General features: G+C 69.7%; 50 protein-coding genes and 9 pseudogenes (1 of these 59 running past the window's edge). 32 read left to right on the top strand and 27 right to left on the bottom strand.

Going from position 1 to position 57671, the window contains the following annotated elements:
• The 5 genes from ACWD1U_RS13300 to ppk2 form a co-directional block, all read left to right on the top strand.
• Positions 1–506, top strand: the 3' portion of a protein-coding gene (locus ACWD1U_RS13300; RefSeq protein WP_451107110.1) for an isoprenylcysteine carboxyl methyltransferase family protein. 13 nt of this gene lie to the left of the window's left edge; 506 of the gene's 519 nt are visible here — the last part of the coding sequence; its start codon lies off the left edge, out of view; the stop codon is at positions 504–506.
• 10 nt (positions 507–516) lie between these two features.
• Positions 517–1572, top strand: coding sequence for an NAD(P)/FAD-dependent oxidoreductase (locus ACWD1U_RS13295; RefSeq protein WP_451107108.1), 1056 nt, complete (start codon positions 517–519; stop codon positions 1570–1572).
• Between the two features lie 295 nt (positions 1573–1867).
• Positions 1868–3838 (top strand): spermidine synthase, encoded by a 1971-nt coding sequence (locus ACWD1U_RS13290; protein ID WP_451107106.1) that lies wholly within the window; start codon positions 1868–1870, stop codon positions 3836–3838.
• 178 nt (positions 3839–4016) lie between these two features.
• Positions 4017–4259 (top strand): DUF6411 family protein, encoded by a 243-nt coding sequence (locus ACWD1U_RS13285; protein ID WP_451107104.1) that lies wholly within the window; start codon positions 4017–4019, stop codon positions 4257–4259.
• Positions 4260–4290: 31 nt separating this feature from the next.
• Positions 4291–5247, top strand: coding sequence for a polyphosphate kinase 2 (ppk2, locus tag ACWD1U_RS13280; protein WP_451107102.1), 957 nt, complete (start codon positions 4291–4293; stop codon positions 5245–5247).
• Between the two features lie 81 nt (positions 5248–5328).
• Here ppk2 and ACWD1U_RS13275 read toward each other — a convergent pair whose 3' ends face one another.
• Complete coding sequence (locus ACWD1U_RS13275; protein WP_451107101.1) at positions 5329–5700, bottom strand: hypothetical protein; 372 nt, start codon at positions 5698–5700, stop codon at positions 5329–5331.
• Between the two features lie 56 nt (positions 5701–5756).
• Positions 5757–6209, bottom strand: a complete 453-nt coding sequence (locus ACWD1U_RS13270; protein ID WP_451107099.1) for an ATP-binding protein — start codon at positions 6207–6209, stop codon at positions 5757–5759.
• Positions 6210–6465: 256 nt separating this feature from the next.
• Here ACWD1U_RS13270 and tap point away from each other — a divergent pair, with 256 nt between their 5' ends.
• Positions 6466–8745: a telomere-associated protein Tap gene (gene tap / locus ACWD1U_RS13265; protein WP_451107097.1), complete on the top strand. Its 2280-nt coding sequence runs from the start codon at positions 6466–6468 to the stop codon at positions 8743–8745.
• A gap of 6 nt (positions 8746–8751) precedes the next feature.
• Entirely contained in the window at positions 8752–9309 is a 558-nt protein-coding gene (tpg, locus tag ACWD1U_RS13260; RefSeq protein ID WP_451107095.1) for a telomere-protecting terminal protein Tpg, read from the top strand.
• A 119-nt stretch (positions 9310–9428) separates the two neighbouring features.
• On the opposite strand, the gene ACWD1U_RS13255 is transcribed toward tpg, so the two are convergent.
• The 3 genes from ACWD1U_RS13255 to ACWD1U_RS13245 all read right to left on the bottom strand — a co-directional run bounded on the left by ACWD1U_RS13255 (position 9429) and on the right by ACWD1U_RS13245 (position 12560).
• A complete protein-coding gene (locus ACWD1U_RS13255) occupies positions 9429–9950 on the bottom strand; it encodes a hypothetical protein (protein WP_451107093.1) in 522 nt (173 codons plus the stop codon).
• A gap of 345 nt (positions 9951–10295) precedes the next feature.
• The gene (locus tag ACWD1U_RS13250) at positions 10296–11273 is read right to left on the bottom strand and encodes an NADPH:quinone reductase (RefSeq protein WP_451107091.1); all 978 of its coding nucleotides are present in this window, start codon (positions 11271–11273) and stop codon (positions 10296–10298) included.
• A 372-nt stretch (positions 11274–11645) separates the two neighbouring features.
• On the bottom strand, positions 11646–12560 hold the full coding sequence (locus tag ACWD1U_RS13245) for an NAD-dependent protein deacetylase (protein WP_451107089.1): 915 nt from the start codon (positions 12558–12560) through the stop codon (positions 11646–11648).
• A 99-nt stretch (positions 12561–12659) separates the two neighbouring features.
• Between ACWD1U_RS13245 and ACWD1U_RS13240 the strand changes: the two genes are divergently transcribed.
• The 5 genes and pseudogenes from ACWD1U_RS13240 (at position 12660) to ACWD1U_RS13220 (ending at position 15497) form a co-directional block, all read left to right on the top strand.
• Entirely contained in the window at positions 12660–13079 is a 420-nt protein-coding gene (locus ACWD1U_RS13240) for a hypothetical protein (protein ID WP_451107087.1), read from the top strand.
• A 21-nt stretch (positions 13080–13100) separates the two neighbouring features.
• Positions 13101–14147, top strand: a complete 1047-nt coding sequence (locus ACWD1U_RS13235; RefSeq protein ID WP_451107085.1) for a glucose 1-dehydrogenase — start codon at positions 13101–13103, stop codon at positions 14145–14147.
• A gap of 28 nt (positions 14148–14175) precedes the next feature.
• Positions 14176–14685, top strand: a complete 510-nt coding sequence (locus ACWD1U_RS13230) for a gluconokinase (RefSeq protein ID WP_451107083.1) — start codon at positions 14176–14178, stop codon at positions 14683–14685.
• 10 nt (positions 14686–14695) lie between these two features.
• Positions 14696–14881 (top strand): annotated as a pseudogene (locus tag ACWD1U_RS13225) (amino acid permease); the annotation flags it as partial.
• 205 nt (positions 14882–15086) lie between these two features.
• A complete protein-coding gene (locus ACWD1U_RS13220; protein WP_451107081.1) occupies positions 15087–15497 on the top strand; it encodes an MmpS family transport accessory protein in 411 nt (136 codons plus the stop codon).
• 762 nt (positions 15498–16259) lie between these two features.
• Here the strand turns inward: ACWD1U_RS13220 and ACWD1U_RS13215 are convergent.
• Positions 16260–16469: a hypothetical protein gene (locus tag ACWD1U_RS13215; RefSeq protein ID WP_451107079.1), complete on the bottom strand. Its 210-nt coding sequence runs from the start codon at positions 16467–16469 to the stop codon at positions 16260–16262.
• Positions 16470–16560: 91 nt separating this feature from the next.
• Here ACWD1U_RS13215 and ACWD1U_RS13210 point away from each other — a divergent pair, with 91 nt between their 5' ends.
• The 3 genes from ACWD1U_RS13210 to ACWD1U_RS13200 all read left to right on the top strand — a co-directional run bounded on the left by ACWD1U_RS13210 (position 16561) and on the right by ACWD1U_RS13200 (position 19165).
• Positions 16561–16944: a hypothetical protein gene (locus tag ACWD1U_RS13210; protein WP_451107077.1), complete on the top strand. Its 384-nt coding sequence runs from the start codon at positions 16561–16563 to the stop codon at positions 16942–16944.
• Between the two features lie 91 nt (positions 16945–17035).
• Positions 17036–17644, top strand: coding sequence for a hypothetical protein (locus ACWD1U_RS13205; RefSeq protein WP_451107075.1), 609 nt, complete (start codon positions 17036–17038; stop codon positions 17642–17644).
• A gap of 516 nt (positions 17645–18160) precedes the next feature.
• On the top strand, positions 18161–19165 hold the full coding sequence (locus tag ACWD1U_RS13200) for a phosphotransferase enzyme family protein (RefSeq protein WP_451107522.1): 1005 nt from the start codon (positions 18161–18163) through the stop codon (positions 19163–19165).
• Positions 19166–19841: 676 nt separating this feature from the next.
• Here the strand turns inward: ACWD1U_RS13200 and ACWD1U_RS13195 are convergent.
• Positions 19842–20204, bottom strand: coding sequence for a GNAT family N-acetyltransferase (locus tag ACWD1U_RS13195; RefSeq protein WP_451107073.1), 363 nt, complete (start codon positions 20202–20204; stop codon positions 19842–19844).
• Positions 20168–20533 (bottom strand): STAS domain-containing protein, encoded by a 366-nt coding sequence (locus ACWD1U_RS13190; protein ID WP_451107071.1) that lies wholly within the window; start codon positions 20531–20533, stop codon positions 20168–20170. Before ACWD1U_RS13190 ends, ACWD1U_RS13195 begins: the two co-directional genes overlap by 37 nt.
• A 171-nt stretch (positions 20534–20704) precedes the next feature.
• Here ACWD1U_RS13190 and ACWD1U_RS13185 point away from each other — a divergent pair, with 171 nt between their 5' ends.
• Together ACWD1U_RS13185 and ACWD1U_RS13180 are read left to right on the top strand one after the other, a co-directional pair.
• Positions 20705–21184 (top strand): ATP-binding protein, encoded by a 480-nt coding sequence (locus tag ACWD1U_RS13185; RefSeq protein WP_451107070.1) that lies wholly within the window; start codon positions 20705–20707, stop codon positions 21182–21184.
• Between the two features lie 257 nt (positions 21185–21441).
• Positions 21442–22632 (top strand): PP2C family protein-serine/threonine phosphatase, encoded by a 1191-nt coding sequence (locus ACWD1U_RS13180; protein ID WP_451107068.1) that lies wholly within the window; start codon positions 21442–21444, stop codon positions 22630–22632.
• A gap of 163 nt (positions 22633–22795) precedes the next feature.
• On the opposite strand, the gene ACWD1U_RS13175 is transcribed toward ACWD1U_RS13180, so the two are convergent.
• Positions 22796–23485: an NAD(P)-dependent oxidoreductase gene (locus tag ACWD1U_RS13175; RefSeq protein ID WP_451107066.1), complete on the bottom strand. Its 690-nt coding sequence runs from the start codon at positions 23483–23485 to the stop codon at positions 22796–22798.
• A 29-nt stretch (positions 23486–23514) separates the two neighbouring features.
• A complete protein-coding gene (locus tag ACWD1U_RS13170) occupies positions 23515–24477 on the bottom strand; it encodes an EamA family transporter (RefSeq protein ID WP_451107064.1) in 963 nt (320 codons plus the stop codon).
• Between the two features lie 78 nt (positions 24478–24555).
• On the opposite strand from ACWD1U_RS13170, the gene ACWD1U_RS13165 reads away from it, so the two are divergent.
• Both ACWD1U_RS13165 and ACWD1U_RS13160 read left to right on the top strand, forming a co-directional pair.
• The gene (locus ACWD1U_RS13165; protein ID WP_451107520.1) at positions 24556–25446 is read left to right on the top strand and encodes a LysR family transcriptional regulator; all 891 of its coding nucleotides are present in this window, start codon (positions 24556–24558) and stop codon (positions 25444–25446) included.
• Positions 25447–25672: 226 nt separating this feature from the next.
• Positions 25673–26518 (top strand): annotated as a pseudogene (locus ACWD1U_RS13160) (RNA polymerase sigma factor SigF).
• Positions 26519–26851: 333 nt separating this feature from the next.
• On the opposite strand, the gene ACWD1U_RS13155 reads toward ACWD1U_RS13160, so the two are convergent.
• The 3 genes and pseudogenes from ACWD1U_RS13155 to ACWD1U_RS13145 all read right to left on the bottom strand — a co-directional run bounded on the left by ACWD1U_RS13155 (position 26852) and on the right by ACWD1U_RS13145 (position 29302).
• A complete protein-coding gene (locus ACWD1U_RS13155) occupies positions 26852–27850 on the bottom strand; it encodes a PaaX family transcriptional regulator (protein ID WP_451107063.1) in 999 nt (332 codons plus the stop codon).
• A 336-nt stretch (positions 27851–28186) separates the two neighbouring features.
• Positions 28187–28378: pseudogene (locus ACWD1U_RS13150) on the bottom strand (RNA polymerase subunit sigma-24); the annotation flags it as partial.
• Between the two features lie 255 nt (positions 28379–28633).
• Entirely contained in the window at positions 28634–29302 is a 669-nt protein-coding gene (locus ACWD1U_RS13145; protein WP_451107061.1) for an HAD-IA family hydrolase, read from the bottom strand.
• Between the two features lie 188 nt (positions 29303–29490).
• On the opposite strand from ACWD1U_RS13145, the gene ACWD1U_RS13140 reads away from it, so the two are divergent.
• On the top strand, positions 29491–29769 hold the full coding sequence (locus ACWD1U_RS13140; protein WP_451107059.1) for a GlsB/YeaQ/YmgE family stress response membrane protein: 279 nt from the start codon (positions 29491–29493) through the stop codon (positions 29767–29769).
• 217 nt (positions 29770–29986) lie between these two features.
• Positions 29987–30415 carry an ATP-binding protein gene (locus ACWD1U_RS13135; RefSeq protein ID WP_451107518.1) on the top strand — a complete coding sequence of 143 codons (429 nt, stop codon included), beginning with the start codon at positions 29987–29989 and terminating at the stop codon, positions 30413–30415.
• 97 nt (positions 30416–30512) lie between these two features.
• On the opposite strand, the pseudogene ACWD1U_RS13130 reads toward ACWD1U_RS13135, so the two are convergent.
• The 7 genes and pseudogenes from ACWD1U_RS13130 to ACWD1U_RS13100 form a co-directional block, all read right to left on the bottom strand.
• Positions 30513–30716: pseudogene (locus ACWD1U_RS13130) on the bottom strand (cytochrome P450); the annotation flags it as partial.
• 102 nt (positions 30717–30818) lie between these two features.
• Positions 30819–31451, bottom strand: coding sequence for a potassium-transporting ATPase subunit C (locus ACWD1U_RS13125; RefSeq protein ID WP_451107057.1), 633 nt, complete (start codon positions 31449–31451; stop codon positions 30819–30821).
• A gap of 6 nt (positions 31452–31457) precedes the next feature.
• Positions 31458–33560, bottom strand: coding sequence for a potassium-transporting ATPase subunit KdpB (gene kdpB, locus ACWD1U_RS13120; RefSeq protein ID WP_451107055.1), 2103 nt, complete (start codon positions 33558–33560; stop codon positions 31458–31460).
• Between the two features lie 32 nt (positions 33561–33592).
• Positions 33593–35254, bottom strand: a complete 1662-nt coding sequence (gene kdpA / locus ACWD1U_RS13115) for a potassium-transporting ATPase subunit KdpA (RefSeq protein ID WP_451107053.1) — start codon at positions 35252–35254, stop codon at positions 33593–33595.
• 32 nt (positions 35255–35286) lie between these two features.
• A complete protein-coding gene (gene kdpF, locus ACWD1U_RS13110; protein WP_451107052.1) occupies positions 35287–35376 on the bottom strand; it encodes a K(+)-transporting ATPase subunit F in 90 nt (29 codons plus the stop codon).
• Between the two features lie 346 nt (positions 35377–35722).
• Positions 35723–35879 (bottom strand): annotated as a pseudogene (locus ACWD1U_RS13105) (amino acid permease); the annotation flags it as partial.
• 410 nt (positions 35880–36289) lie between these two features.
• Positions 36290–37045: a helix-turn-helix domain-containing protein gene (locus tag ACWD1U_RS13100; protein ID WP_451107050.1), complete on the bottom strand. Its 756-nt coding sequence runs from the start codon at positions 37043–37045 to the stop codon at positions 36290–36292.
• Between the two features lie 765 nt (positions 37046–37810).
• On the opposite strand from ACWD1U_RS13100, the pseudogene ACWD1U_RS13095 reads away from it, so the two are divergent.
• The 3 genes and pseudogenes from ACWD1U_RS13095 to ACWD1U_RS13085 all read left to right on the top strand — a co-directional run bounded on the left by ACWD1U_RS13095 (position 37811) and on the right by ACWD1U_RS13085 (position 41841).
• Positions 37811–39972: pseudogene (locus ACWD1U_RS13095) on the top strand (SpoIIE family protein phosphatase).
• Between the two features lie 219 nt (positions 39973–40191).
• Positions 40192–40927, top strand: a pseudogene (locus ACWD1U_RS13090) (IS5 family transposase).
• Between the two features lie 62 nt (positions 40928–40989).
• Entirely contained in the window at positions 40990–41841 is an 852-nt protein-coding gene (locus ACWD1U_RS13085; RefSeq protein WP_451107048.1) for an RCC1 domain-containing protein, read from the top strand.
• 44 nt (positions 41842–41885) lie between these two features.
• Here the strand turns inward: ACWD1U_RS13085 and ACWD1U_RS13080 are convergent.
• Positions 41886–42015 (bottom strand): annotated as a pseudogene (locus ACWD1U_RS13080) (IS5/IS1182 family transposase); the annotation flags it as partial.
• Positions 42016–42115: 100 nt separating this feature from the next.
• On the bottom strand, positions 42116–43303 hold the full coding sequence (locus ACWD1U_RS13075; RefSeq protein WP_451107047.1) for a hypothetical protein: 1188 nt from the start codon (positions 43301–43303) through the stop codon (positions 42116–42118).
• Between the two features lie 762 nt (positions 43304–44065).
• Between ACWD1U_RS13075 and ACWD1U_RS13070 the strand changes: the two genes are divergently transcribed.
• From ACWD1U_RS13070 to ACWD1U_RS13060, 3 genes and pseudogenes are all read left to right on the top strand, one after another.
• A complete protein-coding gene (locus ACWD1U_RS13070; RefSeq protein WP_451107517.1) occupies positions 44066–45052 on the top strand; it encodes a GlxA family transcriptional regulator in 987 nt (328 codons plus the stop codon).
• Positions 45049–45600: pseudogene (locus ACWD1U_RS13065) on the top strand (DJ-1/PfpI family protein); the annotation flags it as partial. The gene ACWD1U_RS13070 and the pseudogene ACWD1U_RS13065, both read left to right, overlap by 4 nt.
• Positions 45601–45844: 244 nt before the next feature.
• Positions 45845–46144 carry a hypothetical protein gene (locus ACWD1U_RS13060; protein WP_451107542.1) on the top strand — a complete coding sequence of 100 codons (300 nt, stop codon included), beginning with the start codon at positions 45845–45847 and terminating at the stop codon, positions 46142–46144.
• Here ACWD1U_RS13060 and ACWD1U_RS13055 read toward each other — a convergent pair.
• Positions 46107–46946: an arylamine N-acetyltransferase family protein gene (locus tag ACWD1U_RS13055; RefSeq protein ID WP_451107045.1), complete on the bottom strand. Its 840-nt coding sequence runs from the start codon at positions 46944–46946 to the stop codon at positions 46107–46109. The genes ACWD1U_RS13060 and ACWD1U_RS13055 overlap by 38 nt on opposite strands.
• A 415-nt stretch (positions 46947–47361) precedes the next feature.
• Between ACWD1U_RS13055 and ACWD1U_RS13050 the strand changes: the two genes are divergently transcribed.
• Positions 47362–48576 carry a nucleotide disphospho-sugar-binding domain-containing protein gene (locus tag ACWD1U_RS13050; RefSeq protein ID WP_451107043.1) on the top strand — a complete coding sequence of 405 codons (1215 nt, stop codon included), beginning with the start codon at positions 47362–47364 and terminating at the stop codon, positions 48574–48576.
• A gap of 508 nt (positions 48577–49084) precedes the next feature.
• Complete coding sequence (locus ACWD1U_RS13045) at positions 49085–49876, top strand: COG4705 family protein (protein WP_451107041.1); 792 nt, start codon at positions 49085–49087, stop codon at positions 49874–49876.
• A gap of 28 nt (positions 49877–49904) precedes the next feature.
• Here the strand turns inward: ACWD1U_RS13045 and ACWD1U_RS13040 are convergent, their stop codons facing one another.
• Together ACWD1U_RS13040 and ACWD1U_RS13035 are read right to left on the bottom strand one after the other, a co-directional pair.
• Positions 49905–50210 (bottom strand): ATP-binding protein, encoded by a 306-nt coding sequence (locus tag ACWD1U_RS13040; RefSeq protein WP_451107516.1) that lies wholly within the window; start codon positions 50208–50210, stop codon positions 49905–49907.
• A 622-nt stretch (positions 50211–50832) separates the two neighbouring features.
• Positions 50833–51687: a COG4705 family protein gene (locus ACWD1U_RS13035; RefSeq protein ID WP_451107040.1), complete on the bottom strand. Its 855-nt coding sequence runs from the start codon at positions 51685–51687 to the stop codon at positions 50833–50835.
• A 207-nt stretch (positions 51688–51894) separates the two neighbouring features.
• Between ACWD1U_RS13035 and ACWD1U_RS13030 the strand changes: the two genes are divergently transcribed.
• The gene (locus tag ACWD1U_RS13030) at positions 51895–52095 is read left to right on the top strand and encodes a hypothetical protein (protein WP_451107038.1); all 201 of its coding nucleotides are present in this window, start codon (positions 51895–51897) and stop codon (positions 52093–52095) included.
• Positions 52096–52295: 200 nt separating this feature from the next.
• Here the strand turns inward: ACWD1U_RS13030 and gap are convergent, their stop codons facing one another.
• Positions 52296–53294: a type I glyceraldehyde-3-phosphate dehydrogenase gene (gene gap / locus ACWD1U_RS13025; protein WP_451107036.1), complete on the bottom strand. Its 999-nt coding sequence runs from the start codon at positions 53292–53294 to the stop codon at positions 52296–52298.
• Between the two features lie 108 nt (positions 53295–53402).
• Positions 53403–54359, bottom strand: a complete 957-nt coding sequence (locus ACWD1U_RS13020; protein ID WP_451107034.1) for a GlxA family transcriptional regulator — start codon at positions 54357–54359, stop codon at positions 53403–53405.
• Positions 54360–55431: 1072 nt separating this feature from the next.
• Between ACWD1U_RS13020 and ACWD1U_RS13015 the strand changes: the two genes are divergently transcribed.
• Together ACWD1U_RS13015 and ACWD1U_RS13010 are read left to right on the top strand one after the other, a co-directional pair.
• Positions 55432–56496: a TerC family protein gene (locus ACWD1U_RS13015; RefSeq protein ID WP_451107032.1), complete on the top strand. Its 1065-nt coding sequence runs from the start codon at positions 55432–55434 to the stop codon at positions 56494–56496.
• Positions 56497–56883: 387 nt separating this feature from the next.
• Positions 56884–57671, top strand: a 788-nt coding sequence (locus ACWD1U_RS13010; RefSeq protein ID WP_451107030.1) for an amidinotransferase, incomplete at its 3' end; no start/stop codon positions are given.

Genomic DNA, 57671 nt, shown 5'->3' with positions numbered 1-57671 from the left:
CCCTGTTCACCGTGCTGGTGCTGGCCGTGGGCCTGGAGCGGGTCGCCGAACTGGCCGTCTCCCGGCGCAACGCCGCCTGGAGCCTCGCACGGGGCGGTGTGGAGTCCGGTCGGGGGCACTACCCGTTCATGGTGGTGCTGCACACCGGCCTGCTCGTCGGCGCTCTCGTGGAGGTGTGGATGCGCCGGCCCGATGTCGTACCGGTCCTGGCCTGGGCCATGCTCGCCCTCGTCGCGCTCGCGCAGGGGCTGCGCTGGTGGTGCATCGCCACCCTGGGCCGGCAGTGGAACACCCGGGTGATCGTCGTTCCCGGGGCCGCGCGAGTGACCGGCGGACCTTACCGCTGGATCCCGCACCCGAACTACGTCGCCGTCGTCGTCGAGGGGCTGGCGCTTCCCCTCGTGCACTCCGCCTGGACCACGGCGCTCCTCTTCACCGCGCTCAACGGGCTCCTGCTCGCCACCCGCGTCCGTGCCGAGGACGCCGCCCTGACCCGCCTGGCCTGAGGAGGTGCACATGGACCTTCTCGTCGTCGGCGGCGGACCCGCCGGCCTGGCCACGGCCCTGCACGCGGCCCGGGCGGGTCTCGACGTCACCGTCTGGGAGCAGCGGGCCGGTACCGTCGACAAAGCGTGCGGCGAGGGCCTGATGCCGGGCGCCGTCGCCGCGTTGGCGGCACTGGGCGTGCATCCGCCGGGGCACGACCTGCGGGGCATCCGCTACGTCGCCGGGCGGCGCCGGGTCGACGCCCACTTCACAGCGGGCACGGGGCGCGGAGTGCGGCGTACGACCCTGCACGCGCTGCTGCGCGAGGTGGTGCTGGCAGCAGGCGTACGCATCGACCGGCGCACCGCGCGGCACGTCGCGCAGGACCAGGACGGGGTGGTGGTCGACGGCATCCGCGCCGGCCACCTCGTAGCGGCGGACGGCCTGCACTCGCCGATCCGCCGCGGCCTCGGGCTGGACCGGCGGCGCCGGTACCGTCCGCGGCACGGGTTGCGGCGCCACTACACGCTCACCCCCTGGAGCGACCACGTCGAGGTGCACTGGGCCCGCGAAGCGGAGGCCTATGTGACCCCGGTGGCCGACGACCTCGTGGGCGTCGCGGTGCTCACCACCGCCCGCCGGCCGTTCGACGACCACCTCGCCGCCTTCCCCGAGTTGCGGGAGCGGCTGGCCGGGGCCGGTCTCGCCGGACCGGTACGGGGAGCAGGCCCGCTCCGCCAGGTCGCGAGCGCGCGCACAGCCGGCCGGGTGCTGCTCGTGGGCGACGCCGCCGGGTACGTCGACGCCCTGACCGGCGAGGGCATCGCGCTGGCGCTCGCCCAGGCGCCTGCCGCGGTACACGCCGTCATCAGCGGTGACCTGGCGGCCTACGAGCGGGAGTGGCGGCAGCTCACCCGGCGCTACCGCTGGCTGACGCACGCGCTCCTCGGCGCGACGCGGACGCTCCCGGCCCGGGCGGCGCTGGTGCCCGTCGCGCAACGGCTGCCGTGGTTGTTCTCCACGACCGTCGGCATGCTGGCCCGCCCGGTGGGCGAGCCGGCCGAGTCGGATCGACCGACCCAGTAGCGGGGACCGTCGGCCCGGGAACGAACCAGGCAGCCGTACGCCCAGAGCGGGGTCGATGATGAGCCGTGGGTGCCACGCGTGGGACCGGTCAGGCCGGCGGCTGCCCTGCGCCGCCGACTCGGTTGCCGCCGCCGCACCCGCAACCCTTGCCGCCGACTGGGCTGCCGCTTGCGGCGCCCGCAGCCGCCACCCCCATGACACACACGGGCGCGGCACGGCACCTCGACTCGCCACACCGAGGGTGGCACCGTAAACCGTCATGAAGCGGAGCGAATCAGGGCAAACAGCGGGATCGGTGCGCTGGAGGCTCGTCCTGGCCAGCACCACCATGCTGTTCGTCGAGCTGGCGCTGATCAGATGGGCGGGCGCCAACGTCGTCCACCTCAGCTACTTCTCGAACTTCATCCTGCTGGGGTCGTTCCTAGGCATCGGCATCGGGTTCCTGATCCCCGCGGCACGCGGACAGTGGCTCAAACGCTGGACACCGCTTCCGCTCGCGCTCCTGGTCATCCTGGTGCGCGAGTACCCCGTGCAGGTGCGCCAGAGCAGCAGCGAGGTCCTCTACTTCACCGCCGTGAAGACCACCGGCCTTCCCGAGTGGGTGACGCTGCCGGCCATCTTCCTGCTGACGGCGGTGATCATGGCGGGGATCGGGAAGATCACCGCGGATTTCTTCCGCCTGCTTCCCTCGCTCGACGCCTACCGCTACGACCTGCTCGGCAGCATCACCGGCTCACTCTCCTTCGCCGCGCTGTCCTGGCTGCGCGCCCCCTCGGTCGTATGGGGCGTACTCGCCGCCGCGGCCCTGCTGGTCCTCGGTGGACGCCGCAACACCCTGCTGTACGGCATTCCCCTCACGGCGATGGTCGCCGCGCTGTTCCTGGAGACGACGACGAGCGGCATCTCCTGGTCGCCGTACTACAAGATCGAGCTCAGACCCTCGCCGACCACCACCCGGACCTGGTACATCTCCGCCAACGGCGTCCCCCACCAGAGCACAGCCCCGCGCCCGGTGCTGATGCGGGAGGACTCGCCCTACCGTGAGGCGTACGACCAGACGCCACGCAACCCGCACAAGCGCGTGCTGATCATCGGGGCGGGCAACGGCAACGACGTCACGGTCGCACTCGCGTACGGAGCGGAGCGCGTGGACGCGGTCGAGATCGATCCACGGCTGCAGGAGATCGGCGCGCACCTGCATCCCGCGAGGCCGTACGACGACCCGAGGGTGCACGTGCACATCGACGACGGGCGCGCCTTCCTGGAGCGGACCAAGACCAAGTACGACCTGATCGTCCTGGCCCTGCCGGACTCGCTGACACTGGTCTCCGGTGCGAGCAACCTGCGTCTGGAGAGCTACCTCTTCACCCGGCAGGCCTTCGAGGCCGCGCGCGACCACCTGGCGCCGGACGGCGCGTTCGCCATGTACAACTACTACCGCGAGAGCTGGCTGGTCGACCGCTTCGCCGGAACCCTCGACGACGTCTTCGGCCACGCCCCCTGCATGACGACGTTCAAGAGGAACGCGGCCGTGCTGGTGGCCGGGATGACGCCCGCCGACCAGTCCTGCGCGACGACCTGGCAGCCCAGCGGCGCGGTCCCGGCGGCCGCGAGCGACGACCACCCCTTCCCGTACCTGCTGCACCGCAGCATCCCCACGCTCTACCTGGGTGCTTTGGGCGCGATCCTTCTGGTGACGCTCCTGTCGGTGCGCCTGACCGGGGTACGCGTCCGCAGCACGCTCCGCTACACCGACATGTTCCTGCTCGGTGCGGCCTTCATGCTGCTCGAAACGAAGAACGTGATCGGCTTCGCCCTCTACTTCGGTACGACCTGGCTGGTCAACGCCCTCGTCTTCTTCGGGGTCCTGGTCGCCGTCCTCGCGGCGGTCGAGGTCCGGCGCAGGCTGCGGAGGGTCAAACAACTGCTGTTGCAACTGATGCTGTTCGGTTCCCTCGCGGTGGTCTGGCTCGTCCCCGCGGGCGCCGTGCTGTCGCTGCCCTACCCCGCGCGGCTCGCCGCCGCCATCGCCCTGGCCTTCACGCCCATCTTCTGCGCCAACCTCGTCTTCTCGGACCGCCTCGCTCTCGCCCCGGACCCGACCTCCGCGTTCGGCGCGAACCTGCTGGGCGCGATGACAGGGGGCGCGATCGAGTACCTGGCCCTGGTGACGGGCTATCAGACACTGCTCCTGGTCGTCGCCGCCCTGTACCTCGGGGCATACGTCGCCATGCGCCTCGCGGGGCGGGAACGGGCGGTGACCTGACGGAAAAGCGCACGGGTGGCGGCTGTGCGAGGGCTGGTACGACCACCCCCCACGCGTGCCGCCGCAGCCGCGGGTGCGGGCGGTGAACCGGACCGGTCCGGTCGGAGTCTTCGCTCCTCACATGGGCGGGGCAGGGCGGGGCACCCGTGTAGCCGTCCACCAGCGAAAGGAATCGATCATGGTAATCGCCGCCGTCATTGCTGTCTGTGTGGTCCTGGCCGTCCTGGCCTTCCTCGTCCCCCGTCTCTCCCGCCACCCGGAGCGCGGCACGCAACGCACGCTCGGTGCCGGGGCGCGGGCCGGTGGCAAGGCGCCCGGCGTATTGGGCCGGCTCTTCAGCAAGCCCTTCCACACCAGTTCGCGCGCGGTGAGCCGCAGCGGTTCGGCAGGTCGCCGCTCGCGCGGCCGCATGCCCTTCTGACCGGCTGTGCGAGCGAGCGGGGAGCCTGGTGATGAACGCCGAAGACGCGGACAAGCTGCTCGACGGGCTGACCGTGGATGCCAGTCGACAAGAGCAGCCGATCGTCCTGGACGCAGACGGACGTCCCATCCGGACCTGGCGGGAGAACCATCCGTACGACCGCAAGGTGAGGCGCAAGGAATACGAGCGGACCAAGCGCATCCTGCAGATCGAACTGCTGAAGCTCCAGCGGTGGGTCAAGGACACCGGCGCACGCCTGGTCGTCGTGTGCGAGGGACGTGACGCGGCGGGCAAGGGCGGCACCATCCAGCGGCTCATGGAGCGGCTCAACCCCCGCGGCGCCCGCGTGGTCGCCCTGGACAAGCCCACCGAACGCGAGGTGGGGCAGTGGTACTTCCAGCGGTACATCGCGCATCTGCCGACGGCCGGGGAGATCGTCTTCTTCGACCGCTCCTGGTACAACCGGGCCGGCGTGGAGCGCGTGATGGGGTACTGCTCCAAAGACCAGTACGAGCTGTTCCTCGACCAGTGCCCGGCCTTCGAGCGGATGCTGGTCGACGACGGCATCCTGCTGGTGAAGTTCTGGTTCTCCGTCTCCCGCTCCGAGCAGCGCACGCGCTTCGCGATCCGGCAGGTCGACCCCGTGCGCCAGTGGAAGCTCTCGCCCACCGACCTGGCCTCGCTGGACCTCTGGGACGACTACACCGAGGCGAAGGTCGACATGTTCCGTGCCACGGACACCGCCCATGCCCCCTGGACCGTCGTCAAGAGCAACGACAAGCGGCGCGCCCGGCTGGAGACCATGCGCAGTCTGCTGTCACGTATCGACTACGCCAGCAAGGACCACGAGGCGGTCGGCAGACCCGACCCCCTCATCGTCGGCGCGGCCGACACCCTGTTGGAGCCCGGTGAGGAGGACACCACACTGTCGCCCACTCCGTTGTCCCCCGTGGCCGAGGGGCCCGGCACGCACCCGGGGACCGACTGACGGTGTCCCGAGCAGGCCCCGCCCATCCGATGACCCGAGCAGGCCCCGCCCATCCGATCCGATGAGGCGGGGCCTGCGTCGTCACTGAGCGGAGGACCGAGCGGGCGCGCGCCGTTCCGTGCGGTGGTCGTAGTACGCCCAAACGGTCACCGCCACCACGGCAGTCACTCCGACCGCCAGAACCCGCACGGCGCCACTCGTCAGGAAGGCGACCAGACCGGTGAGCCCCCCTCCGCACAGCATGATCACGCGGCTGACGAAGCGGTTCTCGGGCGGCTGGGGATCCTCGCGGTCCTTGAGGTCACGCAGGGCGTCACGAGCAGGATGTGCGGAACCCCGCCGGGCGCGGGCGCGGTAGGTCAGCCCGTAGCTGATCAGCGCGTACAGCGTGAGTGCGCCCAGGACCCAGAGCCAGACGTAGGGGTCGTCATTCGATCCTCGCGCCAGGTGCATGACACTTCGTCCCCTCCAGAGGGCTGCATCGGTGAGTTTTCACCGGTGAGCAGAAGTCAACCGCTGCTGCGGCCGTGCCCGTCGCTGCCGGCATCGGGATCGCTGTCGGTCCCGGGATCGGCGGGACGGAAGCACGCCATCACCGTCTTGCCGTGCCGCTGGCACCTCATCCCCCACTCGTCGGCGAGCTTGCGAACGATCGCCACTCCGCGGCCGGAGACTTCCTCCGGCTTCGGTTCGCGCTGGCGCGGCAGCGACGGGTCCTCGTCGTGGACGCTCACGTGAAGGCAGTCGCCGTCCCACGTGAGGACCAGGTGCGCGTCGCTGTGCGCGTGGATGTGCGCGTTGGTGATCAGTTCGGACACCGCCAGCACGATGGTGTCCACCGTGTCCGGCTCGGCGGCGGCCCAGGGCAGGGTCCTCAAGCGCCCGCGAGTCCACTCCCGCCCGGCGCGCACTCCCTCGGACATGGGAAACGAGTGCGCCCACCCCATCGCCTTCACCGCCACCCCGGCCACCTCTCCTTAGGTCTCACACGCACGCTCGCGCACGAATCGTGTACCCGGCGCCCGTCCTGACAGACATGGGCGTCTGCGGCGTTGCGGCGCGGCGGAGCCGATTGCGGTGCTTTCGCCGCGCGACGATGCTGACCGAGTGGTTCGAGTTCGCTCGCTTCTCTGTCGCCGCGCCCTTCGTACGGGTTATGTACGTGGGAATTACGCGATCCGTGCGGTCAACCAATAGAATCCGGGGCGGAGGTGCTTCGTGTCCGAGTTGTTCGACGCGGTCGACGCGCTGGTCGCGTCCCGCGCTCCGCTGCCGCCGGTGGAAGAGCGCAAGCGGCTGCGCCAGGCCCACGGTCTGACGCTGGAACAAGTGGCCGCCGCACTGAAGGTGCGGCGGGCGACGGTGTCCGGCTGGGAGTCGGTCAGGAAGCCGACCGAGCCGCGCGGCCCGGAACGCGAGGCATACGCGCGGCTGCTGAACAAGCTCGCGGAGCTCTACCCGGCGCCCGCCGTCGCCCAGCCGCCCGAGCCCTCCGCCTACACCGGCCACCCCGTCCCGGCGGAACCTGACCCGTCCGCGGGGCCGCCCCCGGACGCCGCGGACGTGACGGCACAGGAGAACGCCCAGACCACCCCGGCCCCTGACGCCCGGACCACCCCGGCCCTTGCCCCTGCCCCTGCCCCTGCCCCCGCCGTCCCGGCCGAGCCACCCCCGGCCCGTACCGCCAGGAGCACGTCGCCAGCGACATCGCGCCGCCCCGGCGCGCGGAAGGCGCCACCGGCCGCCACCCCCGCGACCGGCGCCGACCCGCGCTTCGAGAACGGCCCGCTCGCGGTCGTCGACATCGACGCCGATGGGCAGGTGCTGGCGTACTGCACCGGCGGCCTGGTCCTGGACGTGCCCGCCAAAAGCATTCCAACCCTGGTGGACTGGACGCTGAAGGAGGCGAAGCTCGGCCAGCCGAAGCTGTCCGGCCCGGGCAAGGACGCCGACCCGCTGCTCGTGCTCACCGAGTCCGCGCTGGCGCGCTACGGCCTGCCGGTCACCCTGAGCGAGGAGGAGCGGCACGCCGGTCGCATCCCGGAGGACCACAAGGTCATCAAGCAGCTCGCGCGGGCCGACTGGAAGCTCACCAAGCGCGGGTTCGGGCCGTGGGCTCGGATCTACCGCCCCGCCACCGGCTCGGAGCGGGCATGCGTGCAGCTGTGCATCCCCTCCTGGCACGCGCTCGACGCCCGTCACTGGGGTCAGGCCGCTCAGCTCCCGCCGGCGGAACTGGCCCGGATCCTGGGCGTGTACGCGGCCCGGGTGATGACGCCCCGCGGCTCCACGGCCGTCACCGGCCTGGAGCTGATGACCGCGCTGCACCCGCCGACCCGCGCCTCCGAGCCCGACGCCGACGGCAGGCGGCACTCCGAGCACAACCCCGGCTCGCTGGGCCGGGACCCGGTCGACTGCGCTCCGTGCGAGGCCCCGGACGGCCACCCGCTGCTCACGGACCTGCCGCGCTTCCACGTGCGCGGCCCCGGCGAGAAGTTGTTCGAGGAGGCGTACGACTGGGCGCGGTCGATGACCGACGACGAATGCATGCGCCGCAGCCTGGTCGGCATCGACGTGAACATGGCCTTCGCCGCCGGCGCCAACGGCCTGGTCGTCGGCCTCGGTGAGCCGACGCACGTCAAGGCGCCGGAGTTCGATGCGAAGCTGCCCGGCTCGTGGCTGGTGGATTTGTCCCACGTCGACCTGTCCCGGGTGAAGGTCGGCAAGGACACGTGGGCGGACCTGGACGGCGACCTGCTGCCCAGCCCGTTCACGCCGAAGGGCGAGCGGCCCGAGGGCCCGGCCTGGTACGCCACGCCCACCGTCGCCTACGCGGTGGAACTCGGGTACGACGTCCGGCCGATCGAGGCGTGGGTGCGCTACGACAACGGCCGCTACCTGGACGGTTGGTACAACCGCCTCCGGGACGCCTACCTAGCCACGATGGCCGACCTCGGCGTGCACGCGGACATGACGCCGGCCGACTTCCTGGCGGCCATGGACGGTTACCGGGAGCGTGACCCCCAGTTGGCGATCGTCGTCTCGGCGATCAAGGCGACGGTCAAGGGCGGTCTCGGCAAACTGCGCGAGCGGCCCCGGGGGGAGGGCTGGCGGCCCGGCCGGCCGTGGCGGGCGCTGTCCCGCCCCACGTGGCGGCCGGACATCCGCGCGGCGGTCATCTCCCGCACGCGGATCAACCTCCACCGGAAAATCGTCAAGCATGCGGCGTTCACCGGGCAGTACCCGGTGGCGATCCTCTCCGACTGCGTCGTGTACGCGGCCGACGGCGCCGGCCCGCTCGACTTCCTGCCCTACCGGGACGGCAAGCCCCTGCCCGGAGGCTTCAAGCTCGGTGTCAACCCGGGCCTGGTCAAGCACGAGGGCACCCAGAGCGTCCTGTGGGGCGAAGAGGTCCGCGAGCGGTTCGACGCCCCCGAGCTCAACCTCGCCCGGTACATCAAGGACGGCACCGTCACCGACATCGACAACGGGGAGTAGCAGGCGATGAGCACGTTCGAGGACGGCCTGGACGCCGCGGTGGAGAAGGCGTTCACCCGCCCGGCGCCCAAGAGCGCGCCCGCGCAGATGCGGTACCTCGTCAGGCAGCTCAAGGGCACCCGACCCGTCGCCCAGATGCTGCGCATCTCCCAGCGCACCGTCGAACGGTACGTGAAGGACCAGATCAAGAGACCGCGCCCTGACCTCGCCGCGCGCCTGGAGCGCGAGGTGAAGAAGCGGTGGCAGCCGCAGATCCGCGCCAAGGCCCGGCAGAAGGCGGCGACCACGGGTGGCATCGTCATCGACACCCGTGCCCGGATCGGCTACACCGCGCCGATCGGCACGACCGACGAGGACCGGCTCCGGCATCTCACCGTGGCGCTGCCGCCGCAGTACGCCGCTCGTCTCTTCGAAGCTCAGGAGCAGGGCGTCGGCGAACAGCGTCTGAGGGAGATCGCGGCCGAGGGGCTCAAGGAGGTCTACTTCCAGGACAGCGGCCGCCGCGCCGGCCAACTGGAGGAGGTGCGCTTCACCGACATCCAGCACCTCGAGTTCGACCTGTAGGCCACGCGGATCGCGCTCACGGGCTCCGAAGCCCGAGTCCTTGGCCGTGTACGGTTGCTGCCTCCCGCACCCTAAGTCTTCTGGCGTTCCGGGCGGAGGTCAGAACCCCGGCGTAGCGGTCAGGCGGTGCGGCAGAGAGCCGCTGGGCCCACTGCCGTCGAGATGCGGGCCACGGACGGGCAGGGCGGGGCGGGGCGGGCGGTGGCCGCGGCCTGCGAGTGGTTCCGGGTGAAGACGAGGAGGCGCAGTACCGCGAACCGCCCGACACCGATGAGTGCGGAGGCGGTCAGGTAGACGGCCTGCTCGAGCATCGCACCGGGTGCCGCCACCAGTTGGTGCAGGACGAGCATCGCCGCGCAGGTCATCGCGTACGCGGCCACTGCGGACCCGGCCGACTGCGCATGCTGGCGCCACGTCGCGTGCCGGCCTGCGCCGAACGTGAAGCGGGCGTGCAGCTCCGTGGCGAGGAGCGTGGAAACCGCGGTGATCAGGGCGTTTGCGGCGGCCCAGGGAATCCAGGAGGCGACGGCCGCCACGGCGAAGCTGGAGGCGAGCCCCACTCCGCCACCGCAGAGCACGAAGCGGGCGAAGGCCGTGAAGGCGCCGGGTGCCGCCTGCTGCCGTCTCTGCGCTGTCTCCATGATTCGCTCCCCCTGTTCGCTCACTCCGCGAAACGCGCACCTGTCGACCCGTGAGGCCTTCAGTTCGCGTTTCCTCTATTAGAAACGCTACGTTGCATTCATGGATGTGGCAATGTATTTGTTGCATGGGAGAGACGTAAGTGCAGGTGGGTTCGCTAAAATCATTGCAATGACTTCACTGTAAAGCAACAGGTGTTGCTCCTGCTGGTTGCAATGAGTTGACGTGAAGGCTATGCCTGAGGTGCTGCTCGGCCCGTCAGCGGATCATGAGTTGGCAAGCTCACCCTCCTCCGTCTCACCCCACCCGCCCGCCCGCGAAGCGAAGCATCCCGGACCGGCGTCGCCTCAGGGCACAGCGACCAGCACGCGCCCCCGGTCGCCGGAATCCACGTGGTTGTGGGCCCGGGCGATGTCCTGGAGGGAGTAGCGGGCGACGGCGGGAGCGGTGAGGGCGCCGACGGCGGCGGCAGCGGTGAGGTCGCGGGCGGCCTGCCGTTTCGCCTCGGCCGGAAAGTCGTCGCTGCCGATCAGGCGGAGCGTGACGTTGTTGAACAGCAGCGGCCAGAAGGGGATGCCGGTGCGGTCGGCGCGGGTGGCGTACGCGGAGATGACTGCCTCGTTGGCGGCGACGGCGTTGTCCAGGTCGGCGTTGTCGGACAGGGAAACCTCGACGATGCGGTCGACGCCCCGGGGCGCGTGGGCGCGGATCGCAGCTGCCGGATCATCCTGGTCCAAGGCGACGGTGTGGGACACCACGGCCGGGTCCACACGGCCGAGGTCGGCGCCGTGACGGACGGTGGCGAGCACTGTCGCTCCGCCCCAGCGGGCGAGTTGGGCGGCCAATGAGCCGACGCCGCCGAGGACGCCGTGCACCAGGACGGTCCTGCCGTCGACGGGGCCGTCGGCGAAGACCGCGCGGTGGGCGGTGATGCCGGGGATGCCGAGGCAGGCGCCGACGTCGTCCCCGAGGTGGTCGGGCAGGGGGACGGCCTGGTGGTCGGGGACCACGGTGTACTGGGCGGCCGTGCCGAAGGGACGGTAGGACTGGGCGCCGTACACCCACACCCGCTGTCCGAGGCGGCCGGCGTCGACCCCGTCCCCGACCGCGTCGACGACACCGGCGGCGTCGCTGTGCGGGACGACCCGGGGGTAGGGCATGGTCGAGCCGAGCCAGCCACGTCGCTTCTTGGTGTCTCCGGGGTTCACGCCCGAGACGGTGACGCGGATGCGGACCTCGCCGGGGCCGGGGACGGGGTCGGGCAGTTCGCCGACGTGGAGGACGTCTGCTGCGGGGCCTTGTTCGTCGTACCAGGACGCAAGCATCGGGATCTCCGTTACCGGTCGGCTCGAGGGGGTTTTCGATCGTAGAAGCGCCCTCGGCAGCCGCCCCGGCGCCGTGCCTCAGAAGCCGGTTCCGCAGCCACTCGAAGGCCGGCCGATCCGAGGCGTCCCGTGCGACCGGCTCGCCCTCCAGGGATGTCGCGTCCGGCAACGGCACGCGCCCGGCCTCGATCCCCGAAACCCGCGCCGAAACCCGAACCTGCCTGGGGCGGCCGGCGGGGCCACGGGCCTCGCCCGGGAAGGGGCCGGCCGAGGGCGGTGTGTCTGCTTGCGATGGCGGGGCGACCGGCTGTTTCTCGCCGGTGACTCGGCCAGGCGGCGGGGAGAGGGCGCCGGGAGGTGGGCGTCAGGGGCTCAACCCGCCGGCCTCGGGGGCGCTGTAGTGCCGCCGACAGGGATGCCGAGCCGGTCTGCCACGGTGGTGAGGGCGGGCCCCAGCGGGAGCGATACCCGGGTGACGGCGTGCCGGTCGCCCCGGGTCGCGTCCCGGTTGACGATCAGTACGGGCTTCCCGGCCCGGGCCGCCTGGCGGACGAAGCGGAGCCCGGACATCACCGTCAGCGAGGAGCCCAGGACCAGCAGCGAGGTCGCCTCACGGACCCGCTCGCGGCAGTGCTCGACCCTCCGCGGCGGAACGGCTTCGCCGAAGAACACCACGTCCGGTTTGAGGATGCCGCCGCAGACCCCGCAGGGCACGACGCGGAAGTCCCCGACCTGGTCGTCGGTGAGGTCGGCGTCACCGTCCGGGTTGATACCGGCAGCCACCGGCGCGAAGCCCGGATTGGCCTCCGCCAGCCGCTGCGCGAGTTCGCGGCGCGGGCTGAGCGCGCCGCAGGAAAGGCAGACGACCCGCGCCAGGCTGCCGTGCAGTTCCACGACGTCCTCGCTGCCCGCCGCCTGGTGCAGGCCGTCGACGTTCTGGGTGATGACACCCGCGAGCAGGCCGTGCTGTCCGAACGCCGCCACCGCCAGGTGCCCGGCGTTGGGACGGGCGCGGCCGAAGGTGCGCCAGCCGAGGTGGCTGCGCGCCCAGTACCGGCGCCGGGCATGCGCGCCGGCGGTGAAGTCCTGGTAGGTCATCGGGGTGTGCCGGCTCAGACTCCCGCCCTCGCCCCGGTAGTCGGGGATGCCCGACTCCGTGGAGATGCCCGCCCCGCTGAGCACCAGCACACCGCCGCTGCTCAGCGCATCGGCGACCGGCTCCAGATCAGTGGTGCCCGGCGGCAGGTCCGCGGTCGGGGTCCAGCTCACAGTGGGGCGCATGCGCATGCCGTCAGGGTACGGAACGGTCGCCCCGATGCGGCTGCGCCGTCGACCGGACCGGCACTACCCCGCATCAGAAGGGCGACCGTACCGCGGGCGGGGCGGATGAGCGCGGCCGGGCCGCTCGTCCGCCCTGGTGTGGCCGACCAGGGATTGCTCGAGGTCGTGTACGAGAGGCGCAGCGGGCTCAGCGGCCCGGGTGCTGGACGGCCCGCCAAGCTGTACCGGCGCTCGGACCGGCAGGTCAGCGTCGGTCTGCCGGAGCGGCACTACAAGCTGTCCGGGCGGTTGCCGGCCCGCGCGGTGGAGGAGGCCGACGCGACGGGGGAACCGGTCCGCACCGTGCTGCACCGCGAGGCGACGGAACTGGGCGAGGAACTGGGCGCACGGGAAGCGGCCGACGTGCTGGACCTGCTGGAGCGGCACGGTTTCGAGCCGCGTCGGGAGGCGGGCCGGTGCCTGAAACCCTGGGAGCGGGACAGACGGTCAGGCAGCGGCGGGTGGCCATCGCACGCCGCTGCCTGACGAGAGCGACGGAGGTGGGCGATGCGTGCATTGACGGTGCGGCCGGACGCCAAGGACTCCCTGGAGGTGAGGGATGTGCCTGACCCCGTCCCGGCCGCGGACGAGCTGGTGGTGGAGGGCCTGGCGGTGGGAGTGTGCGGAACGGACAAGGAGATCGTCCGAGGCGAGTACGGCTGGGCCCCGCCAGGCCGTGAGTGGCTGGTTCTGGGGCACGAGTCCCTCGGGCGGGTACGGCAGGCGCCACGCGGAAGCGACTTCTCGGCCGGTGACCTCGTCGCCGGGGTGGTGCGCCGCCCGGACCCCGAGCCGTGCGGGGCCTGTGCCCGCGGGGAGTTCGACATGTGCCGCAACGGCCGTTACACCGAACGCGGCATCAAGGAGATCGACGGATACGGCGCCGAGGCGTGGTGCGTGGAGGCCGGCTACGCGGTGAAGCTGGAGCCGCATCTGGACCGGGCCGGTGTGCTCATGGAACCGACCACCGTGGTGGCCAAGGCATGGGAGCAGGTCGAGCGTGTCGGTGCCCGTTCGTGGTTCGAGCCACAGCGTGTCCTGGTGACCGGTGCGGGGCCCATCGGTCTGCTGGCCGCCCTCCTGGGCACCCAGCGCGGACTGGACGTGCACGTGCTCGACCGGGTGACCGAGGGGTCCAAGCCCACCCTGGTACGGGACTTGGGCGCCACCTACCACGCGAAGGACGTCGAGCAGGTCGTCTCCGCCCTGTGCCCGGACGTCATCATCGAAGCCACCGGCGCGAACGAGCCGGTGCTCGCTTCTCTGACCGGCACCGCGCCCTACGGAGTGGTGTGCCTGACCGGGGTCTCACCCGTCGGCCGCAAAATGACCGTGGACACGGGCGCCGTCAACAGGGAGATCGTGCTGCAGAACGACGCGGTGGTGGGCTCGGTCAACGCCAACCTGCGTCACTACCGACAGGCTGCCGACGCGCTGGCCAAGGCCGACCTGTCGTGGCTCGAGCGCGTGATCACCCGGCGGGTGCCGCTGGAGCGCGCAACGGAGGCGTTCACGCCGCAACCGGACGACGTCAAGGTAGTCATCGAGCTCTAGACGGCGAGATGCGAAGGGAAGGTACAGGATGTCTCACGACACTGCTCCCTTGGTGGTGGTCATGGGCGTGTCAGGCTCAGGGAAGACCACGGTGGGCCGGTTGCTGGCACAGCGTCTCGGTGTTCCTTACGCCGAGGGGGACGACTTCCACCCCGCAGCCAACGTGGAGAAGATGCGGGCCGGTCATCCTCTGGATGACGACGACCGCCGCCCCTGGCTGGAAGAGATCGCACGGTGGCTGACCGGCCATGCGGACAGCGGAGGGGTGGTGACATGCTCCGCGCTGAAGCGGCGCTATCGTGACCGGCTGGCTTCCGCCGTGCCCCATGTGTTCTTTCTTCACCTCGACGGCTCGCCCGAGTTGATCGCCGCACGCATCACCGCCAGGCAGGGCCACTTCATGCCGCCCGCCCTGCTCCGCACCCAGTTCGCCGACCTCGAACCCATGGGCGAGGACGAACCGGGCGCGGCCATCCCGATCGACGGTACGCCGGAGGAGACAGCCGCTCTCGCTCATGCCGCCGTCATCTCCCCCTGAGCCGCCTCGGCACCGGCATCTCTTCCGCACGCCGACCGCCCTGCCGGAGCTCGGCGCGATCACGGAGCTGATCCTGGTCAGCGCCCTCTCCGACCGGCCCGCGGACGTCTGTGTCCGCCCCGGTGCGCCGCCGGCCATCGGAATCGGGCTGTGGGCACTCGACAAGGCGGTGCTGAAAGTGCGCGGCGAGGGGTGAGCCGCAGAGATCGCCCAACGGGCCCTGCAAGCCACCCCTCGGCCGCCGCGCCGGCGTCTTGAGCTCGAAGTCTCGGACGTTGGTGACATTGCCCGGCCTCTCGCAATCCCTGTGTTCTGCAGACCCGTTGGGCCCTTGACCATTTGACTTTGCTTTCTCTTTGCGATTGGCTGCGGACCTGACCTTCATGATCCGGGGGATCCGCATGAACCGCGCAGTCCGCGCCGCCGTCTGCTCCGTCGCCGTCACCGGCCTCGCACTCGGCCTCAGTTCCTGTACCGAGGCGGTCGACCAGGTCGACAAGGCAGTGAACGAGACGTACGAAGTCACCTACGAGGTCACCGGGAAGAACGTCGACTCGATCGAGTTCCACGGGGGCGGTGGCAAGGCCACGGAGCCGAAGATCGAGTCGGTGTCCAAGCCCGAGCTGCCCTGGACGAAGACGGTCACGCTGCGCGGCATCATGCCCGCCGCGGTCATGCCGGTCGCCGCGGACCCCGAAGGCGCCCAGATCACTTGCAAGATCACCTACAAGGGCAAGGTGCTCGAGGAACAGAGCGCCGAGGGCTTGGTGACTGCCGGTGGCTGCACCGCGGAGTCGCCGATCACGGGGTAATCACTGCCCGCAAGCTGTTGGCGCAGCCCGGAGGCTGCGCCGGCCAGCCGGTAAGACAGCTGACGGTGATGTCACCTGCCGAGCGCCACGCCGCTTTCCACCAGCGGACTTCGCGGCAGCCGCCCACGTCCCCAGAAGCTGCCCGCCCTGTCATCGGGTCCGCGCCTTGTCTCCCGCCGAGCCCTGCGCCCGCTCGTGGAGTGCGGGCCGGAAGCCCTGCGACCCGGGATGCAGGCCGCAGACTGTGTACTGCCCGTCGTCGAGCACCGAGGTCTTTCAGCCTGGTCGCACGACAACAGCCTGTAGTACTTCCATGCAGGCGAAACAGTGTTTGTCCGTCGCATTCTGACCGTGGGACTTCTCGCGTTTCTGTGCCCCACAGAGAGTGCTGCTTTTGTCGGTGGTCAGGACGTGCCACATGGGTTGTCCTGACGCGTCTGGGCCGCACCACATCTCGTGCACTATCGGCTCCCGCCTGTTCGGCAACAGAGAACACTGCCATTCGAGCACGGTGGAGTGCGGGCGGCGTGTCCTGTCGGCCAGGTGAGTGAGCATGCCGAAGGCGGATTCCAGGGCGTTGCCCTGTCGGCGCGGCTGTGGGGGACCGCGTGCGTTCTGTCAGGGGAGCGGAGGCCAAGGGTGGGTGCGGGGGTGCCGGAGACGGTGTGATCGAAGGCGGTGCCGGGGACGACCTCCTCGTAGAGTTCGATGAGCTGCCGGGCCGGTCGCCGTCTTCGTCCACCTTCATGGCGACCTCTCACCTCACCATGATTCATCACCGGTGATCCCTGAGGACGGGCCCTGGCATGCAGGGTCCTCTTGCGGCCCGACTTCCACGATCCGGACGTCCTGGGCGATCGGGTCTTCCGCCACCCTGGCCCGGTAGCGCTCGGCGCCGGCCAGGTCGAAGGTGTTGTACGTCGCCAAGGGGCTGCCCTCGTAGGTCCACTCCACGCGGTACTGCTCCGCCATCCTGCCCCCGCCCGCTCGCTTTGCCCGTCGGAACGCTGTCCGACCCAGACCGTACGCTGGCCGTCGTTCACACGACTCAGGAGGCACTCGCGTGGATCCCACGACCGCCCGCTTCATCTCGTCCGCCACGGCCCTGCCGGCCGCCGCGCTCGCGGCGCTGTACGAGGCGTTCCTGGAGCGGTGGCCCCAGGGCGGCCGCGAGGGCAGCCGGGCGGCGCGGGTGTCCGCCTCGGAGCACTCCTGGATCGACCACGCCGTCAGATCGGCGCTGCTCCTCCGTGCCGTCGAGCTGAAGCAGTTCCGCGCAAGCCTTCACTCGGACAGCTTGTCTGCTTGCGTCATTGCCGCACGAGCCGTGCACAAGCGCAAGAAACTGACCGAGGCTCAGTACCGCGCGCTCCTCGACCCCTTCACCGCGGCCGGTGTCCCGGTGCCCGACCGGGACAACCTCCAGGCGCAGGGCGGCACCTCGTGATGACCCCGACGGGGTCCGCGACGGCGTGCCGCAAGGATGATCCGATGATGCTCGCATGCCTCGAGCAGGTCAGTGGACCGGAGGGCAGGCCGTGAGCGGCGCGTCCGAGGTGCGCAGCTACCGGCTGCTGCGGGACGGGCGGGTGGCGCTGGAGATCCGCGGAGAGCCGGGGCTCCTGGTCAGCACCTCCGTTCCGCCGCCGCCTGCGGGAAATCCCCCGGTGACGCATTCGTTCGCGACTGCCCGCTTCCAGCTGGCTGAAGCCGAGGGGGAGCTCGGTGCGCTTCTGCGCGAGTCACCCGACCTCGATGCTTTCCTTGAGGCGGCCGACCGCGCGGGCTACCTGATCGAATTGATCGAGCCGGCAGGTGCCCAGGTGCGCCGGCCCTTGCCGGCCGCTGCCGCCGACGGCGCGACCGCGGTCACCGGCGGTACCGATCGGCTCGTCGCGGTGGGGCTCAGCCTGTTCGCGCAGTTCACAGCCGATCCGGTGGTGAACATCGTGGAACTGCCGGACGGATTGGGTGTCTGCCTCGTCCACGCCGTGCGCGGCGGCGGCAAAATCTACGTGGCACCCGACGAGTCGACGTTGTTCGTCGGTTCGGCGGTCGAATTCGATGCCGGGCTCGGCGCGTTCCGCGACGGCGTGCGTAACCCCATCAAGAAGGTGGACTCCTCGAGTATGGGCGCGGGGGAGTGATCCGGTGGCACGCGTGCGACCGACTCCGCCCGGCCACGGTCGCCTCGAGGGGAAGGGAACCGACGTCGGACAGATGCTTTCCGGCCCACCACGCGGCCGGGCTGACACCGACCGGGCCGTCGCCGCTGCAACGACCACACCCTCGCCGGCGCCCGCGCCCACTCCCGGCGCCGGGAGTGGGCGCGGGGCCGAGTAAGGAAACCAAGCGGCCCCTTGAGCGAACGACAGAAGAGCGACCGGCACGGACGGGGCCCTGGGCCGCCCATCTCTTCGGGAGAGAAGCCACGGACCTTTCCGCTGAAAGACGTCGCCCGGCGAGACCGTTCCTGACGACGCCATGCCGGCCACCCCACGGCGGTGCGGAAGTGGAGTACGAACTCCTGCGAGTGGTGCGCCCACTTTCATGTCGAGCGCGTGGCGCCGTGGTTCTGATGGGGAGACAGGTGACACCTGAGCCGGCCAGTGTGGAAATCGGCTTGTGACTTTCGGCTGCATGACCAAGGCTTACCCGCGATGATGCCGTTGACCGAGATCGATCGACTGAAGCAGACCGTGTCCGAAACGTGGGACAGCCCGGTAGCCGACCAGGTCGCCGCCCAGTGGGGTTACCCGGCCGGCACTGCCAGGTGGTGGCGCTCCAGCGCCTCCCATGTTTTTGTGCTCCCCGACCACGGCCGACGGCGCTATCTGCGGTTCGTGCCCGGCTCGTATCGCGGCGCCAAGCCCCTGACTGCGGTGGCTGAGCTGATGGCACGGCTCAACGACGGCGGCTCGGCGGTGGTGCGGCCGGTCCCCGCCGAGTCCGGAGCCCTGACCGTGACCGTGGCAACCGGGCTCGGTGTCATGCACGCCATGGTGGTCGAACCGGCTCCCGGCGAGGAAGTCGACGTCACCGAACTCACCGAATCGCAAGCCCGGCACTGGGGGCAGACACTGGCGCAGCTGCACCGCGATGCCGCCGGGCTCGGTGCCGGGCTGCCCGAATCCTTCAGCGAGCTTCCGGACATAGGCGAACTGTTGGCGGACGACACAACCTTGGCCGAGGCGACGGCGAGGCTGGCCGACTTGACGAGCGACCTGCCACGCACCCAGGACTGCTGGGGTGTGGTGCACGGTGACTTCGAGCTGGACAACATGGCCTGGGAAGACGGCCGGCCGATCGCCTACGACTTCGACGAGGTCGCCGTCTCCTGGTACGCCGCCGATATCGCCTACGCCGTGCGCGACTTGACCGACCACACCGGCCGGCCCGCAACCGGGCACCGGGCGCGGTTCGACGCGTTCCTCGACGGATACCGCAGCGTGCGCCGGTTCGACGACGAGGACTTTGCGCGCCTGCCGCTGTTTGCCGGCCTGCAGGCTGCGGCTTCTCTCGTGCGCATCACACGCGCGCTGGGCGAACCATCTGAGGACCAACCAGAATGGCTGGCCGAGCTGCGCAACGATCTGACAGACATGGCCCGCACCCACCGGCAACTCGTGATCGACATCGCCAGGGAAGTGGGCCGGGGGACCCGGTAAGGGCATCGCGGCAGTCAGGCGGTCAGCGAGCAACGAAGCCCTTCCGCCCGGAGGCCATCCTCTGCTCGAAATGCTCCGCGCGCTCCCCAGCCGCCGGCCCACCGTCAGTGGAACCGCCACCGGGGCGAGGCGCCTCGCCGGCCGGCGGCAGCTGCCCACGCCCTGACGGGCTTTCCTGCAGAGTCGTGATGGGATCTTGGTGTCGGACCGCGACGACCAGAAGCAGGACCCCGGGAAGATACGAAGGACACTCACGCCGACGGCGGCACTGGTTGCCGCTGTGCTTCCGACGGGGTGCGGCAGCAGCGAGGACACAGCAGACGATGCCAACTCCAGCGGCGGTAAGGCGACGGCGTCCCAGAGCGAGTCGCCGGCGGCCGGGGGACGGGCGAGGCACACAGTAACGCTTCAGGTCACCGGCTCAGGCACGACGAGGATCGGCTACGACATCTCCAGTAACGACTTCTCGAAGCAGAAGCTGCCCTGGACGAAAACCGAGACCGTTGAATGGTTCCACTCGGCCGAACCGTCTCCGGCTCGCCCGTAGGCCGGGCACCGGGGGTGACGGCCATACGCGCGGCGCCGCGGCACAGCCAGGGCGCCGCGCCCTTTGTCGATCACGAAGCCCGGAAATGTCGGTGAGACGTAACACCGCTGCGGGGTGGGCGGAGTGCGGCTACTCCGCGGGTTCGGCGATCAGCGCCGTACCGATCTTGCGAAAGCCGAGTCGGGCGTAGATCTGCGCGATGTCGTCGTCACCTGCCGACAGGAAGACGGTTTCCGCTCCCCGCGATCGGGCGTCGACTACCAGTGCCGCGGTGACCGCGAGCGCGAGACCGCGACGGCGAGCTGTGGGGAGCGTTCCGACGCCGACGATCTCGCTGATTCCCGCGAGCGGTTGGTGCTGGCCCGCGGACAGTACCGAGCCGTGCTCGACAGCTGCGGCGACCACCGTCAGACCTGCCCGGATACGCACGATCGCGCGTTTCAGTTGGGCAGTGGTCAGGGCCTCAGTGCCTGTTCGGTCGTGGCGTGGCACGGGATCAGGGTGTCGATGCCGACCAGTTGCAGGACGCGCAGGACGGAGTGCTGAGCACCGGCGATGCGCACCCACCCTTGTGCGCCGCTCACCTGCTGGTGGGCGGCGACGAAGACGTTGATGCCGCTGGAGTCCATGAAGGTCACACCGCTGAGATCCGCGACGATCCGAGGCGGCACTGCCCCGTCTTCGACCAGCAGGGCTTCGCTGAGTACGTCCTGGACGTCGTGGTCGATCTCGCCTCGCAGGGTCACGACGCGGATGCCCTCGACCACACGGTGCTCGGCGAAGAGCCGGTCCGGCCGGTCCGCTTGTTCGATGTGGGCCACTGTCTCCTCAGCTGCGATCTAGGCTTGCTCGGTCAGGACGTGTGAAGGGGATTCTGCCCCACTGTTCCGGCCGGATGCACCCACGGGGCGGTTTCGAGCACCGTCCGTGCGGCATGCAGGGCGGCATAGGGGGTATGTGCGCGCGTGTACGGGGGAGTGAGGGTGAGGTCAGTGGAATCTGATGCCGGCGGTGACGCCTGCGCGCTACCGGGTGAGGACCTGGTGCGCACCGGGTATGCCCTGCACGGAGACGACGGCTGCATCGCCGACGCCCGCCATCACGCTGCCGCCTTCCTCGACCAGGCCGGCAACGATCATCACCTGCCCGTTTCCGCTCGTGTGAAGGACCTCACACAGCTGGTTGTCAGCGAGCTGGTCACCAACGCCCGCAAGTACGCCTCCGGCCCGGTTCTGATGGAGCTGCGCCTCACCGCCCGTGTCGTGGAGATCGTCGTGTGGGACAGCGATCCCACGCTCCCCGCGGCCCGGCCCGCCGATCCCGGCAGGATCGGCCAGCACGGCCTGGAGATCGTCAAGGCCGTCACCGAGGACTTGTTCATGGAACAGGAGCCGGTCGGGAAGCGCATCACGGCCCGCATCGCTGTGTGCGACACACCCAGCGACACCGCTGCCGGCAGCCGCCGGACCTGACGGCCGCCGACTGTTCCGGTGCAGTTCTCATGCGCAGAGAAGAGTCGCGTAGAAAAGTGAAGTGGGCGGGTGAGGAAGGCCCGGTTGTGGGCGAGGGATCGAGCGCCGGCGCCGGTGATGCTCGCACGCGAGGCCGGGCGGTCTCGGAACCTCCCCCCACCGACCCGGTGCCCTTGCCGTGACCAGGCAAGAAAGCCACAAGAGGTGATGTCCCGGAAACTCGGGGAAAAAGGTGCGGCAACCGATGGGAGGTTGTCGTGGAGCGTGGGGATCTGGAACTGGGCCGTCTGCTGGCCGCTGCGGAGGCGGCGCCGCCTGGTGACTCCGCCAACGTGGTAGCACACGACCTGCACAAGCGATTCGGTGCGGAGCGTGTGTCCTTCCTGTTCGCCGACCTCATCGGTCAGCGGCTGGTACGGCTGGCCGCGGCCGGGGACGAACTCGCGGGCCATGCTGGGCCGATCGACCTGCGGGGCAGCGTCTACGACAGCGTCCTGCAGAGCCAGCGCCAGCATGTGGAACCCGACGGCCAGGGCGGACGGCGCGTCATCACACCGGTCACCAACCGCGGCGACTGCATCGGCCTCCTGGAGGCGACCCTGCAGTCCGCCGACGACACCGTGCTTCGACAGGTCCGCGAAGCCGCACACGCGCTGGCCTACATCATCGTCACGGACCGCCGCTTCACCGATCTGTACCACCTCGGCCGGCGCACCACCGAGACCAGTCTGGCCGCGGAGATCCAGCATCAGTTGCTTCCCTCGGCCCCCTGCTGCGAGGCGCCCCAGTTCACCCTCGCAGCCGGGCTGATCCCGGCCGACGACATCGGGGGCGACACCTACGACTACACCCTCGATCGCGACACCCTGCACCTGTCCATCACCGACGCCATGGGCCACGACACGAACTCCGCCCTGCTGGCCACATTGCTGGTCGGCGCACTGCGGCGGGCGCGCCGCAGTGGCTGTGACGCCCTCAAGCAAGCCCACCACGCCCACCAGGCCCTGCTGAGTCAAAGCCGCGGCCTGGCCACCGGACAGTTGCTGTGCGTCGACCTCGAAACAGGCCTGTGCGAATTGGTCAACGCCGGCCACCCCTGGCCACTGCGGCTGCGGGACGGCACCGTCGAAGAGGTCAAACTCGCCGTCAACCTGCCGTTCGGCGTGGCGGCGCCCACCTCCTACCGCGTACAGGAACTGCAACTGCGCCCGGGTGACCGCCTGATCCTGCTCACCGACGGGATGCAGGAGCGCGGTGCCGCAGCGGCCGACCTGGCCTCGGTCGTTCACGACACCCGCGCGCTGCATCCAAGAGAAGCCGTACGAAGCCTGACCGCCGCGGTCCTTGACGCCTGCCACGGCAACCTCAAGGACGACGCCACGGTCCTGATACTGGACTGGCACGGCAGTCATCGCCGACCCGCCCCGTTCAGACCGGGCCCGCAATGATGATGACCGCGGTGACCGCACCGCACCGAGGCACGCACGGGACTCACAGAGCAGAGCCCGAGCGAGGTCGAGGTCAAACCGCAGGAGCCTCGAAGCTGACCATTGCCATGGCGTGGCGTCGTACATATGCCTTATGAATCCGGCGTGCCGCGTGACCAGTGGCTCAAGCGGGTCCCGGCGGGTGTGCGTGGTGGCGGACGACCGTGATGTGCCGGTCGGTGCCGGGGTTCTCGAGTTCGTCGACCACGGCGACAGCCAGGTCCTCGGCACTGATCCACGACCTGCCGTCGGCGGCGGTGAGCAAGGTGTCGGCGCCGCGGCGGTAGCGGCCGGTGCGTTCGCCGGGTTCGAGCAGGGCCGGCGGGCTCAGGTACACCCAGTCCGCGTCGGCGTGGGCATGACAGGCCCGCAGTTGGGCGACACCGGCGATGGCGACGGCCCGGTACTCGGAGGGCACATAGGTGGGGTTGTCGGCGACCAGCACATCCCGGTCGCCGGGGCTGCGCAGGGCACCGGCGCCACCGACCACGAGGACGCGCAACCCGTGCTGGGCGGCGACGTCGAGTACGGTACGGGTCGCGCCGACCAGGAACTCCTCGTTGGCCGGAAAGGTCCGGACCGTGACCACGACGGCGTCCGGGGCGGCGCCCTGAGCAGCCGAGCCGGCAAACGCCTCGCGCAGGGCGTGCGGGTCGCTCGCGTCGACCGCGACCGGCGTCACGTTCGGCGCCTCGCTGGCGGGCGTTCGGGACAGGGCGAGCACCCGGTGCCCGCGCGCACCAGCCTCGTCGATCACCCGACTGCCCACCATGCCGGTCGCACCGAGCACCGCGATCGTCCTGAGGGTCGTCATCGAAGAACCCATCTCCATCGAACCTGTCGTCATCGGACCCGCTCCCGACGGCTGTGGTCTCGCGCGGTCCTGCCGCGTCCGACGCGCTCGCGCAGGCTCCGGGAGCTGAACTGTGCGGCCAGCAAAGCGGCCAGGGCGAGAAGGAAGCCGACGGTCTGCGGCAGGCTCAGCGACTCGCCCAGGCCGATCCCGACGCCGGTCGCGACCAGCGGAGACAGCAGTACCAGCGGTGCGGACGCGCCGACCGGCAGCTTCCCGATCCCGCGGAACCACAGGGTGTGCGCGATGAGCCCGCCCACACTGCCGAGCCACAGGTACCCGCCGACCGCTCCGGCATCGATCCGCTGAGGCACCCCTTCGACAGCGAGGGAGATCGGGAGCAACAGCAGGCCACCGGCCGTCAGTTGCCAGCCCGCCAGGGTCAGCGCACCGGTTCCCGAGGGGCGGCCCCAGCGCTTCATGAGGACGATCCCGCCGGCCATGGCGGCCGTACCGCCGAGGCCGGCGAGCACCCCCACGGCATCCAGCCGGGCGTTCGGCCCGAGCACGACGAGACCCACTCCGGCCACGCCGATCACTCCCCAGGACCATCGCCAGGCCGAAGACCGGTCGCGGAGCACCGCGATGGCAAGCCCGGCGACCAGCAGCGGCTGGGCAGCGCCGAGGGTGGCGGCGACACCCCCCGGGAGTCGCTCGGCCGCCAGGAACAACAGTGGGTACAGGGCGCCGATGTTGAGCACGCCCAGAACGGCGGCCTTCCACCACCACTCTCCGCGCGGGAGCACCCGCGTGATCGCCAGCCCGGCCAGCCCGGCGGGCAGGGCACGCATCAGCCCCGAGAACAACGGATGCCCGGCCGGCAGCAGTTCGGTGGTCACGGCGTACGTGGTGCCCCAGGACACGGGGGCCAGGGCGGTCAGTGCGACGGTGGCCGCCTGCTGTGCGTGAGTGGTCCGTAACGAGCCCGGTGGAGCCCCGGTCAAGGTCTGCATGTCAGGAAGTCTCAGCCAGACCGGCCATGAATCCAACGCATGCTTGTCATGGCAGCTATGAAGAAGAACGATGGCCATGTGGATCTCCAGCAGATGCGATACGTGGTCGCCCTCGCCGAAACCCGAAATTTCACCCGCGCCGCGGAGCGCTGCTCCGTGGTGCAGTCGTCGCTGAGTCACCGGATCGCCGGTCTTGAACGGGAGTTGGGGATCAAGCTGTTCGCCCGATCCAGCCGCCGCGTCGAGCTGACCAGCGCTGGAGCCGCCTTTGTCGCCGCTGCGGGCGAGTGCCTGGCCGCTGCCGACCGCGCGGTCGCCGACGCCGCCGCCGCGACCGGCGTGGTACGCGGTCGGCTTGCCGTCGGCGTGATCGTGACCACCGCTGCCGTCGACGTACCCGAGTTGCTCCAGCGGTACCGAGCCAGGCACCCGGACGTCCGCGTCTCCCTCCGTTCGGGACGCAGCGACGAACTGGCCGCGGCCATCCGCAACGGCGACCTGGACATCGCCTTCCTCGGCTTGCCGGAAGACGAACGGCCTTCCGGGGTGGAGACGCTCGTCCTCGATCACGACCGGCACGTACTGGTGGTGCCGACCGGTCACCGGCTCGCGGGCGCGTCCCGGGTCACGTTGCAGGAGATCGCCGAGGAGACGTTCGTGGACTTCGTGGCCGGGACACCTGCCCGGGCCCAGTCCGACCGGGCGTTCACCGCCGCCGGCCTGGTCCGCGACGTCGCGTACGAGGCCGGCGTCGTGGAGCTGATGACTCGCCTCGTCGCCCGGGGACTGGGCATCGCGTTGATGCCGTCGGCGTTCATCCGCCCGCTGGCCGCCCGAGATCCGGAACTGGCGCTGGTCCCGGTGGCCGACGGCCCGCGTCGAGTCGAGTGCCTGGTGTGGAGCCGGTTCAACCCCAGCCCGGCGACCCGGGCCATGCTCGGCGTCCTCGGAGTCGGAGCACCGGCATAGCGCAGGCACCCGGCGTCGGCCTCGACGAAGGCGGCCCGGGCGGCACCAGGAGGACATCGAGGGCGCGTCGGCCGGTCCGTGGGGGAGGCGAGGCCCGGTAGGTGTCACGAGCTGGGGGCACGTTCATCCTGTGCAGGATTGACGGCACGATGAGGGGGTATCCGCGCGGCGACGTCGGCTGCACTCGGCCGGCAGTGACGGTTGGCTTCGGTGGGAGGGGTATGCCATGGCGCTCATGAGCATGACGGTGACGGATACGCGGGCGCGCGAGTTGCCGGAGGTCGCCGATCCCTCTCGCATGGCGCCGAAGGACGCCCGTGAGCTGTCCAGGCTGTTCTTCGACCAGCTCGCGGTGCTGGAGGAGGGCACGCCCGAGTACCAGTACGCGCGGAACACGCTGATCGAGATGAACATGTCCCTGGTCCGCTTCGCGGCCGGCCGGTTCCGCAGCCGGGGGCCGGAGGAGATGGAGGACATCGTCCAGGTCGGCATGATCGGCCTGATCAAGGCGATAGACCGGTTCGACCTCTCCCGGGAGGTGGAGTTCACCTCCTTCGCCGTCCCTTACATCGTGGGTGAGATCAAGCGGTTCTTCCGCGACACCACCTGGGCCGTGCACGTGCCCCGCCGCCTGCAGGAAGCCCGTGTCCAGCTCGCGCGCGCCACGGAGGAGCTGCGCAGCCGTCTGGGGCGCACCCCGACAGTGAAGGAGCTGTCGGAGCTGATGAGCCTTCCCGAGGAAGAGGTACGCGAGGCTCGCGTCGCCGCGAACGGCTACAACTCCTCTTCTCTGGACGCCACCATCAGCGGCAGCGAGGACGGCGAAGCGGCGCTGCAGGACTTCATCGGAGCCGAGGATTAGAGTCTGGAGCTGGTGGAGGACTTCCACGCCCTGGCTCCGCTGATCGCCGAACTCGGCGACCGGGACCGGCAGATCATCCACATGCGGTTCGTCGAGGAACTCACCCAGGCCCAGATCGGCGAACGTCTGGGCGTCTCGCAGATGCAAGTCTCCCGACTCCTGTCGCGCACCCTGGCCCGGTTGCGGGAAGGCATGCTCACCGAACGCTGAGGGGGCGCCCCGAGCGGGGTGGGCGCGGGGGACGCACGTCCCGCGCCGGGCACGGATTTCGAGCGCCGCGGTGAGCAGGTGGCATCGGAGGTGTGCAAGTGCCGACGCGGCATCCGCCGGTGGTGGTGAGCCTGTGCCACCAGCGCCCGCGCGACCGCACCCCTCGAAGCGACGGCGCTCGCGCTGTCGTCCATCGGCGGTCGAGGGGTACGGCGTTCAGCAGCGGACCTCCGCAGGGCCGATCCGTCACCACCGTCCCTCGCGCCGGAGGTCGCGACGCCAGGCGTCGCCGCGGGCTGCCCGGATAGCCCACCGGCGGTCAGCCGTCAGCCGTCAGCCGTGGCCCACACCCGCACTCATGCCGGCGATCGTGTGGGCCCTGATGTCGAAGTGCGGTCCTTCAGCGAAGCGAGTCACTGTGGCGCGGACGTGATCCTGGGCCGGCTGGACCAGGCCGTCGTACACCCCGACGCAGACTTCCCGCGCCTGTGACCGGGGCCAGTCGTGCGGCAGCAGCCCGATGGGAAGCAACGGGTCCAGAATGGGGAAGTGCCGGTAGGCGTGCATGATCTCGGTCCGGGCCCGTACGGCGTCAGCACCGGTGACGCCGCCGGCGCCGATACGAGGAAGCAAGGTGCTCCAACGGCTGATGAAAGCCTGGTACTGCTCGGCGATGCCGGGCAGGTCCCATGCTTCGACCGGGTTGCGGTTGGCCTCCGTTTCGAGATCCTCCTGCCGCGCGCGGAACACACTCACCGCTCCCCGCGCCAGGTCGGCCAGCTCGATCCGCCCCTTGGGGGTCAGGGGGTGCGGCGACACCCAGACTGCGTCGTACAGCGGTGCGAATCCGCGCCAGCGCAGCGCGGTGCGCAGCGCGCGCCGCCGCGTGCTTTCCGCTTCCGGGACGGAGAAGGCGATCAGTGTCCACCATCCGTCCCATGAGTCGGGTTGCGTGGTGAACGTGGCGATCGAGCTGCCGCCGCTCCACAGGTCGGCAGCGGCCTCCGGTGTCAGCCGGTAGGAGCTGTGCCGCCCGTGGCGGCTGCCCTCCAGCACCCCTCGACGCGCCAGCCTGCTGATCGTCGTACGGGCGGCGCCCGCGGCCACTTGGAACTCGCCGAGCAGCGCCACGATCGCCGCCGACGGCAACCACGCCCGGACGGGGAATGTGTAGTCGGCGATCAAGGTCACCGCGAGTCCCGGCGGTGACACGGTGCTCTGCCAGGCGGGTGACCGCACGGGGCCTGCGCCGTCACCTTCTTCGGAGAAGATCTCCTCGAGGTTGGACAGGTTCGGCAAGGTCGGCTCCGACGCGGTCGACAACGGCGGCACCACTGTAACGGCTGCGAGATCGCCGGGCCGGAGCTTCTACGGGGGCTCCCTTCCCCTCGGCTGGCCACCACCCCAACAGGGCCGGAACCGGGATGACCAGCCCGGGGGCGAGCGATGGGTGGCTGCCCGGCCCGACTTCTGCGAGCGTGCCACCCACGCCCTGCAGGTCCGTGACACCCGTCGGTCCGCCGCCCTGTTCCCAGGGCGGCGTGCGTCTGATCAGCTCACGCTCGTGGAAGACCTGGACTCACTCTCGGACCTCACTCCCGGGTGGGCGCTCATTGGCCGGCGACCGCACATCCTGCCGAGCGAGGGCCGACCGGTTTTCACGGTGCGTCCTCGGGAGCTGTCGGCTATGGCGGCCATGTACTGGGCGATGCGCGCGCCGCCCTCGACCGGGCGCAGGACGGTGCCGACCATGCCGCCGCCGTCGGCGGTCGTCACGGCGGCCGGGTCGAGAAGGCCGACGAGGCCTGCGATGTCCTTGGTCTCCCATGCCTCTTTGACGTGCCTCACCACGTCGGGTCTGAGTGTGCTGGCGCCGGCCCGGCGTCCCTGGCGTTCCGCACCACCCGTTCCCCACGGAACTCGGCGAAGGTGCCGTCCGCTTCTTGACCTGGCCCCGGTGTCCATTCTCTGGTCAAGCCCGCTTACCTCGTGGCCAGGTCGCCCGCTGGTAGTGGAGGAACGAGGTGGGCGACGCACGGTCGTCCGCCGCCTTTACCGGAGGACGGGGGCTGTCCAGGGCGGCTCCGGCTCCGGTGCACAGCAGCCGCAGTGTGATCATTTCACCGCGGTTGCCCCCTCCGGCCGGGCGAAGGCGAGGATGTCGGGGACCGCTTCGCGCAGGCTCGCGAAGTGACGATGCACTCCGGCCACCGGAGCCACGGTGTTGACTCCCCACACCGTCATGCCGGCCCGCAGCCCTGCCGCGACTCCGGACGGGGCATCCTCGATGACCAGGCAGTCCTCGGGCCGGGCACCGAGCTGCTCGGCGGCCAGCAGGTAGGGCACGGGGGAGGGCTTCCCTTCGTCCACTGCGGCGGCGTCCACGACGACGCGCGGTACCGGCAGGCCCGTCCGAGCAAATCGTCCGCGCACCCGGTGCTCGTAGTTGGAGGTCACGAGCGCCCAGGCCTCCGGCGGCAGGGTGCCCAGCAGCTGCGACGCGCCGTCAAAGGCCGCGTAGACGCCGGACCGTACGTCCTCGTCCTCCAGTTCGTGCAGCGCCGCCAGGCACTGGCTCGGATCCTGGTCCGGAGCCACTTTCGCGAAGGTCTCCAACGGTCGCGTCCGCAGGGCCACCCGATAGACCTCAGCCGAGTCCAGCCCGTATCGACCTGCCCATGTCGCCCAGACCCGGCGCTGGTTGTTCACGGCATCGATCAACGTGCCGTCGACATCGAAGAGAACGCGCTTCCTGGGGCCGGGCTGCACGAGCTCACTGGTCACGCCGTGATCATGTCACGAGGCCCTGAAGGTCACGCGGGACGGCGCTCGAGAGCGTGGCTCTTCGACCCACACCGCCCTCTCCGGACCAGAGCCGACAGAGCTGATACCAGAAGGAGACGTTTGTTCGGGCGGGATCGGCGCACCCGATGAACTGACACATCCCTTATACGACGAAGCGGAGACGCACCATGGGCATCATTGCTTGGATCATCATCGGGCTGCTCGCCGGCGCCATCGCCAAGGCCCTGATGCCGGGCAAGGACCCCGGCGGCATCGTGATCACCATGCTCATCGGTATCGCCGGCGGTCTGCTCGGCGGCTGGCTCGGCAAGGTCATCTTCGGCGTCGACTCCATCGACGGGTTCTTCCACCTCTCCACCTGGATCGCCGCGATCATCGGCTCCCTCATTCTGCTCGGCCTCTACCGCCTCGTCACCGGCAACCGGCACTCGCACCGTCACGCATGACCCGTTGAAGGCACACGCCTCCGGACGCACTGGACGGCTCCCTCTCCTGATCGCAGGAGAGGGAGCCGTCAGCATGTACGGGCAGCGCGGTCCGGGGCGCCGCCCGGGACGTCCCCCGCCGGTGCCTTACTCAGCGCCTTAGGCGCGATACTCCCGCGCTACTCCGAGATCATCGCCAGCGCGAGCAAGAAGCGGCCCGAGGCCGCGCCGGCCCCTCATACGGGACAGCGTCGCCCTTGACGGTGACGGACACGTCATTGCCGAGGCGCGCCACCGGGCGGCGGATTTCCTCACCCGCGTCCGGGCCGAGCACGGCCTGCCGGTGTCCGCTCGAGCGGTGGACCTGACTCAGCTGGTGGTCAGCGAGCTGGTCACCAACGCCCCTAAGTACGCTCCCGGGCCGGTGCTGATGGAGCTGCGCATCTCCGGCGACGTGGTGGAAGTGATCGTGTGGGACAGTGATCCGGTCCTGCCGGTGGCCCTGGCAGCCGACGCGGGCAGAGTCGGGCAGCACGGTCTGGAGATCGTCATGGCCGTCGCCCAGGGCTTCGAGGTCCATCGGGAGCCGGTCGGTAAGCGCATCACCGTACGCCTCGCCCTGCCCGACGATCCCGGCGGGGACGTCGCCGGACTCCGCCCCCGGTAGCAGCCGGCGCTCCGGCCGAGAGGCTCGTGCTCGGCCGGAGTCAGTGCAGCAGGGAGAACTTCTCGGTGATCGGGTCCAGCGCATCGCGCTGCGCGAGGGCGATCCGCATCCCGATGCGGGCCAGTTGCCGGCCCAGGCACAGGCGGATGCCGTGGCCGAAGGCCAGGTGCCCGCCCTCCTGCCGGTGGAGGCCGAGCACGTCGGGATCGGTGAAGCGCTCGGGGTCGCGGTCGGCGGTGTTGTACGACAGGACGACCGTCGTGCCGGCCTCGATGGCCTGGCCGCCCACCTCGGCGTCCACGTGTGTGCCTCGCCTGTCGTGCGGGCTTCACGGTGGCGGAAGCCGGCGGAGGAGGAAGACCCCCGCATCCGTCGGCTCCCGCTCCTTCGGCCTTCCGCGTCGTCAGCCCTCGGCCACGAGGGCCTGGAGCGCGATGTTGAGTTCGAGCACGTTGACCCGGGGCTCGCCGATGAAGCCGAGTGTGCGGCCCGCGGTGTGCTCGTCGACGAGCTTCTGGACCTGGGCAACGGTCAGGCCGTTGCGCTCGGCGACTCGGTGGACCTGAAGGTCGGCGTAGGCAGGGGAGATGTCCGGGTCGAGGCCGGAGCCCGAGGACGTCACGGCGTCGGCCGGGACCTGGGACGGCTCGACCCTGTGGTCGGGGGTGGAGTCGTCCTTGACGACCTTCGCCTTGGCCTCGTCCACCGACTGGACGAGCTTGTCGTTGTCGGCGGACAGGTTGGTGGCGCCTGAAAGGATCAGTTTGTACTGGGTGTTGACCGAGTTCTCGCCGAGCCCGTTCGCCGGGCGCGGCTGGAAGTAGTCCAGGCTGTAGCCCTGTTGCCCGATCAAGGACGAGCCGACGACCTTGCCGTCCGCCCTGATCTCGGAGCCGTTCGCCTTGTTGTCGAAGAACGCCTGCGCCACGCCCGTCACCACGAGCGGGTAGATCACGCCGGTGACCAGGGTCAGCACGAGGAGGGCGCGCAGCCCCGCACCGACCAACCGGGCCGTGTTCACAACGGAGTTGTTCATGGTCCTTCACCCGATCCCGGGGATCAGAGAGATGAGCAGGTCAACAAGCTTGATGCCGATGAACGGCGCGATCAGCCCGCCGATGCCGTAGATGGTCAGGTTGCGCCGCAGCATCCTGTCGGCGCTGACGGGCCGGTACCGCACGCCCTTCAGGGACAGCGGCACCAGGGCGATGATGATCAGCGCGTTGAAGACCACGGCCGACAGGATCGCGGAGTGGGGCGAGGACAGGCCCATGATGTTGAGCTTGTCCAGGCCCGGGTAGACCGCCGCGAACAGCGCGGGGATGATGGCGAAGTACTTGGCGACGTCGTTGGCGATGGAGAACGTCGTGAGCGCGCCCCGGGTGATGAGGAGTTGTTTGCCGATCTCGACGATCGCGATGAGCTTGGTCGGGTCGGAGTCGAGATCGACCATGTTGCCGGCTTCCTTGGCGGCCGACGTGCCCGTGTTCATCGCGACACCGACGTCGGCCTGGGCGAGGGCCGGGGCGTCGTTGGTGCCGTCGCCGGTCATCGCGACCAGCTTGCCGCCGGCCTGCTCGCGTTTGATGAGGGCCATCTTGTCCTCCGGGGTGGCCTCGGCGAGGAAGTCGTCGACGCCCGCCTCCTCGGCGATCGCCTTCGCGGTCAGCGGGTTGTCACCCGTGATCATGACGGTCTTGATGCCCATGCGGCGCAGTTCCTCGAACCGTTCCCGCATGCCGTCCTTGACGACGTCCTTGAGGTGGATGACTCCCAGGACGCGGGCTCCCTCCTCGTCGTCCACCGCGACGAGCAGCGGAGTGCCGCCCGCCTCGGAGATCCGGTCGGCGATCTCGTCCGCGTCCTCGGCGACTTCGCCGCCCTGCTCCTTCACCCAGGCGACGATCGAGGCCGTGGCGCCCTTGCGGACCTTACGGCCATCGACGTCGACACCGGACATCCGGGTCTGCGCGGTGAACTCGATCCATTCAGCGTGCACCAACTCGCCCTGGTGGCGTTCACGCTGCCCGTACTTCTCCCTCGCCAGGACGACGACGGAGCGCCCCTCGGGCGTCTCGTCGGCCAGCGACGACAGCTGGGCCGCATTCGCGACCTCCGCCTCCGTCGTGCCGCCCACCGGTACGAACTCGGCGGCCTGCCGGTTGCCGAGGGTGATGGTGCCGGTCTTGTCGAGCAGCAGCGTGGAGACGTCACCGGCGGCCTCGACCGCCCGGCCCGACATCGCCAGCACGTTGCGCTGGACCAGCCGGTCCATGCCGGCGATGCCGATCGCGGACAGCAGCGCGCCGATGGTGGTCGGTATCAGGCAGACCAGCAGGGCCACCAGTACGACCATCGTCAGGTGCGTACCGGCGTAGTCCGCGAACGGCGGGAGGGTGGCGCACGCGAGGAGGAAGACGATCGTCAGCGAGGCCAGCAGGATGTTCAGCGCGATCTCGTTGGGCGTCTTCTGCCGTGCGGCCCCCTCGACCAGATTGATCATCCGGTCGATGAAGGTCTCGCCCGGCCTCGTCGTGATCTTGATGACGATCCGGTCCGAGAGGACCTTCGTGCCGCCCGTGACGGCCGAACGGTCGCCGCCCGACTCACGGATGACCGGGGCCGATTCACCGGTGATCGCCGACTCGTCGACGGACGCGACGCCCTCGACGACGTCACCGTCACCGGGGATGACATCTCCGGCCTCGCAGACGACGAGGTCGCCGATCGTCAGCTCGGTGCCGGGGATCCGCTCTTCCGAGCCGTCGCTGAGCAGCCGTCGGGCGATCGTGTCGGTCTTGGCCTTTCGCAGGGTGTCGGCCTGGGCCTTGCCGCGGCCCTCGGCGACCGCCTCGGCCAGGTTGGCGAAGATCACGGTCAGCCACAGCCAGGCGCTGATCGTCCAGCCGAACCAATCGCCGGGTTCCTTGAAGGAGAAGACGGTCGTCAGAACCGAGCCGATCCACACCACGAACATGACGGGTGACTTGACCATCACCCGAGGGTCGAGCTTGCGGCAGGCCTCCGGCAGGGACTTGATCAGCTGCTTGGGATCGAAGAGGCCCGTGCCGACGCGTCCTTCGGCGGGCTTGTGCGCGGTGGGAGCGTCGCTGTGCGGCGCCCGCGTGGGAGTGGCTGTGGACATGGAGCCCTCTGACTTGTCTGTACGGGTGATCGTCACGCAAGCCCCTCGGCGAGCGGGCCCAGCGCCAGGGCGGGGAAGTACGTGAGGCCGGTGATGATCAGGATCGCGCCCACCAGCAGACCGGTGAACAGCGGCTTCTCGGTCCGCAGGGTGCCTGCCGTCATGGGCACCGGCTTCTGCTCGGCGAGTGAACCGGCCAGCGCCAGCACGAACACCATCGGCAGGAAGCGGCCGAGCAGCATCGCGAGTCCGGTCATGGTGTTGTACCAGTCGGTGTTCGCGTTCAGGCCGGCGAAGGCCGAGCCGTTGTTGTTCGAAGCGGAGGTGAAGGCGTAGAGCACCTCGGAGAAGCCGTGAGCGCCGGAATTCAGCATGGAGTGCGGCGGCGTCGGCAGGGCCATGGAGGCCGCGGTGAGGACGAGCACCAGCGCCGGAGTGATCAGGATGTAGCAGGCGGCGAGCTTGATCTCCCGCGCGCCGATCTTCTTCCCGAGGTACTCGGGCGTACGGCCGACCATCAGGCCGGCGATGAACACCGCGATGATCGCCATGACCAGCATGCCGTACAGCCCGGAGCCGACACCGCCGGGCGCGATCTCGCCCAGCATCATGCCGAGCATCGTGATGCCGCCGCCGAGGCCGGTGAAGGAGGAGTGGAAGGAGTCCACGGCGCCCGTCGAGGTGAGTGTGGTCGACACCGCGAAGATCGAGGACGCGCCGACGCCGAAACGGACCTCCTTGCCCTCGTACGCCCCGCCCGCGGCCTGGAGCGCCGGGCCGTGGTGGGCGAACTCGGTCCACATCATCAGGGCCACGAAGCCCAGCCAGATGGTGGCCATGGTGGCGAGGACGGCGTAGCCCTGCCTGACCGAGCCGACCATGATTCCGAAGGTCCGGGTCAGCGCGAACGGAATCACCAGCATCAGGAAGATCTCGAAGAGGTTGGTGAACGGCGTCGGATTCTCGAAGGGATGCGCGGAGTTGGCGTTGAAATACCCGCCGCCGTTCGTCCCCAGCTCCTTGATGGCCTCCTGCGAGGCGACCGCGCCGCCCTTCCACTGCTGCGGACCGCCCATGAACTGGCCGACCTCGTGGATCCCGGAGAAGTTCTGGATCACACCGCACGCCACCAGCACGATCGCGGCGGCCGCCGCCCCCGGCACCAGGATCCGCAGGGTGCCCCGCACCAGGTCGGACCAGAAGTTGCCGAGCTCACCGGTGCGCGAGCGGGCGAAGCCCCGCACCAGTGCGACGGCGACGGCCATGCCGACGGCGGCCGAGACGAAGTTCTGCACGGCGAGACCGACGGTCTGCACGACGTGCCCCATGGTCTGCTCGCCGTAGTACGACTGCCAGTTGGTGTTGGTCACGAACGACACAGCGGTGTTGAACGACTGCGCCGGATCGATTGAGGAGAACCCGAGCGAGCCGGGCAGAACGCCCTGGAGCCGCTGGAGCAGGTAGAGGAAGAGGACACCCACGGCCGAGAAGGCGAGCACACCGCGCAGGTACGCGGGCCAGGTCATCTCGGTGTCGGGATCGGCACCGATGCTCTTGTAGATCCACTTCTCGGCACGCAGGTGCTTCTTCGAGGAGTAGACCCGGGCCATGTAGGTGCCGACAGGGGCGTAGACGAGCGCCAGGGCGGCGATCAGGGCGAGCAGTTGGAGCACGCCGGCCAGTACCGGACCCATGGCCCCCGCTGCGGTAGCGGCTGATGTCACCGTCAGAACCTCTCCGGGAAGATCAAGGCGAGGACGAGATATCCCAGCAGGGCGACGGCCACGACCAGGCCGACGACGGTCTCGACGGTCACAGCTTCGTCACCCCCTTGGCGACGAGAGCCACCAGTGCGAACACCGCGATCGTGGCGACGACGAAGGCCACATCGGCCATCGCGAACTCCTGGAGTGAGGTTCGGTGGAAACGGACGATTAGAGGAAAGCTCCTCTTCGGCGGGATCAGGTCGCCCGTTGACGGCTTTCTTACGGCGGGGCCTACGGCTTTGACGGGACGTTGACGCCGCCTGCTCCGTACTTGCGAGCGGGCACCGTCCCGGGGGGCGGCTCACAGGAGCCGGAAACGGCGCGGGCAGATCGCCGCGTCCGTCTGCCCACCGCACGGCGTGCGCGACGGCCGCGCCCCCCGCTGGTGCTGGAGCACGCGACGGCGAAGCCGACGAAGACGCCGGTCGCGAAGAGCGGCACGAGGAGTGTGGGTGTCGCCGCCGGAGAAGACGAGCAGCGCGGCCGGGACGATGGCCGGAGCGAGGACGCCGTGCAGGTGGAACTGCCGGTCAGCCTTCAGGGCGAACACGTGCCGCGCCTTGCCGACATGTGTGGTGATGGCTCCGCCACGACGAGCCTTCCGGCCGTCGGTGATGACGGGATGCAGCGAGGGGGGGTAACGCGCACAGAGCGGCCGGGGCGCGTGGTGGACCGGATCTAAGCGGCTTGCACGGCCCTCTCCCTCGGGCGGCCAGGGGCCATGCCATGCCGCCCGCATGGTGCTCGCGGTGGTCGGACGAAATCCGCCCCGCGACGGGTGGTCGTTCCTGCACCTGGCTGCAAGGTGCCTGCTCTCGATCCTCGACCCATGCGCTGCGCGGGACGGTTCGGCGAGGCCGCGACGTGTGCAGACGCTCTACTGAGGGTTCATCGCACGTCCCCGCACCGGGCCGGGAACACAGCCGGGCTTCGTCCCATGACTGTGATCATCGAGACGGCTGTCTATCCGCGATGCGAACTTGGCTCTGCAGCGGCCGCCGAGGTCGCTTCGGGTTTCGTGCGGAGGATCTCGCGGGCCTGTTCCGCGGCGCGGGCGGTGCTCTCGGAGACGAAGTCGAGGAAGCGGGCGATGTTCTCGAGGCGGGTGGCGGCCGGGGTGCCCGGGACGAGGACGCGGACCCCCTGCCGTGCTGTCTCGACGACCTGGGCGATGGCTCGCGCACTGGCCATCATCGACTGGTACCAGACGTCGTCGTCGACGACGTAGCGCTCGCGGCGGCGTTCGCCTTGTTCCCGGCGGACGAGGCTCTGGCCTTCGAGGAACGCGATCGCTTTGGATACGGACGCCGGGCTGACCTGGAGGCGCTGGACGAGTTCGGACGCGGTGAGGCTGCCGGCGTCGGTGAGGGTGAGGCAGGCCAGCACCCGGGCCGTCATCGTGGGCATGCCCGAAGCCATCATGACGGTGGTGAGTGTCTCCTCGTACTCGCGCACGGCTTCGGCGTCACGTCCGTAGGCCTGCTCGGGAGGCTGGGCCCCTCGAGGTGCGGCCTGCCGACGGCGGTGGGCGCGGCGTTCGGTGGCGCGGTGGGCCAGGTCGGCGCGGTAGGTGTTGGGGCCGCCGTTGCGCATGACCTCGCGCGTGATCGTGGAGGTGGGGCGGTCCAGGCGCCTGGCGATCTCCGCGTAGGCGAGGCCGTCGGCCAGTCCCAGTGCGATCTGCTGGCGTTCCTGCTGGGTGAGCCTGCCTCCCGGCATCGCGGTCTCCTTCATGCCCCTTGGTGGTTGGCGCCTCAAATGTAGCGTTCGTATTCATTCATTGCAACGGGCATAAAGTCGACCATTGCTTTAGATGTGAGCTGGTTGCAATGTTTCCTCAGAGCCTACCAGTACAGATGACAGATCTGGGCAACGAAGTTGTTGCGCGGTCTTTTAACGCAACGTAGCTTTTCCCTCGTCGGAAACACCGGGCGGTAGGAGAGCCGGATGCAGAAGTTCGATACCCGCCCCCATCTCCGCGGTCATCGACATCCCGGCCGGGCGGGTGCAGGTCATCGCCGCGGGCCGGGCCGACACCACGGTCGAGGTCCGGCCCGCGGACCCGTCCAGGGGGCACAGGGCGTCTGTTCGAGATGCGTTTGACGACCGGGTGGCAGAGGCCGCACTTCGTCTCTGGAGCGCCGAACGCTTCGGCCACCCTGCTGCCGCGGGCCGGGCAACGGGCCGAACGACAGGAACCAGGTGTCGACCTTTTCGGCCAGTGCCGGGCTGTAATGCCCGCTGTGGCGCAGCGGGTGGTCCCGCGGCGGTCGTCGCCTCCTGGCGGGCGACGGCGCTCGGCAGGATGAGCGCGGCCCATCCGCCACGGCTTTCCCTCACTGTCCGTCTTCACTGGGCATTCGCTGGTGTGGGCGAAGCGGTCGCCGGTGTTATTCAATGAGGTATGCGGTCAGGGATCTCGGGGCCCGTCGCACAGGTTTGCGACCGCCTCGGCGCTGCGCCGGGGATTGCTGAGAGAGCCGGATGGAGGACTCCACACCCTCCCCCTCGTCCTCTTCGGCGTTCGACCTGGTCAGCCGCGCCTTGGGGCGCTATCTCCCGCGCGGTGGCGCGGCAGCGGCCGCTGGTTCTGCTGCGCAGGGCGACCGCGCCACGCGCCAACGCGTACCCGACAACCCGGCAGCCGGCCGCCAGGAGCAGATCCTGGGCGCGGTCAACCTGGACAGGGATCTGAACATCACCCGCTGCAATATGGAGGCCCCCGTGTTCGCGGGCCTGGATGCCGTGGCCGGGCGGCCATTCGTCGATCTCCTGCCCTCCGGGGACGTACCAACGGTCACACGGCGGTTGCGGCAGGTCGTGGAAACCGGTGAGGCGCACGTCGCCCGAATCCAGCGCCTGCGGCGCGGCGACGGGTCGGAGCTGGTGGTCTCGATGAGCATCCTGCCCGCCGCGCCGCCCGATGAGGGCCTGACCGTCTCTGTCATCGCCATGGCGAAGAGGCTGCACCTCTACGCCGCCGAGACCGCGATCGGTACCTCGCTGGACATCGGCGAGACCGCGCAGTCGCTGGCGGATTCCCTGTCGGCCTGGGGAGACGTGGCGGCCGTCGACCTCGACTTCGCGGTGTGGACCGGCGAGGGAGTCACCGGGCGGGCGAGGGGGCGCATCCGACTGCGGCGGGCGGCCCTGGTGCCGGACCGGGCGTGGCCCGAGGGCTACGTGACTCAGGCGACGATCTTCCCGGCGACGCGAGTCGCCTGCTGGCGCAGGCGGTACTGCGTGACGATGCCCCGCAGACCATCGTCATACCCGACCGGGAGGCGGTCGAGCGGGTATTCGCCAGTCCACGAGTGGTGCGTGCCCTGGTACCCGGTGACCGGGCGGCGGGTGTGGCGTGCATACCGCCGGTCTTGGACGGCGCGCCGCCCGTCGTACTGGGCGTGGCGGAGGTCTGGCGGCGGGCGGACCACCCCTTCCGCGACAGTGAGCTGTTCGACCTGCAGGAACTGGTGGCCAGGACCGCTCATCACGTCGACCTGGCTCGTCGGCACCAGCGCGAGCACACGCAGGTGCTGGCGTTGCAGCGTCGGCTCCTGCCCCGGACCGGCGGCGACACCATCCAGATCGCCAGCGTCTACCAGCCTGCCACCCCCGACAGCGCGGGTGTCGGCGGTGACTGGGTGAACAGCTTTCCGCTGCCGGACGGCCGTACCGCGCTGGTGGTCGGTGACGTCGTGGGGCACGGCCTGGGAGCCGCGGCCACCATGGGCCAGCTGAGTATGGAGGCCCGCGCGCTGCTGTCCGCGGGGCTCGCGCCCGACGAGGTGCTGGAGCACCTCGACGAGACCGTGTCGCTGCTGGACGACGCCGAGTCCGGGCTGGCGGCCGGCTACGGCGCCCTCGGTTCGACGTGCTGCATTGCCCTGTACGACCCGGTCAGCCATCGCGTGGCGCTGTCCAGCGCAGGCCACCTCCCCCCGATCCTGGTCTCCCCGGACGGGCACGCGGGCCCGCTCGCGCTCCGCCCTCACCCCGGCCTGGGCGCCGAGTTCGCGCTGCGGGAGCCGTTCGGCGTGCACACCTTCGACGCACCCCCGGGCTCGCTGCTCGCCCTCTACACCGACGGCCTGGTGGAGGATCCGGCCGTGTCGATCGACGAGGGCATCGGCAGGCTGGCGGACACCGTGTCCACGGTGCATCCCTGGGACGCTCTGCAGCAGGCGGCGCGGCACGTCGTCTCCGCGCTGGCGCCCGTGCGCCCGCGCGACGATGTGACCCTGCTGCTCGCCCGGACGATCGGCTACCGCAAGGGGGAGACCGCGACCTGGCGGCTGCCCGCCCGCGACGACGCCCCCGCCCGGGCCCGCGCGCCGGTTTCCGTGCTGCTGAGGCGATGGCGCACCAGGGACGACACCCGGGACGACGTGCTGCTGCTGGTCAGCGAGCTGGTGACGAACGCGGTGCGCTTCGCCGCCGGTCCCATCACGGTACGGCTGATCAGGGCCGGTCACGGCCTGCTGTGCGAGGTGGGCGACACCGGCAACGGCAGGCCACGTCTGGGGCGGGGCGGCCTGCTCGACGACGGCGGTCGTGGCCTGCCCATCGTGCACAGGCTCACCACCCGGTGGGGGGTGCGGTGGACGGACACCGGGAAGGTGGTCTGGGCGGAAGTCGCGAGGTAGTGCGGCCACGCGCCGGGGAAGCGGCCGACGTACGGAAGCGGCGAGAGTATGGGCGGCGTGTGCGTCAGCCACCCCCCGCAGTACGGACGGCACCCCAAGGGCTGGAATCAGAATGAGGTCTCCTCTGAGGCTCGGAAATGACGGCATGTCAGTTCGCGTCGATGCGGCCCGGAGGGGGTGGTTGCGACCGAGGCTCGTGGTGGGCGCAAGCCGTGGGAAATTGACGATGGGCTGTGGGAGCGTATCGAGCCGCTGTTGCCGGTGATTGAGCGGCGCTTCCGGTACCCGGGGCGTCGTCGGCTCGATGACCAACGGGTTTTGTGCGGCATCCTGTTCGTGTTCTACATCGGCATCCCCTGGCGCTACCTCCCGCAGGAACTCGGCTTCGGCTCCGGGATGACCTGCTGGAGGCGACTGCGAGAGTGGAACGAGGCCGGGGTCTGGCAGCCGCCTGCACGAGATGCTGCTGGCCGAACCGCGGGCAATGAAAGGTGGTGCGGCCGCCGGCCCGCCCCCGGTGGACCGGGGCAAGACCGCAGCAAGCATCACGTGATCGTCGAGGCCCACGGCATCCCGCTGGCCGCCACCTGACCGGCGGCAACCGCAACGACGTGACCCAGCTGATCCCACTGGTCCGAGCCGTCCCGCCGATCCGAGGCAAACGCGGCCAACCGCTGCACCGCCCGAAGCACCACTACGCCGACCGCGGCTACGACCACGAGAGCTACCGAGACCAGGTCCGACGGTTCGAAATCACCCCACACATCGCCCGGCGCGGCACCGAACACGGCTCGGACTCGGCGTACACCGCCGGGGCGCGGAAGGCGCCATCGCACTACTGCACTGGTTCCGCCGCCTACGCATCCGCTGGGAGATCCGCGACGACATCCATCAGGCCTTCACCACACTCAATTGTGCCGTCATCTGCTGGCGACGACTGAGGAGCCCGCTCTGATTCCAGTGCAAAATAAGGGGGAATCCCATGTCGCGAACTCGCGCCAAGCACAAGGAGGCGGAATGCTCGCTAACCCGTCGGCGCTGGCGGCCGGAAGGCGTCATTCGGTCGGACGGCGCTGGGATGGGACTGTTCTCGCCGTGGGCAATACCGCAGCCGCTGAATGTCGTGTCGAGGGATGGAAAGACGTCGTCGCGGTGGCAGCTGGCAACGTCCATACCGCGACGAACACGGGCAGGTCTCATACCGTGGGACTCCGGTCGGACGGTACGGTGCTGGCAACGGGGTGGAATGGCGACGGGCAATGTGATGTCGCCGGATGGCGAGGCATCACGGCCGTGGTCGCAGGCTGGCGCCGCACGCTCGGGCTACTCGCGAATGGCCGCGTGCTAGCAGTTGGCCGGAGTTCAGAAGGACAGTGCGACGTGCAGTCCTGGCGCGAGATGGTCGTCCTCTCGTGTGGTGACTGGCACTCGGTCGGCGTCCGGTCAGACGGTTCTGCACTGGCCACGGGGAACAACCGACGACGGCAGTGTGCCGTTGAAGGGTGGCGTGACCTAGCCGCCATTTCGGCCGGGTATCTCCATACCGTCGGCCTCAGAGCTGACGGGCGGGCAGTAGCGACTGGAGACCGGGCAACCGGGGCGTGCGAGGTCGATGAGTGGGAAGACGTGGTGGCGCTCGGCGCGGGCAGCTACCACACCATCGGGGTCACTGCGTCCGGACGGGTCCTCGCAGCAGGAGACAACAGCTACGGACAGTGCGAAGTCGGCGATTGGCGCCACATTGTCGCCGTGGCGGCCGGTTCAACGCACACCCTTGGCCTCCGTGCCAACGGCACTGTCGTGACCACAGGGAACAATACCGACAGACAGTGTGAAGTCGATGCCTGGTCCGGAGTCCAGCTTCCATAGGCCGCTGGGCCGCGCCAACGCGAACTGACACGCCGTCATCGCAAGATGACCCGGTCGCTGAAGCGTCGGCGGTGGCAGCCGAGCGGGTGATCCGGGCGGTACACCGGCCGCTGGGGCAGCAGGGCCGCGAAGTGGCCGGAGCGGTTCGGTCAGCCCCGATGGAAGCGCGGGCACAGGTCTCCCCAGTGATCACAGAGCCTCGCAACTCCATGATCACCACGACCTGTGCCCGTTCTGCTACCGAGCTCCCCACCACGCCTATCCGAGCGACCTCTCAGAAGACGGCGTCCTCGTTGGCCCAGTTCTTCCATTCCCACCAGACCGTGCGGGTGCCAGAGCGGTTCATCTCGCGGTTTCTCTCGAGGGCGCCGGTCTTCTGGTCGACGGTGATCATGTAGCCGCACAGGTGGGGTCGCGGGGTGTTCTTGTCCGTGAAGGGCAGGTTGAGGAAGTAGCCGTGCCAGTGGTTCTGCTGGACGAGCAGCTTGTGCAGCGCTCGTGCGGTGTTGTAGTTCCACCTCGGATCGTCGAGCGCGGACAGGGCGTAGATGCCCTCGTTGACGTCGCCCCAGAACACGACGTGCGTGTGGTTGGGGAACTGGGCCCTGTTTCCGTGCATGTAGTGTTCGAGGTCGGCCAGGCCCATCCTGTCGCGCAGGAACCTGATCTGTACGTCGACCGTCGTCATCGCCGTGTAGCCGACGTTCTCGCGCCAGGCCTCGTTCAGTGTCTCGAGCTTGCAGACGCCGCCTTCCTGGCTGGGCATGTGCTTGTAGAGGAAGGCGAAGCGGCCGGTCTGGGCCTTCATCTGGCTGAGCCATGTGGTGCCGCCGTTGTGGATGCCCTTGAAGTAGGGCCCCATGCCACCGCCGGGGACCATGAGGGTGTGCCTCTTGAGCCAACCCCCGGTCTCATCGTTGATGCCCTTGGCGATGTAGAGGGCGCGCTCACGCACCTGGGCGGTGTTGTCGAGGTTGGTCTCGATGGGCATGACGCCCTGCAGTGCTCCGGCGATCCCTTCGTCCTTGGCACGTTCGATGAGCGCACTCATCTCCGTGATGAACTCGTCTGCTCCCGGGTGATTCGGGTAGGCACCCCAGGCGACGTCGCCTCTCTGGAGCCATTGGCGCTTCCACAGGTAAACCCTCATACCCCGGAGGTGGAGCTCGCGCAGCAGGTCGATGACCTCGTCGTTGCGCTGCGTCAGCGTGGTGCCCTCAGGCAGGTCGGACAGGTTGGCGACCCGCAGGACGGCCGTCTTGAAGTGGTTGTCCTTCAACGCCCCGACGGCGGTGCTGTGGGAGAGGCCGACCGTGTCGAACCTGGTAGTGAGCGTGGTCGCCGTGTCACCCGGCTGCGCCGGCCGGGCCGCTCCTCGCCACTTGATCCCGCGGATGCTGTCGGGGTTCTGCGAGACGGGCGCGGCGAGGGCCCGTTCGGCGCCCAGCGTGCCTCCCGCCATCGCCGCACCGGCCACCGAGATGCCGATCCCCAGGAACTGGCGCCTTGTTGTCGTAACGGCCTCCTAGCGACCGCTGGGGTTAGTGGTCACCGGTATACAGGCGGCAGCAGGCCCGCGCGCTCACTCGTGTGGGGGTACGAGCCACCGCAGGAACGCTTACGGGCCCCTCTGCAGGCTCGGGCTCGAGCAAGCGAGGAGGCACCGATCCAAGGCAGTCGGTGTTGGCAGGTCGAACCCTGGCTAACGGAATAGCCTTCCCGGCGGCGCTCCAGCAGGTCAGCATCCGCCATGACACGCAGGTGCCTGGACAGCACGGCCTCACAGACGCCGACAAGGCGACGCGAAGGCTCGTCAAGGAGGTGTTCGGCGGAGGGCAGGCCGGGTCGGCTGACACGGCCGAGCCATTCCAGTGGACAGGGCAGTGCGGCGTGGGCCCGCACAGGCCAAGTCGGCTCGTGCTGCATCCGCGCTGCCCGGCCCTCGTTCGTCGAGCGTCGAGAACAAGCCGGGCGGAGGCTTGTTGACGGGCCGAGTGCACCCTGGGTGCCCCGGCCCGCACCGCCTCCACCCTGCGGGCCGTCTCCTTGCGGTCTCTCGCGGTTGCCGGGCCAGCGGCCGGCAGTCGGCGACGTCGAGTCGGGTATCAGCGTCGATGACGACCTGATGGTCCGTCGGCACCGGTGGTTCTTGGCCCGTCGCTGCCGCGCCGTCAGGTTGCCGCGCGGGATGTGCTGGTATCAGGGTATGGACAACAAGCGGCGCGTGTTGATTGTCGCCTACGACGATGCGCAGATTCTCGACATCGCATGTCCCAGTGGCGCGTTGGACATCGCCAACCGGTACGGCGCCGAGCCGCCGTACTTCGTCGAGCTGGGGACGCTGGGCCGGCGGGTCGCCCGTAGCTCGTCGGGGATTCTGGTGGGAGCAAGGCAGGGGCTGGAGACGGTCGCCGGGCATGTGGACACTCTGTTCGTGGTCGGTGGCATCGGCTGTGAGGACGCGGCGTCGGACGAGCGATTACTGGGCCAGGTGCGCCGGCTGGCCGGACTCAGTCGACGGGTGGCCTCCGTCTGTACCGGCGCCTATGTGCTCGCCGCCGCCGGACTGCTGGACCACCGGCGGGTGACGACCCATTGGGGGTGGGGGGAACGACTTGCCGAGCGTCATCCCGCCGTGGCCGTGGACGTCGCTCCTCTGTACATACGCGACGGCGACGTCTACACCTCGGCCGGGGTCATCAGCGCAGTCGACCTGACTCTGGCGCTGATCGAGGACGACCACGGGCCGACGCTGGCTCGCGCCGTCGCCCGGGAGCTCGTCACTCATCTGCACCGGCCGGCCGATCAGGCGCAGATCTCCATGTTCCTGGCAGCGCCTCCGCCGGATGACCGGCTGGTGCGGGACCTGATGGGGCATATCACCGCTCATCTGGCCGAGGACCTCACACCCACGGCCCTGGCGGCGCGGGCGGGTGCCAGCCCGCGGCACCTGACACGCCTGTTCACCACACACTTCGGTACGACTCCGGCACGGGCCGTGCGCGTGGCCCGGACCGAAGCGGCGGCGCAACTGGTGCGGTCAAGCGGACTGTCCATGGCGTCGATCGCACGTCGCTGCGGTTTCGGGTCGGCGCAGACGCTGCGGCAGGCGTTCCTGGACCACTATGGGGTCACGGGGGACAGGATTCGAAGGATGCCGGACATGCCGACTGCGCGTGTAGCGCCGAAGCGGAAGACTCCCCGGCCATGAGGCATCCGACGACACGCAGAAACGTACTCCGGGGGACCGTGGCAACCGCCGCCCTCACCGCCACGGCTGCGGCCCCGACCGCGGTGGCGCACGCTGCCCCGCGGGGCGGTGCGGGACCGGACATCGGAATCCTGCTGTACGACGGCTACAGCCTGCTGGACCCGACCGGTCCGGCCGAGGTGCTGTCCCGGCTGCCGGACGCGGCCGTGACGATGATCGCCGAGAAGCGCGGCTTGGTCCGCACGGACACATCCGACGTGGCCGTGGTCGCCGAGCGGTCCATCGACGAGGTGGACCGGCTCGACGTCCTGCTCGTGCCGGGCGCGGGCAACCGCGGCACCGTCGCGGCAATGAACAATGAGGCGCTTCGGCGCTGGATCTGCCATATCCACCGGCGCAGCCGATGGACGACCTCCGTGTGCACCGGCAGCATCATCCTTGCCGCGGCCGGGCTGCTGGACGGAAGGCGGGCGACGACCTACTGGGCTTCCGCCGAGTACCTCCAGTCCACGTTCGACGTCACCTACGTGCCGCAGCGCTACGTACGCTCAGGGAGAATCGTCACTGCGGCCGGGGTGTCGGCGGGAGTGGACATGGCCCTGTATCTCGCCTCCCTCATCGCCGACGACGACACGGCCAAAGCGATCCAACTCGCCGTCGAATACGACCCCCAACCCCCCCTTCGACTCCGGCAACGCCGCGGACGCCAGTCCACGACTGAAGGAGCGGGCCCTGCAGTTGCTCGCCGCCTCGCAGGTGTAGCCGAAGACGGGAGCCGCTGGGCGGACAGCCGTGGCACTCGTCTTCCCCAAGGCCGCGGGCGCGGCCGCCGCACAGATCCGGATGCGCGAGATCGGCGACCTCGCCGCGACCACTGGCGCGGCCACCTGGAACGGACGCGGGCGGGGCCGGCCACTCCTGCGCCGCGCGGGCGGCACCGGCACCGCGCCGGCCAACCGGTTCCGCAACCGCTCGACCCCGCGGGCCGAACCCGGCAGTGGGCACGGGGAAGCAGTCGTGGACGACGCCGTCGTGACTCCCGTCCCGGCCGGAGTCAGCCGGGCAGCAGCGTCATCCCCTTCGGCGCGGTGATGCCGAACGCCTCCTCCAGGAGCTGGCGCGCCTCCCCCTCACCGGCCACCTTGCGCTCGGTGACCGTCCCGTCGGCGCGGGTCTCCGTGAGGAGCCGGCCGTCGAGCAGGAGATGTCGCGCGGCGTCGACGCACTGGACGTAGAGGCGATGGGTGAACGGCGAGCGCGGGTTGGTGGCGACGTGCCAGTTGATGACGTCGAAGTCGGACTTCTCGAAGGGCTCCACAGTGAAGGCGTACTGGCCGATCCAGGCGTCCTTCGTCTGGTCGTGAGCCTGGAGCAGCCACATCTGGAGCGGACCGTCGTGCGGTACGTGCACCAGGCGGTGCCGTCGCCCGGCCCCGGCGAACTCGACGTCCGCGACCAGCGGGACCGGCTCGAGCAGCGCGCCGATCGTCCCGAAACCGACGTCCGCGAGATACGGCCGCGGTTCACCGGGCACCTCGACCAGCAACGCCATGTGCGTGCGCGGCCGGCTGATGATGCTGTCCGCCCCCAGGACGACCCGTGCGGTCAGCCGGGTCACCCGGAAGCCCAGCGTCTCCAGCGCGCAGGCCAACAGCGTGTTGTGCTCATAGCAGCAGCCGCCGCGCCGACTGTGGACCAGCTTGGTCATGAGGGCGGCCGGATCCAGGGAGGGGGCCGTACGACGCAGTGCGTCCAGGTTCTCGAACGGCAGGGCCCGCATGTGCGCCAGGTGCACACCGCGCAGGTTCACCAGGTCGGCCCGCCGTTCCCCCTCCCATCCGATCCGCCGGAGATAGGTGCCGAGGTCGAACTGCATGGAGTGGGAGTCGGACATGACGTCACCGTAATCACGCCCCTTCGGTCCCGTCCGCGGTCCGCAGCCTGAACCACCGCTCCGCCTTTGGCCCTAGTGCTCCACACAGACCCCCGACGGTGTCAGCCTCGGGGTTCTTGCCCCGGGCGTCGGGGCGAACGGTTCGCGGGGGCGCGCTTTGTGCACGGTTTCGACGACAGTGAGACGGACCCGCTGCCGGAGATCGGACTTCGCCCCTGGGAGTCCTGCCCGCAGTCCTGCCGTGAGGCGAAAGGGGCGGCGGTCCCGGCGGTCTTGCCCCGCGTTCGAACCGGGTGCAGACTTCGGAACCGCCTTCGCTGGTATTGGAGTTGGGCTTGTCACCTTCGGGAAGATCGTTACGGTCCCTGACCATCCTCTCGCACCGGAGAGCACGTACGGGCCGACGAACAACTGTGTGGGGATCGCAGATGTCCTGCGCCGCCGGGGGCACCGTGTGGTGTTCGCCGCGGAGAGGTCCTGGAAGGGCCGTCTCACGCCGCTCGGCTTCGAAGAGGACCTGGTCGATCTGACCCCGCCGCCCGAACAGCCCCAGGACGCGGGCCAGTTCTGGAAAGACTTCATACGGGACACCGCGCCCGAGTTCCGCAAGCCGACCATCGAGCAGCTGAGCACCTGGATCAAGCCGGTGTGGGAGGAGCTGGTTTCCGGCGCCCGGTACTGCGAGCCGCAGCTGAAGGAGATCATCGACCGGGTCCGGCCGGACGTGATCGCCGAGGACAACGTCGTCTGCTTCCCGGCGCTGACCACGGCGGGCGTTCCCTTCGTACGGATCGTCTCCTGCAACCCGCTGGAGATGAAGGGGGAGCGAGTTCCGCCGCCGTTCTCCGGGTATCCGACCGGGGACCGGAGCGGGTGGGACGAGTTCCGCGCCGAGTACGACCGCACGCACCGGACCCTGTGGAGCGACTTCAGTACCTGGGTGACCGAGCAGGGCGCGCGTCCGCTGCCCGACCTGGAGTTCGTCCACGAGGGCGATCTGAACCTGTACATCTATCCCGAGTCGGCCGACTACGCGCACGCCCGTCCGCTGGGCCCCACTTGGCACCGGCTGGACTCCTCGGTCCGCGAGACGGAGGAGAGGTTCACGCTGCCGCCCGGCCTGGCCGACGGTGGCGCGCTGATCTACTTCAGCCTCGGTTCGCTCGGCTCGGCCGACGTGGACCTCATGCGCCGGGTCATCGCCTCGCTCGCCCGCACCCCGCACCGCTACATCGTCTCCAAGGGCCCGCTGCACGACGAGATCGAGCTCCCGCCGAACATGTGGGGCAAGGAGTTCCTGCCGCAGACCCGGATCCTCCCCCTGGTCGACCTCGTCATCACGCACGGCGGCAACAACACGACCACCGAGGCCCTCCACTTCGGCAAGCCCGTGATCCTGCTGCCGCTGTTCTGGGACCAGCACGACAACGCCCAGCGCATGGCCGAACTGGGTTACGGCGTCCGGCTCGACCCGTACCGCTTTACCGACGCACAACTCCACGGCGCGATCGGCCGGTTGCTCGGCGATATGACCCTGCGGCGCACCCTCACCGAGGCCGGTGAGACGATTCGGGCGCGCGACGGGCTGCGTACGGCCGCGGATCTGATCGAGCGGGCCGCCACGACCTGACACCGGACTTCGGACGCCTCTCCGCTGGTCCTCGTCAGACCTAGGTCAACGAAGGTCAGGTGCTCGGGCAGCCGTCGAAGTCCCGTCGTTGTCGCGGTAAGGGACGACCGTGGCCTGCTGTTCCTCATCCGCGGGGACCGGACTGCTCGTCGTACGCGATCGACATCGACTCGGTGAGCATGCCGGCCGTGGAACCTCGCGCACGCCCAGGCACTCGCCGACGAGGCCTTCGCGCCGGGCGGCACCTGCGGCACCGCACGACGAACCCGCCACCGCCGCCCGCAGCGCTCAATCCGGCCGGTACGCACCCGCACCCGGCAACAGTGCGATGGCAGCGCCGACCGGGCGCCTTTACCACCCGTCACGCACCGCTGACCAGCCCATCGGTCGCCGCGTTCAGGTTGTGTTCAGGCCCGGACGAGCCTCGGGCAACGCGAGCACCAGAAGCGCCAAAAGTCCGGCAAAGTGGGCTGGGGCTACTGCCGAGCACCATGCGATCGTGCCAGCCATGACGACAGATCACCTCACTCACAACCGGCCTCCGCGTCACGCACGACATGTGGCGAGCAAGGTGCCGGAGGTGACCGTCTATTTCTGGATCATCAAGGTGCTGACGACCGGCATGGGTGAGACGGCCTCCGACTATCTGGCCCATGTGCTCGGTCCGGTCCCTGCCGTCGGCCTCGGCGGCATCGCTGTGGTGGCCGCCTTGGTGGCGCAGTTCGCCGTCCGGCGGTACGTGGCGTGGATCTACTGGACGGCGATCGTCATGGTCAGCGTTTTCGGCACGATGGCCGCAGACGTCCTGCACGTCGGCCTCGGTGTGCCCTACACACTCTCGACCCCGTTCTTCATGGCCGCGCTGGCTGCCGTATTCGCCCTCTGGTACCGCAGCGAGGGCACCCTGGCCATCCACAGCATCCACACCCGGCGCCGCGAGACCTTCTACTGGGCCGCGGTGCTGGCCACGTTCGCGCTGGGCACCGCATCTGGGGATCTCACCGCCACGATCGGCCTCGGCTACCTGGGCTCCGCCGTCCTGTACGCCGCCGCGATCGCCGTTCCGGCCGTCGCACACCGCTGGGGCAGCCTGAACGCGGTGGCCGCGTTCTGGGCGGCGTACGTCATCACCCGCCCGCTCGGCGCCTCCGTCGCCGACTGGATGGCCGTCGGCCACAACCGAGGCGGGCTCGATCTGGGCCTGGGGCCGGTCACGCTGTCCTGGACGGTGGCCATCCTCGGGTTCGTCGGTTACCTGGCCGTCTCTCGCAAGGACATCCAGCGCGACGTCATGGCGTGATACGCCGGTACCGTCGAGCTGGCCGCCCTCACCCGGCAGGCAGGCTGACCACGAACCGTCCCTTCGGCGCGTGCCCGGAGCCGTACCACGTCACCTCGCCGCCGGGGGAGCGGGTCAGGCGCCGCGCCAGCGGCAGTCCCAGCCCCGCTCCGCCGTGTCCGTCGCCGGGATCCGCCCGTCGGCCGGGCTGGAAGAGCTGCTCGGCGAACCGAGGTGGTACGCCGGCCCCGTCGTCGATGACGTCGACGCGTATGTCGTCGGGTGCGCGACAGGAGCGGACGGTGACGCCAGAGTCGGCGTAACCGCAGGCCTTGGTGAGGAGCGGGCTGGCGATGCGTTCGATGAGGGCGGTGCGCTCCGGCGTCCAGGCGGGGACTGTTGAGGGTGATCGCCAAGTGGATTGCCACGTCCGGGAGTCGGGAGAGGCGGGACCGGTCCGGCCCGCAGCCGACAGCGTCCGTCCCGCACCGGACTCGCCAGCTCGGAGCCACTCGCTCTGGACATGGTGATGCCTGGACCTATGGTCCTGACCGGTCGGCCGGGGGACGCGCGCTGCGCCCCGTCCGGGGCCGCGGTCGACGGTGCGGACGGGCGCCGGACGCGGAATCCAAGGGCCCTCCTCTCATGCACCCTCAGCCCGCCGGTCGTCGGCGCCCTCGGCACGTCCGGACGAACGTCACCGCCCGTGCTCACCCGGTGTTCGGCGGCGTACGCATCGACGTCACCGACGGCGGGCCGGATGTACCTTCCGGGAGTGTCGGACAGCTCTTCCCGCCAGGCCGCCGCGCAGTCACGGACGACGGGCACGGCGGAGCGGGCTCGGCCTGCCGCCGGTGCGGCGCCTGAGCCCGCTCCGCCGAGGAGCGAGGTGTCGTACGACGCCGGGCCCGCGCCCGGCGCACGGTTCGCGGTCAGCCTGCCCGCGGGCTACCGTGCCGCCCGCAATGGGCGTGCGGTCATGCTGCCGGCGAGTGCTGCGGCTCCGGCTCAATGACGTCCCTGCGGGTGACCGCCAGGTACACCACCAAGCCGAGGATGACCGTGAGGAACAGCGCGCTGGTGACGACGGTGCCCAAGCCCACGCCGCCGTCGCCGGTGGGCTGGGAGAGGAAGTCGCCGACCGAGGCGCCCAGCGGACGGGTGAGGATGTACGCGATCCAGAAGCTCCACACCGCGTCCAGGCCGAGCGCGAAGTGCGCGACGGCGACCGCGCCGATCGCCAGCGCGAACAGTACGGCGGACAGCCAGTACCCGAGGTTCATGCGCTCGGAGACGAGGTCGCCGGCCGCGGTGCCGAGGGCGAAGGTGAACAGGACCGCGAGCCAGTAGTAGGACTCCCGGCGTGTGGTGTCGACGCTGTGGATGGACAGGGTGCGCTCGCTGCGGTACCAGGCGGCGAACACGACCGCCAGGACAATCGCGAACACCGTGGTGCTGACCTCCAGCGGAACGCCCATGTTGTCGGTGAGGTTGTCGCTGATGAGGGTGCCGACGACGCTGATCAGAGCGACGGCGAGCCAGTACACGCCCGCACGGTAGGCGCTGGTGCGGAACTGCATGACCAGTACCGCCGCCAGCAGCACGCTCATCAGCAGCGACACACCGGTCAGGCCCAGGCCGGCCTTCTCGTTGAGCAGGTCGGCCGCGGTCTCGCCCACCGTCGTGCACAACACCTTGATCACCCAGAAGTACAGGGTGATTTCGGGCACCTTGTTCCAGAGAGGGCGGGAACGGCGGCGGTGGCCGGGCGCGGCAGCGGCGGGGCCGTGGACCAGCGGGATCTCGGAAGTCTCAGATGTCTCGGATGTCATGCAGCCGACCGTGTCACCCGGAACCTGAACACATCCTGACTGCGTCGCGGTGCCCAGGAGGTGGTGGGTGCACCGTCCCGGGGCCGCAGCGGGGCCCGGCCGGGATCGGGCCTTGCCTTCTGCGGTGATTGCATGGTGGCCGCGGGAGACCTGTCCGAGATGTCGGCGAGGTGAACGGGTTCACGGCGCAGCGAGGGACAAGAAGCCTTGGCGGAGGCGTCCTCCCACCTGGAGCTCGATCGCGAGGCCGAGGAGGTCACCATCGCCGTCATGGCGGCTTCCCGGCTGCTGGTGGCGATCTCCGCACGCGCGCTTGCCTCGACCATCGGCGAGCCGCAACGCGAGTCCGCAGGAGTTCGAACGAGGCCCGGCCGCACACCGCTCGTTTGTGTGTTTTCACCCGGTTGACGTGACCGCCGACCACGCCGGAACTCCACGGCGGGGTCAGGCCGGCGGTCACGGCATCGAGGTCCTGACGGAGGAATCCGGCGAAGCCCCGCATCGGCTTCGGCGCATCCTGCTCGGCTTGGCGGATCCACTCCAGCAGCGGGTATCCGTGCTGATGACGGACGCGGTCGCCGGAGGTGGGGCACCACCCCGGCGTCCGGTCAGCTGGCGGCGAGGAACTCGAGCGTGTCGATCACACGGTTCGAGAAGCCCCACTCGTTGTCGTACCACGCGACCACCTTGACGTGGCGGCCGTCGACGCGTGTGAGGGCCGAATCAAAGATCGAGGAGGCGGGATTGCCCGTGATGTCGGACGACACGAGCGGGTCGTCCGAGTACTCGAGGATGCCGGCGAGCGGCCCCTGAGCCGCGGCGCGGTACGCCGCCAGCACGTCGTCGCGCGTCACGTCGCGGGCGACGGTCGTGTTGAGTTCCACGATCGAACCCACCGGCACCGGTACGCGGATCGAGTCCCCCGACAGCTTGCCGTCGAGGTTCGGCAGCACCAGGCCGATCGCCTTGGCGGCGCCGGTCGTGGTCGGCACGATGTTGACGCCGGCGGCCCGGGCGCGACGGGCGTCGCGGTGCGGACCGTCCTGCAGGTTCTGCTCCTGCGTGTAGGCGTGCACCGTCGTCATGAACCCGTGCTCGATCCCGGCGAGTTCATCGAGGACCGCGGCCAGCGGCGCGAGCGCGTTGGTGGTGCAGGAGGCGTTCGAGACGATCGTGTGAGCGGCCGGGTCGTAGGCATCGGTGTTGACCCCGAACGCGAGCGTGACGTCGGCGCCGTCCGACGGCGCGCTGACGAGTACCTTCCTCGCGCCCGCGTCGAGGTGGGCGCGGGCGGCCTTGGCCGAGGTGAAGCGGCCGGTGGCCTCCAGGACGATGTCGACGCCGAGTTCGGCCCACGGCAGCTGCGCCGGTTCGCGCTCGGCCAGCACCGTGATCCGACGGCCGTCGACGACGAGGGCGTCCCCGTCGACGGTGACCGGACGCCCGAGCCGGCCGGCCGTGCTGTCGTAGGCGAGCAGCCGGGCGAGAGTGGCGGGCTCTGTCAGGTCGTTGACGGCGACGACGTCGAGGGCGCTGTCGCGCTCCAGCAGTGCGCGCAGCACATTGCGTCCGATGCGGCCGAATCCGTTGACGGCGATGCGAGTCATGAGTGATCTCCCCTTCCCTTCACCACCAGACTCACCTGCGGCTGTCGCAGCCGACAGTGGCGGGATCGCCACGGTTCAAAAGGATCCCGCCACACGGCGCCGGGCGGTTCACTCGCCCCGGGTGAAGGTGCGCCGGTACTCGCTCGGTGTGGTGCCGAGGATGCGCTGGAAGTGCAGGCGCAGGTTCGCGCCGGTGCCGAGCCCTACATCGGCGGCGATGTGTTCGACGCTGCGCTGCGAGCGCTCGAGCAGTTCGCGGGCCAGGTCGATGCGGGCGCGCATCACCCACTGCATCGGCGTGTAGCCGGTCTCCTCGACGAAGCGCCGGGAGAACGTGCGCGGCGAGACCCCCGCCTGCCGCGCCAGTATGTCGAGGGTGAGGGGCTCGCCGAGCCGGTGCAGCGCCCACTCGCGGGTGGCGGTGAACCGCTCGCCGAGCGGCTCGGGGACGCTGCGCGGCACGTACTGGGCCTGCCCGCCGCTGCGGTAGGGGGCCGCAACCAGACGCCGGGCCGCGTGGTTGGACGCGGCCACTCCGAGGTCGCCGCGCAGGATGTGCAGGCACAGGTCGATGCCGGAGGCGGCGCCGGCCGAGGTGAGCACGCTGCCCTCGTCGACGAACAGCACGTTCTCGTCCACCTGGACGAGCGGATGCCTGGCCACGAGTGCCCGCGTGTAGTGCCAGTGCGTCGTGGCGCGCCTGCCGTCGAGCAGGCCCGTCGCGGCGAGCGCGAAGGCGCCCGTCGAGATGGCGGCGAGCCGCGCGCCCCGGTCGTGGGCGGCGACCAGTGCGTCGACGACGGCCTGCGGCGGGGCGTCGCGGTCCGGGAACCGGTAGCCGGGGACGAAGACGATGTCGGCCCACGCAAGCGCGTCGAGGCCGTGGGCGACGTAGTAGGCGAGGCCATCGCCGCCGGTCACGGGGCCGGGTGTCGCCCCGCACACCCGCACCTCGTACGGCATGCTCGCGCGGGTCGTGAAAACCTGCGCGGGAATCCCGACGTCGAGCGGCTTCGCACCCTCGAGCACAAGAACGGCGACACGATGCAGGCGGGAGGCTGGCACAGGAAGAGGTTACGTGGGGGCGTGACTTCGATACGCCTGTGATTTGTTCGAGGCCCAAGGGCGACTGCCTTCGCTGAGCCGGCATGGCTTCATCCCACCCGGTGCAGCTCCATCCCTCACACCGGTCGAGTGTTGACCACAGGGTTTGTGAGTGGCCATGGCACGCCATGCCGCTGTCTCACGCATGGTGGACTCGGTTCGGTGCAGCCAGCCCGGTCGGGGCAGGCCGGTGTTCTTGAGGCGGGTAAGAGGTCCCCTCAGGAAGTGATCGGTGGAGACTTGGCCTCTTTCGGAGTCGTAGGCAAGGCCGGGGGAGGGCTGGGGTGGGGTCGGAGACCGCGGCCACCGGTGCAGCCCGGAGGTCAGGAGCCGGCCGGCTTCGTCCCGGTCTACGGCGCGACGGTCGCCTGCGGCGTCACGGCCGTCCGCGTGGCTCTGGACGTGGGGCGCGAAACCAAGCCGGACGATTCACTCCAGCCTGACGGGCGCCTGCGTCGGCCGTGTTTCTGCTCGGCCAGGAGATGCATCGGGCTGCGGCTCGCGCACCGAGCTTGCCGAGGTCGGGTGCGGGACGGGGCGTGCGGGGCATCGCGCGCCTGCCGCCCCGCCCTCGCCTGGGCCCGCCGGCCGTTCGGCTGCATCGAGGCCCGCCGTGCGCGTTCGGCCATTCGGGCTCATCCTGAAAACCGGGCCACGAAGCCCGCAGACCGACCTGACGGGAGGCTCTGTGATTCTGCTTGCCCTGCTTCTACCGGTTGTGATGATGGCGTTCCTCTTCGCTGCAGACGCGCTCGAGGACCTCTTCTTTCCTCGCCCAGCAGCCCCGGAAGAAGTCGCCCCCGCGAGCGACGGCGCCGGATCACCGCACCCCGACAGCGCGGGCTGATTGTGCCCTTCGTGTCTGACCGTCGACGAGCACGGCATGTCAGACGTCGGACGGTCATCGACCCGTTCAGGCAGGGGTGCGTGTCGACGCGCGGGGCGTCTCTCCGGTCGACGGGGAGACAAGCACGGTCGGATGTTTCAGACTCGAAGGAGGGCTGCCTGGTCGATCGCGTGAGGGGCCGGACCCGTGCATGATGTGCCGCTGTGGCTGTGGATGGCGTTCGCCGTCACCGTGATCGTGTCGTTGACGGTGGATCTGCTGGCGCACCGCAAGGCACATGTCATCGGGTTCCGGGAGGCCGCCGCCTGGAGCGGCGTGTGGGTGGGATTGGCGGTCGTATTCGGGGTCGTGGTCTTCCTGGTGGTCGGTACGACCGCCGGCACCGAGTACACCACCGCGTGGCTGTTGGAGAAGAGCCTGTCGGTGGACAACCTCTTCGTCTTCGCGGTGATCTTCGCCTACTTCAAGGTGCCCCGTGCCTACCAGCACCGGGTCCTGTTCTTCGGTGTGATGGGTGCCCTGGTCTTCCGGGGGATCTTCCTCTCCCTCGGTGTCGCCGTCGTCAGCCGCTTCACCGCGGTGCTGTTCGCCTTCGCCGCTGTTCTCTTCTACAGCACCTACAAACTTTTCAGGGGTGACGAGGAGACCTTCGACCCCGGCAAGAGCTTCGCCCTGCGGCTGCTGCGCAAGATCGTGCCCGTGCGGGACGAGTACGCGGGCATGAAGTTCTTCGTCAGGGAGGCCGGTAAACGCGTGGCCACCCCGCTCCTGGCGGTGGTCGCCGCGATCGAGGCGGCAGACCTGATCTTCGCCGTGGACAGCGTGCCGGCCGTTCTGGCCGTCAGCGACGATGCCTTCATCGTGTACACCAGCAACGCGTTCGCGATCCTTGGCCTGCGGGCCCTGTACTTCATGCTGGCCGGGCTTCTGGACCGTTTCCACTACCTGAACATCGGCCTTGCGATCATCTTGGGCTTCATCGGCGTCAAGCTCATCCTGCAGGCTTCCCACAAATTGATCAGTCCCGACATCCCGGAAGTCCCCTCACCGATCAGTCTTGCGGTCATCGTCGTCGTCCTCGCTGCTTCCGTCGCTCTCAGCTTGCTGCGCCCCGTGCCACCGCATCCCACGCCGGAGGTTGAGGAGGAGACGGCAGCCTCACAGTCGGACCCGGCCGCCAGGACCCCGAGACCCGGCCGTGACCCGCACGCAGGAGTCGAGCACCGGGACGACCCCTCTGACGGGCGCTGAACTGCGCCGCGCCATGAAGCAACGGGGTAATAGTGCATTTTCGTGGCGAAACGGCCTATTGTTCAAGAATGGGCAAAGCCAAGCAGAGGACCGGCCCGCGAGGGTCGCTTGCGTGCCCGGTCTGCAAGCACACCGTTGACGTGATCATCAAGGGACGGCACAAGACGCTCGGGGTCTTCGTGCCCGTCTGGGGCCCTGGTGCCTGCCGCAACCCCGACTGCCCCGTATATCTGGAGGAGCCGGAGCTCAAGAAGTCCCGAAAGCGCTGACCTCCTGACCCCAACCCACGGAAGACCGATGCTGATGGACCGATGCACAGCGGGCGTACCCAGGCGCACACCGGCAGCGGATGAAGACCACGCGGCTGCGCATCGTGGACCGCGCCTGATGCCGGCGTACTCGGCCGCGACAGACCAGGCCACGGATGCCGTCGTTTCACCGGTCAACTCACACAATGAGTGGGACCCGCTGGAGGAGATCGTCGTCGGTCGTCTCGAGGCCGCGACGATCCCCTCCCGCCATCCGGTCGTGACCTGCAACGTGCCGCCGTGGGCCCGGCGGTTCCTGGGGCTCGCCGAAGGCATCAGATATCCGCGTGTGCTGATCGAGCGGGCGCAGCAGGAGATCGACGGTTTCGTGGCCCTGCTGGAGTCCCTCGGCGTCACGGTCCGGCGCCCGGAGGCGGTCGACCACCGGCGACGCTTCGGCACCCCCGACTGGACCTCGCGCGGCTTCTGCAACACCTGCCCCCGCGACAGCATGCTGGTGATCGGTGACGAGATCATCGAGACGCCGATGGCGTGGCCGTGCCGGTACTTCGAGACGCACTCCTACCGCCCGATCCTCAAGGACTACTTCCGGCGCGGCGCGCGCTGGACGGCGGCACCCAAGCCGCAGCTGACGGACGAGCTGTTCGAAGCGGACTTCCGTGTCCCCGGGCCCGGTGAGCCCATGCGGTACATCCTCACCGAGTTCGAGCCCGTCTTCGACGCGGCGGACTTCGTCCGGGCCGGGCGGGATCTGTTCGTCACCCGCAGCAACGTCACCAACCGGATGGGCATCGACTGGCTGCGCCGCCACCTCGGACCGCGGTACCGCATCCACGAGATCGAGAGCCGCTGCCGCACGCCCATGCACATCGACACCACGTTCGTCCTGCTCGCGCCGGGAAAGGT

Source organism: Streptomyces sp. NPDC002788 (genome assembly GCF_053592115.1).
This window is presented reverse-complemented; position numbering and strand designations above follow the sequence as displayed.

Coding starts and splice junctions, on each gene's coding strand:
- ACWD1U_RS13295 (WP_451107108.1), top strand. CDS start 517: ATGGACCTTCTCGTCGTCGGCGGCGGACCCGCCGGCCTGGCCACGGCC.
- ACWD1U_RS13285 (WP_451107104.1), top strand. CDS start 4,017: ATGGTAATCGCCGCCGTCATTGCTGTCTGTGTGGTCCTGGCCGTCCTG.
- ppk2 (WP_451107102.1), top strand. CDS start 4,291: ATGAACGCCGAAGACGCGGACAAGCTGCTCGACGGGCTGACCGTGGAT.
- ACWD1U_RS13275 (WP_451107101.1), bottom strand. CDS start 5,700: ATGCACCTGGCGCGAGGATCGAATGACGACCCCTACGTCTGGCTCTGG.
- tpg (WP_451107095.1), top strand. CDS start 8,752: ATGAGCACGTTCGAGGACGGCCTGGACGCCGCGGTGGAGAAGGCGTTC.
- ACWD1U_RS13255 (WP_451107093.1), bottom strand. CDS start 9,950: ATGGAGACAGCGCAGAGACGGCAGCAGGCGGCACCCGGCGCCTTCACG.
- ACWD1U_RS13250 (WP_451107091.1), bottom strand. CDS start 11,273: ATGCTTGCGTCCTGGTACGACGAACAAGGCCCCGCAGCAGACGTCCTC.
- ACWD1U_RS13245 (WP_451107089.1), bottom strand. CDS start 12,560: ATGCGCATGCGCCCCACTGTGAGCTGGACCCCGACCGCGGACCTGCCG.
- ACWD1U_RS13240 (WP_451107087.1), top strand. CDS start 12,660: ATGAGCGCGGCCGGGCCGCTCGTCCGCCCTGGTGTGGCCGACCAGGGA.
- ACWD1U_RS13235 (WP_451107085.1), top strand. CDS start 13,101: ATGCGTGCATTGACGGTGCGGCCGGACGCCAAGGACTCCCTGGAGGTG.
- ACWD1U_RS13230 (WP_451107083.1), top strand. CDS start 14,176: ATGTCTCACGACACTGCTCCCTTGGTGGTGGTCATGGGCGTGTCAGGC.
- ACWD1U_RS13220 (WP_451107081.1), top strand. CDS start 15,087: ATGAACCGCGCAGTCCGCGCCGCCGTCTGCTCCGTCGCCGTCACCGGC.
- ACWD1U_RS13215 (WP_451107079.1), bottom strand. CDS start 16,469: ATGGCGGAGCAGTACCGCGTGGAGTGGACCTACGAGGGCAGCCCCTTG.
- ACWD1U_RS13200 (WP_451107522.1), top strand. CDS start 18,161: ATGCCGTTGACCGAGATCGATCGACTGAAGCAGACCGTGTCCGAAACG.
- ACWD1U_RS13175 (WP_451107066.1), bottom strand. CDS start 23,485: ATGACGACCCTCAGGACGATCGCGGTGCTCGGTGCGACCGGCATGGTG.
- ACWD1U_RS13170 (WP_451107064.1), bottom strand. CDS start 24,477: ATGCAGACCTTGACCGGGGCTCCACCGGGCTCGTTACGGACCACTCAC.
- ACWD1U_RS13140 (WP_451107059.1), top strand. CDS start 29,491: ATGGGCATCATTGCTTGGATCATCATCGGGCTGCTCGCCGGCGCCATC.
- ACWD1U_RS13125 (WP_451107057.1), bottom strand. CDS start 31,451: ATGAACAACTCCGTTGTGAACACGGCCCGGTTGGTCGGTGCGGGGCTG.
- kdpB (WP_451107055.1), bottom strand. CDS start 33,560: ATGTCCACAGCCACTCCCACGCGGGCGCCGCACAGCGACGCTCCCACC.
- kdpA (WP_451107053.1), bottom strand. CDS start 35,254: ATGGGTCCGGTACTGGCCGGCGTGCTCCAACTGCTCGCCCTGATCGCC.
- ACWD1U_RS13100 (WP_451107050.1), bottom strand. CDS start 37,045: ATGCCGGGAGGCAGGCTCACCCAGCAGGAACGCCAGCAGATCGCACTG.
- ACWD1U_RS13085 (WP_451107048.1), top strand. CDS start 40,990: ATGCTCGCTAACCCGTCGGCGCTGGCGGCCGGAAGGCGTCATTCGGTC.
- ACWD1U_RS13075 (WP_451107047.1), bottom strand. CDS start 43,303: ATGGCGGGAGGCACGCTGGGCGCCGAACGGGCCCTCGCCGCGCCCGTC.
- ACWD1U_RS13055 (WP_451107045.1), bottom strand. CDS start 46,946: ATGTCCGACTCCCACTCCATGCAGTTCGACCTCGGCACCTATCTCCGG.
- ACWD1U_RS13045 (WP_451107041.1), top strand. CDS start 49,085: ATGACGACAGATCACCTCACTCACAACCGGCCTCCGCGTCACGCACGA.
- ACWD1U_RS13035 (WP_451107040.1), bottom strand. CDS start 51,687: ATGACATCCGAGACATCTGAGACTTCCGAGATCCCGCTGGTCCACGGC.
- gap (WP_451107036.1), bottom strand. CDS start 53,294: ATGACTCGCATCGCCGTCAACGGATTCGGCCGCATCGGACGCAATGTG.